59 protein-coding genes, 1 pseudogene and 1 other annotated feature (1 of these 61 running past the window's edge) are annotated in these 57,671 nt (G+C 39.3%); of the genes and pseudogenes, 21 read left to right on the top strand and 39 right to left on the bottom strand.

Annotated elements, in window-relative coordinates; all coding sequences use genetic code 11:
* The first annotated feature begins 565 nt into the window (after positions 1–565).
* The 3 genes from J2S11_RS00005 (at position 566) to J2S11_RS00015 (ending at position 3,304) form a co-directional block, all read left to right on the top strand.
* Positions 566–1,243 carry a response regulator transcription factor gene (locus J2S11_RS00005; protein WP_307389222.1) on the top strand — a complete coding sequence of 226 codons (678 nt, stop codon included), beginning with the start codon at positions 566–568 and terminating at the stop codon, positions 1,241–1,243.
* Complete coding sequence (locus tag J2S11_RS00010; RefSeq protein ID WP_307389224.1) at positions 1,240–2,586, top strand: HAMP domain-containing sensor histidine kinase; 1,347 nt, start codon at positions 1,240–1,242, stop codon at positions 2,584–2,586. Before J2S11_RS00005 ends, J2S11_RS00010 begins: the two co-directional genes overlap by 4 nt.
* A 91-nt stretch (positions 2,587–2,677) precedes the next feature.
* Positions 2,678–3,304, top strand: a complete 627-nt coding sequence (locus J2S11_RS00015; protein ID WP_307389227.1) for a cysteine hydrolase family protein — start codon at positions 2,678–2,680, stop codon at positions 3,302–3,304.
* 117 nt (positions 3,305–3,421) lie between these two features.
* On the opposite strand, the gene J2S11_RS00020 is transcribed toward J2S11_RS00015, so the two are convergent.
* Complete coding sequence (locus J2S11_RS00020; protein WP_307389229.1) at positions 3,422–3,556, bottom strand: hypothetical protein; 135 nt, start codon at positions 3,554–3,556, stop codon at positions 3,422–3,424.
* A gap of 304 nt (positions 3,557–3,860) precedes the next feature.
* Between J2S11_RS00020 and J2S11_RS00025 the strand changes: the two genes are divergently transcribed.
* Positions 3,861–4,379, top strand: coding sequence for a DUF3231 family protein (locus tag J2S11_RS00025; protein ID WP_307389230.1), 519 nt, complete (start codon positions 3,861–3,863; stop codon positions 4,377–4,379).
* Positions 4,380–4,518: 139 nt separating this feature from the next.
* Here J2S11_RS00025 and J2S11_RS00030 read toward each other — a convergent pair whose 3' ends face one another.
* On the bottom strand, positions 4,519–4,884 hold the full coding sequence (locus J2S11_RS00030) for a hypothetical protein (RefSeq protein WP_307389232.1): 366 nt from the start codon (positions 4,882–4,884) through the stop codon (positions 4,519–4,521).
* A gap of 376 nt (positions 4,885–5,260) precedes the next feature.
* Between J2S11_RS00030 and J2S11_RS00035 the strand changes: the two genes are divergently transcribed.
* Entirely contained in the window at positions 5,261–5,377 is a 117-nt protein-coding gene (locus J2S11_RS00035) for a YjcZ family sporulation protein (protein WP_307389235.1), read from the top strand.
* A 284-nt stretch (positions 5,378–5,661) separates the two neighbouring features.
* Here J2S11_RS00035 and lepA read toward each other — a convergent pair whose 3' ends face one another.
* Positions 5,662–7,491: a translation elongation factor 4 gene (gene lepA, locus J2S11_RS00040; RefSeq protein ID WP_307389238.1), complete on the bottom strand. Its 1,830-nt coding sequence runs from the start codon at positions 7,489–7,491 to the stop codon at positions 5,662–5,664.
* Between the two features lie 146 nt (positions 7,492–7,637).
* Between lepA and J2S11_RS00045 the strand changes: the two genes are divergently transcribed.
* The gene (locus J2S11_RS00045; RefSeq protein ID WP_307389241.1) at positions 7,638–8,930 is read left to right on the top strand and encodes an aminotransferase class I/II-fold pyridoxal phosphate-dependent enzyme; all 1,293 of its coding nucleotides are present in this window, start codon (positions 7,638–7,640) and stop codon (positions 8,928–8,930) included.
* A gap of 78 nt (positions 8,931–9,008) precedes the next feature.
* On the opposite strand, the gene J2S11_RS00050 is transcribed toward J2S11_RS00045, so the two are convergent.
* From J2S11_RS00050 to gpr, 3 genes are all read right to left on the bottom strand, one after another.
* Positions 9,009–9,353, bottom strand: coding sequence for a DUF3679 domain-containing protein (locus tag J2S11_RS00050; RefSeq protein ID WP_307389243.1), 345 nt, complete (start codon positions 9,351–9,353; stop codon positions 9,009–9,011).
* A 28-nt stretch (positions 9,354–9,381) separates the two neighbouring features.
* Positions 9,382–10,563, bottom strand: coding sequence for a stage II sporulation protein P (spoIIP, locus tag J2S11_RS00055; protein ID WP_307389245.1), 1,182 nt, complete (start codon positions 10,561–10,563; stop codon positions 9,382–9,384).
* A gap of 141 nt (positions 10,564–10,704) precedes the next feature.
* Positions 10,705–11,832 carry a GPR endopeptidase gene (gene gpr, locus J2S11_RS00060; protein ID WP_307389250.1) on the bottom strand — a complete coding sequence of 376 codons (1,128 nt, stop codon included), beginning with the start codon at positions 11,830–11,832 and terminating at the stop codon, positions 10,705–10,707.
* 274 nt (positions 11,833–12,106) lie between these two features.
* Here gpr and rpsT point away from each other — a divergent pair, with 274 nt between their 5' ends.
* Positions 12,107–12,373, top strand: a complete 267-nt coding sequence (gene rpsT / locus J2S11_RS00065) for a 30S ribosomal protein S20 (RefSeq protein ID WP_307389253.1) — start codon at positions 12,107–12,109, stop codon at positions 12,371–12,373.
* 103 nt (positions 12,374–12,476) lie between these two features.
* Here the strand turns inward: rpsT and J2S11_RS00070 are convergent, their stop codons facing one another.
* From J2S11_RS00070 to J2S11_RS00090, 5 genes are all read right to left on the bottom strand, one after another.
* Complete coding sequence (locus tag J2S11_RS00070; RefSeq protein WP_307389256.1) at positions 12,477–13,157, bottom strand: TrkA C-terminal domain-containing protein; 681 nt, start codon at positions 13,155–13,157, stop codon at positions 12,477–12,479.
* A 62-nt stretch (positions 13,158–13,219) separates the two neighbouring features.
* The gene (gene holA / locus J2S11_RS00075) at positions 13,220–14,245 is read right to left on the bottom strand and encodes a DNA polymerase III subunit delta (protein ID WP_307389258.1); all 1,026 of its coding nucleotides are present in this window, start codon (positions 14,243–14,245) and stop codon (positions 13,220–13,222) included.
* A 38-nt stretch (positions 14,246–14,283) separates the two neighbouring features.
* Positions 14,284–14,973, bottom strand: coding sequence for a pentapeptide repeat-containing protein (locus tag J2S11_RS00080; protein ID WP_307389260.1), 690 nt, complete (start codon positions 14,971–14,973; stop codon positions 14,284–14,286).
* Between the two features lie 247 nt (positions 14,974–15,220).
* The gene (locus J2S11_RS00085) at positions 15,221–16,144 is read right to left on the bottom strand and encodes an anti-sigma factor family protein (protein ID WP_307389263.1); all 924 of its coding nucleotides are present in this window, start codon (positions 16,142–16,144) and stop codon (positions 15,221–15,223) included.
* On the bottom strand, positions 16,141–16,695 hold the full coding sequence (locus J2S11_RS00090; RefSeq protein ID WP_307389266.1) for an RNA polymerase sigma factor: 555 nt from the start codon (positions 16,693–16,695) through the stop codon (positions 16,141–16,143). The genes J2S11_RS00085 and J2S11_RS00090 overlap by 4 nt, the downstream gene beginning before the upstream one ends.
* A gap of 160 nt (positions 16,696–16,855) precedes the next feature.
* Between J2S11_RS00090 and J2S11_RS00095 the strand changes: the two genes are divergently transcribed.
* The gene (locus J2S11_RS00095) at positions 16,856–16,996 is read left to right on the top strand and encodes a YqzM family protein (RefSeq protein WP_307389268.1); all 141 of its coding nucleotides are present in this window, start codon (positions 16,856–16,858) and stop codon (positions 16,994–16,996) included.
* Between the two features lie 120 nt (positions 16,997–17,116).
* Here the strand turns inward: J2S11_RS00095 and J2S11_RS00100 are convergent, their stop codons facing one another.
* Entirely contained in the window at positions 17,117–19,582 is a 2,466-nt protein-coding gene (locus J2S11_RS00100) for a DNA internalization-related competence protein ComEC/Rec2 (RefSeq protein WP_307389270.1), read from the bottom strand.
* Entirely contained in the window at positions 19,582–20,076 is a 495-nt protein-coding gene (locus J2S11_RS00105; RefSeq protein ID WP_307389272.1) for a deoxycytidylate deaminase, read from the bottom strand. The genes J2S11_RS00100 and J2S11_RS00105 overlap by 1 nt, the downstream gene beginning before the upstream one ends.
* Before the next feature lie 339 nt (positions 20,077–20,415).
* Between J2S11_RS00105 and J2S11_RS00110 the strand changes: the two genes are divergently transcribed.
* Positions 20,416–21,105, top strand: a complete 690-nt coding sequence (locus tag J2S11_RS00110) for a transglycosylase SLT domain-containing protein (protein ID WP_307389275.1) — start codon at positions 20,416–20,418, stop codon at positions 21,103–21,105.
* Between the two features lie 35 nt (positions 21,106–21,140).
* Here the strand turns inward: J2S11_RS00110 and J2S11_RS00115 are convergent, their stop codons facing one another.
* Positions 21,141–21,893, bottom strand: a complete 753-nt coding sequence (locus J2S11_RS00115; RefSeq protein WP_307389278.1) for a ComEA family DNA-binding protein — start codon at positions 21,891–21,893, stop codon at positions 21,141–21,143.
* 99 nt (positions 21,894–21,992) lie between these two features.
* Here J2S11_RS00115 and comER point away from each other — a divergent pair, with 99 nt between their 5' ends.
* Positions 21,993–22,835 carry a late competence protein ComER gene (gene comER / locus J2S11_RS00120; protein WP_307389280.1) on the top strand — a complete coding sequence of 281 codons (843 nt, stop codon included), beginning with the start codon at positions 21,993–21,995 and terminating at the stop codon, positions 22,833–22,835.
* Between the two features lie 109 nt (positions 22,836–22,944).
* Here the strand turns inward: comER and leuS are convergent, their stop codons facing one another.
* The 11 genes from leuS to J2S11_RS00175 form a co-directional block, all read right to left on the bottom strand.
* Positions 22,945–25,380, bottom strand: coding sequence for a leucine--tRNA ligase (gene leuS, locus J2S11_RS00125; protein WP_307389284.1), 2,436 nt, complete (start codon positions 25,378–25,380; stop codon positions 22,945–22,947).
* A gap of 106 nt (positions 25,381–25,486) precedes the next feature.
* Positions 25,487–25,756 (bottom strand) — a binding site (T-box leader).
* 62 nt (positions 25,757–25,818) lie between these two features.
* Positions 25,819–26,583, bottom strand: a complete 765-nt coding sequence (locus J2S11_RS00130) for a class I SAM-dependent DNA methyltransferase (RefSeq protein WP_307389286.1) — start codon at positions 26,581–26,583, stop codon at positions 25,819–25,821.
* Between the two features lie 5 nt (positions 26,584–26,588).
* Positions 26,589–27,455, bottom strand: a complete 867-nt coding sequence (locus J2S11_RS00135) for a CvfB family protein (RefSeq protein ID WP_307389287.1) — start codon at positions 27,453–27,455, stop codon at positions 26,589–26,591.
* On the bottom strand, positions 27,452–27,802 hold the full coding sequence (gene rsfS / locus J2S11_RS00140; RefSeq protein ID WP_307389290.1) for a ribosome silencing factor: 351 nt from the start codon (positions 27,800–27,802) through the stop codon (positions 27,452–27,454). Before rsfS ends, J2S11_RS00135 begins: the two co-directional genes overlap by 4 nt.
* Positions 27,789–28,421 carry a bis(5'-nucleosyl)-tetraphosphatase (symmetrical) YqeK gene (gene yqeK, locus J2S11_RS00145; protein WP_307389293.1) on the bottom strand — a complete coding sequence of 211 codons (633 nt, stop codon included), beginning with the start codon at positions 28,419–28,421 and terminating at the stop codon, positions 27,789–27,791. The genes rsfS and yqeK overlap by 14 nt, the downstream gene beginning before the upstream one ends.
* The gene (locus J2S11_RS00150; RefSeq protein WP_307389296.1) at positions 28,405–29,043 is read right to left on the bottom strand and encodes a nicotinate-nucleotide adenylyltransferase; all 639 of its coding nucleotides are present in this window, start codon (positions 29,041–29,043) and stop codon (positions 28,405–28,407) included. The genes yqeK and J2S11_RS00150 overlap by 17 nt, the downstream gene beginning before the upstream one ends.
* Positions 29,044–29,107: 64 nt before the next feature.
* The gene (gene yhbY / locus J2S11_RS00155; protein ID WP_307389299.1) at positions 29,108–29,398 is read right to left on the bottom strand and encodes a ribosome assembly RNA-binding protein YhbY; all 291 of its coding nucleotides are present in this window, start codon (positions 29,396–29,398) and stop codon (positions 29,108–29,110) included.
* Positions 29,399–30,274: a shikimate dehydrogenase gene (aroE, locus tag J2S11_RS00160; protein WP_370875406.1), complete on the bottom strand. Its 876-nt coding sequence runs from the start codon at positions 30,272–30,274 to the stop codon at positions 29,399–29,401.
* A 56-nt stretch (positions 30,275–30,330) separates the two neighbouring features.
* On the bottom strand, positions 30,331–31,455 hold the full coding sequence (yqeH, locus tag J2S11_RS00165; protein ID WP_307389302.1) for a ribosome biogenesis GTPase YqeH: 1,125 nt from the start codon (positions 31,453–31,455) through the stop codon (positions 30,331–30,333).
* Positions 31,456–31,473: 18 nt separating this feature from the next.
* Positions 31,474–31,989 carry a YqeG family HAD IIIA-type phosphatase gene (locus tag J2S11_RS00170; protein WP_307389304.1) on the bottom strand — a complete coding sequence of 172 codons (516 nt, stop codon included), beginning with the start codon at positions 31,987–31,989 and terminating at the stop codon, positions 31,474–31,476.
* Between the two features lie 185 nt (positions 31,990–32,174).
* Entirely contained in the window at positions 32,175–32,393 is a 219-nt protein-coding gene (locus J2S11_RS00175) for a hypothetical protein (protein WP_307389307.1), read from the bottom strand.
* A 242-nt stretch (positions 32,394–32,635) separates the two neighbouring features.
* On the opposite strand from J2S11_RS00175, the pseudogene J2S11_RS00180 reads away from it, so the two are divergent.
* The 8 genes and pseudogenes from J2S11_RS00180 to J2S11_RS00215 all read left to right on the top strand — a co-directional run bounded on the left by J2S11_RS00180 (position 32,636) and on the right by J2S11_RS00215 (position 38,910).
* Positions 32,636–35,056 (top strand): annotated as a pseudogene (locus J2S11_RS00180) (Na+/H+ antiporter subunit A).
* Positions 35,043–35,474 (top strand): Na(+)/H(+) antiporter subunit B, encoded by a 432-nt coding sequence (locus J2S11_RS00185; RefSeq protein WP_307389309.1) that lies wholly within the window; start codon positions 35,043–35,045, stop codon positions 35,472–35,474. Before J2S11_RS00180 ends, J2S11_RS00185 begins: the two are co-directional and overlap by 14 nt.
* A complete protein-coding gene (locus tag J2S11_RS00190) occupies positions 35,474–35,812 on the top strand; it encodes a Na(+)/H(+) antiporter subunit C (RefSeq protein WP_307389312.1) in 339 nt (112 codons plus the stop codon). Before J2S11_RS00185 ends, J2S11_RS00190 begins: the two co-directional genes overlap by 1 nt.
* Complete coding sequence (locus J2S11_RS00195; RefSeq protein ID WP_307389315.1) at positions 35,805–37,304, top strand: Na+/H+ antiporter subunit D; 1,500 nt, start codon at positions 35,805–35,807, stop codon at positions 37,302–37,304. Before J2S11_RS00190 ends, J2S11_RS00195 begins: the two co-directional genes overlap by 8 nt.
* 6 nt (positions 37,305–37,310) lie before the next feature.
* Positions 37,311–37,790: a Na+/H+ antiporter subunit E gene (locus J2S11_RS00200; RefSeq protein ID WP_307389318.1), complete on the top strand. Its 480-nt coding sequence runs from the start codon at positions 37,311–37,313 to the stop codon at positions 37,788–37,790.
* Positions 37,790–38,071 carry a Na(+)/H(+) antiporter subunit F1 gene (locus J2S11_RS00205; RefSeq protein ID WP_307389319.1) on the top strand — a complete coding sequence of 94 codons (282 nt, stop codon included), beginning with the start codon at positions 37,790–37,792 and terminating at the stop codon, positions 38,069–38,071. The genes J2S11_RS00200 and J2S11_RS00205 overlap by 1 nt, the downstream gene beginning before the upstream one ends.
* Positions 38,052–38,456, top strand: a complete 405-nt coding sequence (gene mnhG / locus J2S11_RS00210; RefSeq protein ID WP_307389322.1) for a monovalent cation/H(+) antiporter subunit G — start codon at positions 38,052–38,054, stop codon at positions 38,454–38,456. The genes J2S11_RS00205 and mnhG overlap by 20 nt, the downstream gene beginning before the upstream one ends.
* A complete protein-coding gene (locus tag J2S11_RS00215; protein ID WP_307389323.1) occupies positions 38,434–38,910 on the top strand; it encodes a YncE family protein in 477 nt (158 codons plus the stop codon). Before mnhG ends, J2S11_RS00215 begins: the two co-directional genes overlap by 23 nt.
* A gap of 405 nt (positions 38,911–39,315) precedes the next feature.
* On the opposite strand, the gene J2S11_RS00220 is transcribed toward J2S11_RS00215, so the two are convergent.
* The 8 genes from J2S11_RS00220 to J2S11_RS00255 form a co-directional block, all read right to left on the bottom strand.
* Positions 39,316–39,534, bottom strand: coding sequence for a DUF3139 domain-containing protein (locus J2S11_RS00220; protein WP_307389325.1), 219 nt, complete (start codon positions 39,532–39,534; stop codon positions 39,316–39,318).
* A 102-nt stretch (positions 39,535–39,636) separates the two neighbouring features.
* Positions 39,637–40,203, bottom strand: a complete 567-nt coding sequence (locus J2S11_RS00225) for an NAD(P)H-dependent oxidoreductase (RefSeq protein ID WP_307389328.1) — start codon at positions 40,201–40,203, stop codon at positions 39,637–39,639.
* 263 nt (positions 40,204–40,466) lie between these two features.
* A complete protein-coding gene (locus J2S11_RS00230; RefSeq protein WP_307389330.1) occupies positions 40,467–40,982 on the bottom strand; it encodes a TetR/AcrR family transcriptional regulator in 516 nt (171 codons plus the stop codon).
* Between the two features lie 293 nt (positions 40,983–41,275).
* On the bottom strand, positions 41,276–42,178 hold the full coding sequence (gene nikC / locus J2S11_RS00235; RefSeq protein WP_307389331.1) for a nickel transporter permease: 903 nt from the start codon (positions 42,176–42,178) through the stop codon (positions 41,276–41,278).
* A gap of 11 nt (positions 42,179–42,189) precedes the next feature.
* Positions 42,190–43,194 carry an ABC transporter permease gene (locus J2S11_RS00240; RefSeq protein ID WP_307389333.1) on the bottom strand — a complete coding sequence of 335 codons (1,005 nt, stop codon included), beginning with the start codon at positions 43,192–43,194 and terminating at the stop codon, positions 42,190–42,192.
* Positions 43,195–43,403: 209 nt separating this feature from the next.
* Positions 43,404–45,089: an ABC transporter substrate-binding protein gene (locus J2S11_RS00245; RefSeq protein ID WP_307389336.1), complete on the bottom strand. Its 1,686-nt coding sequence runs from the start codon at positions 45,087–45,089 to the stop codon at positions 43,404–43,406.
* Positions 45,090–45,205: 116 nt separating this feature from the next.
* The gene (locus J2S11_RS00250) at positions 45,206–46,177 is read right to left on the bottom strand and encodes an ABC transporter ATP-binding protein (RefSeq protein ID WP_307389339.1); all 972 of its coding nucleotides are present in this window, start codon (positions 46,175–46,177) and stop codon (positions 45,206–45,208) included.
* On the bottom strand, positions 46,170–47,177 hold the full coding sequence (locus J2S11_RS00255; protein ID WP_307389342.1) for an ABC transporter ATP-binding protein: 1,008 nt from the start codon (positions 47,175–47,177) through the stop codon (positions 46,170–46,172). Before J2S11_RS00255 ends, J2S11_RS00250 begins: the two co-directional genes overlap by 8 nt.
* A gap of 247 nt (positions 47,178–47,424) precedes the next feature.
* Between J2S11_RS00255 and J2S11_RS00260 the strand changes: the two genes are divergently transcribed.
* From J2S11_RS00260 to J2S11_RS00270, 3 genes are all read left to right on the top strand, one after another.
* Entirely contained in the window at positions 47,425–48,549 is a 1,125-nt protein-coding gene (locus J2S11_RS00260; RefSeq protein ID WP_307389343.1) for a glycerate kinase, read from the top strand.
* 27 nt (positions 48,550–48,576) lie between these two features.
* Positions 48,577–49,932, top strand: coding sequence for a GntP family permease (locus J2S11_RS00265; RefSeq protein WP_307389346.1), 1,356 nt, complete (start codon positions 48,577–48,579; stop codon positions 49,930–49,932).
* A 99-nt stretch (positions 49,933–50,031) separates the two neighbouring features.
* Positions 50,032–51,222, top strand: a complete 1,191-nt coding sequence (locus J2S11_RS00270) for a CdaR family transcriptional regulator (protein WP_307389349.1) — start codon at positions 50,032–50,034, stop codon at positions 51,220–51,222.
* On the opposite strand, the gene J2S11_RS00275 is transcribed toward J2S11_RS00270, so the two are convergent.
* From J2S11_RS00275 to polA, 6 genes are all read right to left on the bottom strand, one after another.
* Positions 51,214–52,461: an MDR family MFS transporter gene (locus J2S11_RS00275; RefSeq protein ID WP_307389351.1), complete on the bottom strand. Its 1,248-nt coding sequence runs from the start codon at positions 52,459–52,461 to the stop codon at positions 51,214–51,216. The genes J2S11_RS00270 and J2S11_RS00275 overlap by 9 nt on opposite strands.
* A gap of 11 nt (positions 52,462–52,472) precedes the next feature.
* Positions 52,473–53,081 carry a lytic transglycosylase domain-containing protein gene (locus J2S11_RS00280; protein ID WP_307389354.1) on the bottom strand — a complete coding sequence of 203 codons (609 nt, stop codon included), beginning with the start codon at positions 53,079–53,081 and terminating at the stop codon, positions 52,473–52,475.
* The gene (gene coaE / locus J2S11_RS00285; RefSeq protein ID WP_307390194.1) at positions 53,078–53,680 is read right to left on the bottom strand and encodes a dephospho-CoA kinase; all 603 of its coding nucleotides are present in this window, start codon (positions 53,678–53,680) and stop codon (positions 53,078–53,080) included. Before coaE ends, J2S11_RS00280 begins: the two co-directional genes overlap by 4 nt.
* A gap of 56 nt (positions 53,681–53,736) precedes the next feature.
* On the bottom strand, positions 53,737–54,423 hold the full coding sequence (ytaF, locus tag J2S11_RS00290; RefSeq protein ID WP_307389357.1) for a sporulation membrane protein YtaF: 687 nt from the start codon (positions 54,421–54,423) through the stop codon (positions 53,737–53,739).
* 75 nt (positions 54,424–54,498) lie between these two features.
* A complete protein-coding gene (mutM, locus tag J2S11_RS00295) occupies positions 54,499–55,344 on the bottom strand; it encodes a DNA-formamidopyrimidine glycosylase (RefSeq protein WP_307389359.1) in 846 nt (281 codons plus the stop codon).
* 77 nt (positions 55,345–55,421) lie between these two features.
* Positions 55,422–57,671, bottom strand: partial view of a DNA polymerase I gene (gene polA, locus J2S11_RS00300; protein WP_307389362.1) — the 3' portion only. It continues 411 nt past the right edge of the window; 2,250 of the gene's 2,661 nt are visible here — the last part of the coding sequence; its start codon lies off the right edge, out of view — the gene reads right to left on this strand; the stop codon is at positions 55,422–55,424.

Here is a 57,671-nt window from a genome sequence, read left to right on the forward strand (position 1 = left end):
CTAGCAGTATTGACCAAAAAAAGCATGCTTCTTCAGTTTGTAGTTACATTTTCATTTTTTGTGGTGCCGCTTCACGGCATGATGGTCTTATACGTTAAGAAAAGCTTCTATTTTTCACAATTTCCCATAATTCTTCGATATTTATCCCACTGTTCTTATTTACACTGTGTTCAGAGCTTGTTTAAAGGGCTTTCGGCTTGCCCCCACAAAGTTAAGATAAGTCCTTTAAACTTCTTTTATATACATTCAATATATACATCCAATGGCTTGGATACATTGTTGCTGAAAGGAGGCAGACCTACTCAAACGTTTGATGAAAGAATGACCCCACATTTTCATCAAGCTGTTATAGTCTAAAAGTAAGGGCATGAGACACAATGAAATACCCCCATTTTTGCCGTGAAAAGAAAGAAGCACATCGTGTTTTCTTTCTTTTTCTTTCATGTAAAGAATATATTCTCTGATTCACTTCTTAATAATTTGATTTTTAGCTTGGCAGCCCTTATGTTTATCTATAAAATATGAAACAATATAATAGACAAGTCATGAAAGGTGAGAGGTTAAAATGAGTTATCGTATTAATCTAGTTGAAGATGAAAAACATCTAAATGACGTTCTGTCTACATACTTAAAACAGGAGGGATGGCAGGTTACATCCTTCTATACTGGAAAGGAAGCTCAACAGGCATTGCAATCTTCTCCAGATTTATGGATTCTTGATATTATGCTTCCGGATATAGATGGCTATCAGCTTCTACAGGAATGTAAAGAGTTCAATCCTGATGTTCCGATTATCTTTATATCAGCCAGAGATGCAGATTTAGATCGCATTATCGGTCTTGAATTGGGCAGTGACGACTACTTACCTAAGCCTTTTTTACCTAGAGAACTAGTCATCCGTACAAAGAAACTATTAGACAGAACATACGGGCGATCCTCCTCACAGACAACCGAGCAGATTGTTGAACTTCCTCCTTACACCATTGAAGTTTCCAAAAGGGTTGTATATAAGGAAGGTAGCCCAGTGAATCTAACCTCTAAGGAATTTGATCTCCTTTTACTTTTTGTTCAAAATCCAAAGCACGCTTTCTCAAGGGAGCATATTCTCCAGCATGTATGGGGTCAGGACTATTTTGGTTCGGATCGAGTGGTAGATGATTTGGTTAGAAGGCTGCGCAAAAAAATGGAGGAACTGCGCTTGGAAACGATTTACGGCTATGGCTATAGGATGGTGGAAGCTTGAAAAACAAACCGTTAGCTCTTCAAATTTGGTTGGTCTTTACGTCCATCTCATTTGGACTTGTCATCGTGCTCGCTTTACTCCTACTTCTGACATTACGTAGCTTCTTTACAGATGAGATATTTCATACGATTGAGGATGTACAAAGGTCAGTTTGGTCTAATGAAATAGTACGTCAAGAATCACCTTTTGAATTGATTCAAACGCAGCAAAACCAGAGAATGGTTAATCATATTATCTTTTTACAAGATGGTAGCATTCTTACTCCAAATCAGATACCACAGCCATTTTTACAAAAAATTTATTCACAGGCTGTTGAGCAGCAAGGAATTGAACAGCGCTATACGATAGATATTGAGGATAACCGATTGCTTTATGTTGTACGCAGAGGACAGCTCGGCTTTCAGCCCGCTTACTTGGTATCTTATATGTATGACACCTATCGCAATGACCTTGTTCTTACATTATTTAAGCAAATCAGTTATGTTTTACTCCTTGTTCTTTTATTAAGCTGGCTTCCTGCTATTTTGTTAGCTCGTTACTTATCTAAACCGATTGTACAGATGGAAAAGCATGTAAAGAGCATCGCTAACCGCGACTGGCAAACCAAGCTAATTGTCGAACGGGAGGATGAAATCGGGCATCTTGCCCAATCGATTGAAAAAATGCGTGAGCAGCTGATCAAGCAGGATGAAACACAACAGTCTATGCTTCAGCACATCTCTCATGAGCTTAAAACACCTGTTATGGTCATTCAAAGCTATACCCAATCAATTCAAGACGGAATTTATCCAAATGGTAGTCTCAATGACACACTTGGGGTGATCCAGCAGGAATCCTCAAGACTAGAAAAGCTTGTGCATAATTTACTCTATCTAACAAAGCTTGATTACCTATCTACACAGCCTCAAATAAAAGTTGAGTTGGATTTATCTCAACTGCTTGAGGATACAATAGATCGATTAAAGTGGCAGAAGCCTGAGCTAAGCTGGGATATTCAGCTTGAGCCCTGTGTGACCTGGGGAGTGGCTGAACAGTGGAAGGTTGCTTTTGAAAATTTGTTAGATAATCAGATGAGATATGCAGCTACTCGTATCTTTGTTGAGGTAGAGCATGTTCAAGGTGGTTTAGCTATCCGAATTGGAAATGATGGAAGTCCTATTGAAGAAGCTACTATTAAAGATCTCTTTCAGCTTTATGAAAAGGGGCAGGGTGGAAAATACGGATTAGGCTTAGCTATTGTACAAAAGATTTTAACATTACATGATGCCAATATATCTGTGCGTAACCTGTCGAGTGGAGTTTCGTTTGATATTTTTATTCCAAATCATGAGAAATCATTTTAAAAAAGAATGTTTTTTAAGTTCTGTACTCTTTCCATTCCCCTCCTAATATATATAACGAATAGATTCTGATGTATAGGAGGTGTGGAAGTAAGTGTTTAAATCCGATCCAGCTAACACCGGGATCGTCATAACAGACCCACAGAATGACTTTCTTTCTCCTGGTGGAAGAGGATATCATCTAACTCAACCAAATATTGAGAGGCTTAATACGTTAAACAACCTTGAATTACTCATGAGTACTGCGATGAAGAAGGGATACAGACTTTTTATTTCTCCGCACTATCTGTATCCACATGATTATGGCTGGAAATACACAGGAAATGAACAAGACATGCTCATTAATCTTAGAATCTATCAAAAGCTAAATGCTTACAGTCCGCCATCTGTAGGCGCCGATTTTGTACCTTCTCTCTTGCCTTACATTCTAGATCGTAGGACTGTTGTTGCTACCGCCCATAAAGTGGCTAGTCCACAAACCAATGATTTAGTTTATCAGCTACGACAATACGGAATGACAAAGGTTCTCCTTGCTGGGGTTCTCTCAAATATTTGTGTAGAATCCCATATGCGTGATTTGATTGAAAATGGCTTTCAAACGGCTATGGTATACGATGCTACAGCTACAATTAGTGAAAAGGACTTTGAAGCAGCCATAACCAACTACCACGCCTTTAGTAGTGCTGTGTGGACGACGAAGGAAGCAATCACTCAACTATAAGCTTTTGGTTTTGTTTACCATAACCTTCTTAGAATATCTAAGTATAAGTCATTAATTTAGAATATTAAGAGCCTAATAAACAAGAGTCCCTCAGCTCAGTGAAGGACTCTTTATGGTTTACGGTCGAACTGGAGGGAAAATACAATCGTTACCATGAGGTATACACGCAATACTATTATCTTGTGCTAGTGCTCCTGTTCCTAGAGACAGTACTAAAGCCAATGTAAAGATACCAGCTAATAACTTCTTCATTATTTTGACCTCCCTTCTTTCCTCTTCATCATAATACTGATGAGAAAATTTTGTTATTTCAAATAATTTGTTTCACTTAATTATTATAATAAGATAGCCCTATAATCAAGGCTTATCCTTCTTCAATATTCTACATTTTTCTACATTAACATTGAAAAATATTGTTATTTCTTAAAAAATCTCCATTGAAATATCTTATAGGAATAATTGAATATATTCTTATCACTCTAGAGATAATAATAGCGCCTGAAAGCTTTTTTAGGTACTTCTCGTAAAACTAAAAAACTAAAGGAGGAATTAAGAAATGGGAATTTTAAGCGGGAATCCGAAGGACGAGCCTCTACACTACGGTGAGATTTCTCAGGTATGGGCGTTTTCAACTGCTGCAAAAGGAGCCATATCCGCCTATCAGGCTTTTCGTAGTCATGCAGGTGATAAGGATTTAATTAAATTGATCGACGACGTAATCGAACAATCGAGAACTGAAGTAAAAGAAAGCGATACCCTGCTAAATGATAACGGTATTGCCCCTGCCCCAGCAATGCCTGAAAGACCTCAAGCTAACCTGGAGGATATTCCTGTCGGAGCTAGATTTACTGACCCTGAAATCATTGCTGCTATTGCACGTGACACAGCAATGGGGTTAGTAGCTTGTAGCCAAATTATTGGCTCTTCAATTCGTGAGGATGTAGGTTTACTATTCTCCAAGTATCATGGGCAGAAAGCGATGATCGGAGCCAAAGCTCTTCGCTTAAGTAAAGAAAAAGGATGGCTAATCCCGCCTCCCCTTCAGGTCAAGAGACCAGAGCACGTAACTGTATAGGTTTAACACAGAGAAAGCATCCATTTTTATGGTGCTTTTTTTGCATGTCTTCTATCTTGTGCAATTTAAGATATTATTTCTAACCGTTTACACGGTTATCTTTACCCACACTGATTAACACTTCTTTATTCATTTGCTTTCATTCAGTGGAAAGATCGTCAATTGCTTGAACAACTAGTTGCATTGCCTTAATTCTTCTTTCTAAAAGCGTTCTTTGGGGGCTACCAGCCTTTGTCTTAACATAGACCTTTTCAACTGATGGAAATATACCCATAAAAACATTGCGAGTTTCTGTTAAATCTTCCTGAGTGTAATGATGGGGGCTTTCATTCCAAACATTTTCTAGCATCTCTAAGCCGATGTAAACAGCTTTGAGTCGTTTCTTTACTAGGGTAGTATTTGCGCCTTTTTTAGTCATTTGGGACAAGGCATTCTCCAGTTTACTGATTGTCGAGTGTAAAGATTTTATTGATTCCAATTTAACTACATCTGATACATTTTCCATGTTAGTACTACCCTTTCTATGAACCAAATTTCAGCATAATGTTGCATCTTAGCGCGTAAATGCTACTCCCCATTATGCATCTAGTTTAATTGTACAACATTTATGCAAATGCTCAGGTAAGTCCGTTCTGCACCATGATTTTCACCGTACTTATTAAGAAAAGTTTACAATACGTGCTTTAATGTTTTGCTAAAAAGATAATATTTATTTTTCTATCACCATAAATCTGCATTCCTCTACCAAAAGCTGTGGAGAATCGGTGGCTGTATGCAACCATCAAAAGTGACATAAAATCAGCTATTATTACCGTTTCAATTAGTACAAACCGTACATACATTATCAAAGTAAACACATTGCTTTTTTAAGGAGGGATACAATGTCTGGTGGTGCTGTAGGTGGATACGGTGGAGGATTTGCTCTTATCGTCGTATTGTTCGTCTTATTAATCATTGTTGGCTGTGGTTGCATGGGCGGTTTAGGAGGAGGATACTAAGTATCAGCTCTTCTCTTTCTTAGCTTAATTTAGTCCCTGTTACACGCAGGGACTATTTTCTTTTGTGTTGAGCAAGTAAATTGATCCTAACAATCTGTACAATGGCAATTACTAGGTATAAAGTCAAGCGGCTGGTATTATTTGTTGTAAACAAAAAGCCCTCCATCACAGAGGGCAAATAGCCACTATTAAGAGGTCTTACCTCCTTGTTTATATTGAATCATTATGAAATCCGATAAGGGATAGCAATTTTATCGAATCCTTAAAAATCACACAACCCCATACTAGTTCTTTTGGTTATCCATCTTCAAAACAGCCATAAACGCTTCCTGCGGAACCTCAACATTTCCCACAGATTTCATACGTTTCTTACCTTCTTTTTGTTTCTCTAATAGCTTACGCTTACGAGAAATATCTCCACCGTAGCATTTCGCCAAAACGTTTTTGCGCATCGCTCGTATCGTTTCACGTGCTACGATTTTATTCCCAATCGCTGCTTGAATAGGAACTTCAAACATTTGTCTAGGAATCAATTCCTTCAGCTTCTCTACCAAAACCTTACCACGCTGGTAAGCTGTATCTCTGTGAACAATAAAGGAAAGGGCATCTACTGTTTCTCCGTTTAATAAAATATCCATTTTCACTAGCTTCGATTGCTTATAGCCAATTAGCTCGTAATCAAAGGACGCATAGCCCTTTGTACTAGATTTTAATTGATCAAAGAAGTCATAGACGATTTCTGACAAAGGAATTTCGTAGACTAAGGAAACCCTTTTTTCATCCAAGTACTGCATATCTAAAAAGATTCCTCTTTTGCCCTGACTCAGTTCCATTACTGCTCCAACGTAATCATTGGGAACCATGACCTTTGCTTTTACATAAGGCTCCTCAATGAAATCAATTTTCTGGGGATCAGGCATACTGCTCGGATTATCAATTCTAATTAATTCACCGTCCGTTTGAGTCACATGGTAAATAACACTCGGAGCTGTTGTAATTAGAGGGATTTTAAATTCACGTTCAATTCGCTCCTGAATAATTTCCATGTGAAGTAACCCTAAGAATCCACAACGGAAGCCGAATCCCAAAGCTTGAGACGTTTCAGCCTCCCACTGCAAGGCAGCATCATTAAGCGTAAGCTTCTCCAGCGCTTCACGTAGATCATTGTAATCACTAGAATCTACTGGATAAAGACCGCAGAAAACCATCGGGTTAATCTTACGATATCCAGGTAATGGCTCTGCAGCTTGTCGTTTGGCCTCAGTAATCGTGTCACCCACTTGGGTATCTCCTACACTCTTAATTGCAGCAGCCATAAAGCCTACATCTCCAACCGTCAGCTCATTCACCTTTGTAGCTCGAGGTGTAAACGTTCCTACCTCAACCACTTCGAATTCCTTACCGGTTGCCATCATTCTAATCTTCATCCCCGGCCTTAGGGTCCCTTCAACCACTCGAATGTACGTCACAACCCCACGGTAGGCATCATACAATGAATCAAAAATAAGGGCCTTTAAAGGAGCATCTGGATCTCCTGTTGGAGCAGGGACTTTCTGCACAATCTGCTCCAGAATATCTTCAATCCCAATGCCTGCTTTTGCGGACGCTAATACAGCCTCGCTAGCATCAAGACCGATGACATCTTCAATCTCTTTACGTACACGCTCAGGCTCTGCACTTGGCAAATCAATTTTATTAATAACAGGAAGAATTTCTAAATCATTGTCTAGGGCGAGATAGACATTAGCTAGGGTCTGGGCTTCAATTCCTTGTGCAGCATCAACTACAAGGATCGCTCCCTCACACGCTGCTAAGCTCCTCGATACCTCATAAGTAAAGTCGACATGTCCTGGTGTATCAATGAGGTGTAAAATATAGTCCTGTCCGTCTTTGGCTTTATAGTTTAAGCGTACAGAGTTAAGCTTAATTGTAATCCCACGCTCACGCTCTAGATCCATTTGATCTAAAAATTGGGCTTCCATTTCACGTTCTGTTAAGGCACCAGTCCGTTCAAGAATACGGTCTGCTAACGTTGATTTCCCATGATCAATATGGGCAATAATAGAAAAGTTGCGAATATGTGCCTGCCTATCTTTCTTATCCTTATAACTCATCATCTTCACTCCTACGCCAATCGGCAAATTACACTAATTTTGATTATATCAGTTTGTCATTCTTCCTTCAATTTATGTTATAACTATACATAAGAAAAAATTTTTATGTTGAGTTGAAAATTGAGAGATAAGGAATGATTTCTGAGATGAACCCATTAGCACAACAGCTTAATCAGCAAATCCAGCAGGGCAATTCACATGTATTCGAACTACTGTCCGAGCTAGGAAAAAAACTCTACTATCCAAAAGGAATCTTAACTCAATCAGCAGAAGCAAAGGAAAAGGCTCACCGTTTTAATGCCACGATCGGTATAGCAATTGAGGGAGATACTCCCATGCATCTTTCTGCCATCCAAGATCATCTTTCTGACTATGATCCTAAGGATTTGTACCCGTATGCCTCACCAGCAGGAAAGCCTGAGCTGCGCCAAGCGTGGAAGGAAAAAATGCTTCTTGAAAATCCAGCATTATCGGGAAAGAAAATTAGCCACCCTGTTGTCACTAACGCTTTAACTCATGGACTAAGCATCGTGTCTAACCTTTTTGTTAACGCAGGAGATACACTGATTCTGCCTGATAAGCTTTGGGGGAATTATAATTTAACATTCGGGGTTTTTAGTGGTGCTAATGTGACCACCTTTCCTTTTTATAATGAGGATGGAGGATTTAATACTGTAGGCTTAAAAGAAACTCTTCTTGCCCAAAAGGAAAAAGGGAAAGCGATTGTGCTGCTTAACTTCCCAAATAATCCAACAGGCTATACACCGACTGAAAGTGAAGCACAAGAAATCGTTCTAGCTATTCAAGAAGCGGCTGAAAGTGGAATCAATCTAGTTGTGGTAACAGATGATGCCTATTTTGGACTATTTTTTGAGGATTCTATTCACGAATCATTATTCGGCAGAATAGCTGGGTTACATCCTCGGGTATTAGCTGTCAAAGTGGACGGGGCAACTAAAGAGGATTATGTTTGGGGCTTTCGTGTAGGCTTTATTACGTTCGCTTCCTCAGATGATCAGCTACTAAAAGCTTTAGAAAGCAAAACAATGGGAAGTATCCGTGGCCAGATATCTAGCTGCTCACATCCTTCACAGACTTTTGTTTTAAAGGCTTTACAAGATCCTGGATATAAGACTCAAAAGCAAGAAAAATTTCAAATTTTAAAGGATCGGGCTAACCTTGTAAAGAAGATACTAGACTCTGGAAAATATGAAGACGCGTTTAGCTATTATCCGTTTAATTCTGGATATTTCATGTGTTTAAAGCTTAACAAAGTAGATGCAGATATCCTTCGCTTACACCTTCTAGACCATTATGGTGTAGGGACGATTTCTATCGGTGCTACAGATTTACGAGTAGCTTTCTCCTGCGTAGAGCTTGAGGATATTGAAGAGCTGTTTGCACTTATTTATCAAGGGGCTAAGGATCTAGAACAATGATGATATAAGAAAGGGTAGAAACGTATTTACTCAAACTCACGTTTCTACCCCTTAGTTATTTTAATTTACATTAAAGCGTTAGAGCATCTTTTCCAATTGACCAACTAGCCACTCCACACTTTTTCTAGAAACGGAATAGACGACCTCACCCATTTTGGCTCCTAAAGCACTAAGTTTATTCGTCTGATTCCTTTCCTTCCATAACTCTTCCTTCTCTAATAGCTCTTCAGTAGAGAATGATTCACCTAATACAGCTACTTCCACATGCTCTCCATCAACCCGTTTAACATAAAAGCTTTCTTGCTCTTCCTTCTCTGCCCCATTCACTGAAAAAATGCCCCATTCCGCCTGTTGAATACCTAGTAATACGCCAAATAAAAGAGTGGATAGTAAAAGTAATAGCTTAATTGTGAAGCGTAGCATCCTCATTCCTCCTTTATCTCTTTGGCGGTTAAACTCCCTCTTCCTTTGAGGAAGCATTTACTTTCTCAGCATCCCAGTACAGATCAGAAATGACATCAGCAAGTGCTTCTGCTGTTCGATAAGCCTCTTCTAAAGTGTTATCCACTCCACCAATTTCTATTAATATATTGTTCTCAGAATGGGATTGATTATACTCCCCATGGCCTCTTGCTTGTAGAAAAACCCCTCGTGAAAGTCCCGGATAAGCTTCCTCTAGCTTGTTGTGAAACTCCTCAGCGAAAGCTAGATTTTTTTCATAGTTTTCATTGCGTGCTCCAATGATAAAAAACGTTCTTGCATAATCTTGATCATTGATCTTAACGGTGGTTTTATCTCTACGAGCTGAGTCTCGGTGTAAATCAAACATAAAAGTTATATCTTCTTCCTGAGTCATTACCTCCTGAACAACTTCCTTTGATTTGGAGTAAGAGTCAGCAAAATCTAATCCTTCATCAAGAAGTTGCTGGGCGATGTTTGTTGTATCTACATACGTTCCTATTCCTCTTCTCTCAAGCTCCTGCCCTAATCTCTGTCCAACCAGTGTAATGTTAACCTCTGGATGGTATGCGTTATCAGCTTTGGACTCACTTGGTAGCTGAGGTAAATAAGATTCAGTGTTATGAGTATGATAGACAAACACGACCTTTCTCCCCTCTGTTGTCAAAGCAGGTGGGTTACCCTGTCCAGGCTCTCCTGAAGAACCATCTACTACCGCTTCTCTATCCTGGACTAGTAGCTCTGGTGGAGCACTTGATTCCATCGGGAAATCTGTATAATTGACCCCTTGTCCGGCTACAACAATTTGACCCTCAAATTGAGTAAACCCTGGGACTTCTCCACGTATTAATGAGCGTGGATCGGTTGGGTTAAAGGAAGTAATCATTTCGAATAATAACGTTGAAACATTTGGTGTACTGATCCCACTGGAAGCATTAAAGGTCTCCATTTGAGGAACCTCACGGCTAAGAGCGGTGATCAAAGTATTCATCGAAATATGAGTTGTCCAGTTTTTCAACCAGCTTGAGCTTAGATTCATTCTGGATTGTAAGGCTGAACCTGCCGTTGTAATGAAAAGAAACAATACAACACCTACCATGACTAGCATCATTAATCTCCGAATGACAAACGTAGGATAATTAGTTTGATTTTTTCTTCTACGTAAAGGGGACATGTCCAACATCCTTTCCTGTTAAGAATGTTTGTGCTGTTAATCTCATTCCATAGTTATGCAACAGCTTGGACAATTAGAACAGTGCCCCCTCTACTTTTTACATGTGTTTAGTTGCTTGCTTCTATCCGGAGATGATTTCTACTAGTGCGTATAGGCAGATACATTACTCATATCTATTTTTTCATGAAGGGCAGCGTTAAGGCCATTGGCTACAATATTTCCGATATCCTCAATAAAAGTATCTATTTCTTTAGGAGTAACGATTAACTGATGTCCTAGAGGCTGTAAAACTTCATGTATAAGTCTTCTTTTTTCGTGCTCCTCCAAGGTCCCTACAAGGCCAAGAAGGGTGCGTCTTTCTTCCTCCGCCGGGATATGATCAGGATTAAAGCGTTTAGGCTGACCTAAATTAAATCCCATTCCCCCAGGAGCTAATGCCCTTCTAGCGTTCGTATTTTCCTGCTGATCCTTCATTTCTTTTCCCATGTGCCCTAAAACAAAATCTATGGAATTACTTACAATGGAAACAGCATCAACAACGGTCGGAACACCTATTGCAATAACAGGAACACCCAATACCTCTTTGCTAAGGGCTTTGCGCTTATTCCCTATTCCAGAGCCTGGGCTAATTCCTGTATCACTAATTTGAATGGTCGTATTTACTCGTTCTAATGAGCTACTTGCAAGAGCGTCTATAGCAATAACAAAATCCGGCTGTATTTGACTGATTACTCCTTCAACAACCTGGCTTGTCTCTATACCCGTAATCCCTAATACCCCAGGAGATAAAGCACTTACTCTGCGGAAGCCCTCCTCTACATTTTCAGGAGCTAGCTCAAAAAGGTGACTCGTTACCATAATATTTTCTACAACTATGGGTCCTAAAGCGTCTGGTGTTACGTTCCAATTTCCTAAACCAATAATCAGTACACTATCGTCTGGCTTAATGCCAACCTCTTCTAAAAAAGCATGAAATTGCTGAGCAAATAGTGTTGTCACTTTATTTTGGAACTCTGTATCCTTTTTTCTAAGGGGCTGAGCTTCTATCGTTAAGTACTTCCCTACATTTTTCCCTATCTTTTTAGCACCCTCTTCTGTATCTACATAAACCTTTGTCACATAGATGTGATCCTGTTCCAGCTCCTCTAAGCGAACACCAGGTATTCCCTGACCCTCTTCTTCTTCAGCTATTTGATGTGCTTCTACAGCCAAGTCTGTACGCACTTGATACTTGGATAGATCAATTTCTTTCTCTTTATTCTCCTCCACAGCCCTTCACCTCGCTGTCATTTATTTTCCTTAGTTTTCCTATAACCTCTGTATTTATACTTGATGTTAAGGATGTGATTTTAGGACAAGTTTTTGGTGATATTATTGCAATTCCTTTCTAGAAAGGGTATAATACTCTGTGTTGTATTTTCTACCGGTTGTACGGTTGAATATGAATTTTAGATGATGTTTGTCATTGATACGAACTCTACGTTTATGCTGGATAATCCAGTCATAACGTATGTTTTATGGGATGAACAAGGAGGTGAACGAAATGCCTAACATTAAATCAGCAATTAAGCGTGTGAAAACGAACAACAAGAAGCGTCTACACAATGCTACTCAAAAGTCTGCTCTTCGCACAGCGATCAAAAGCTTTGAAACGTTAGTTGAGCAAAACAACGTTGAAGCTGCTTCTTCAGCTCTTGTTGTAGCTACAAGAAAGCTTGACAAAGCTGCAGCTAAAGGACTTATTCATAAAAATGCTGCATCACGTCAAAAATCTCGTTTAACTAAAAAGCTTAACAGCATTACGGCTTAATATGTTGTAAAATGATGCACCCTTCATCCTATTATTAGTTTGAATCGGGTGTTTTTATTTTGACTTTATTTGATAGCTTTATGGCTTTAGGTATGGCTTTAGTTTATGAATCTAAGGCCCCTCCAAAAACATCTTTTAAATGATGAATATTACCAAATACAAGTAGTTGATCCCCCTCTTGTAAAACCGTTCTCCCTGTTGGCTGCTTAACTAATTCTGTTTCAATTTTATCTCCGTTTCGTCTCTCTCTAGAAATCGTTAGAATATGAACATCAAAGCGGTGCGCTAAATCTAAATGCTTTAGAGGAAAGAAAAGCCTTTTATGCCTATGTGTTAACCGTACTACAGCAACCATTTCCGAATCTCCTAATTGAAACGCTTCTTGTAGTGTTAGGTGTTTTTCAATTTCTCCTTTAAACCTTTTAATCATTCTATCTTTTACATATCTCAGTCTAAAAAATAAAAAAACCAGCGCTAAAATGATTAGTCCTAGCAACACCTGATCATAACGAAACTGTTCGTTCACGATGTTGATGATGAGAGCAAGAATAACAGCAAAAGCAATCGTTCCAAACACAATCAGTGTCTCCGCTATTTTTCTGCGAACAGGATGCTTTGTAATGAGTTCAGCTTCTGTTGTCGTATACCCCGTATTGGTCAAGAGAGAAATAGCTTGAAAACGAGCAACATTTTTGCTTAAGCCCGTAGCTTCTAGAATAATGGTAGCGACTTCAATAATAATCACTAGTAATGTAAAAATTAACAGTAAAAAAAGCCAGCTCATATACAAAAACCTCCTGCCCTTAGTATGTCCAAAGGAGGAGGCTTTCACTTTCATAACCTGATTTATTTGTATTGGCTTAGTTGAATAAAAAACATTTCTAGCACCAAAGGTTTATCCTTTTTCCCTATTTTCATCTCATAGTCAGCCTCAGCTAACTGATCCAAAATAAGTAATAGCTGCTCAGAAGTAAACCTTTTACTTTGCTGGACTGCAAGCTTTGCTACGTATGGATGAATACCGATGGTCTGAGCCATTTGAGACTGCGTGTAGCCCTTGCGTTCCATTTCCTTTACTCGAAAAATAATACGAAACTGTCTAGCCAATAAAAAGAGAATTTTTATGGGCTCTTCATTGCGCTTCAAAAGCTCTTGAAGTGTTTGAAAGGCAGGCTGTAAGCGGCTGTGGACGACATGCTCAATTAAGCTAAAAACGTCCTGCTCAACCGTTTTTGTTACCAGCTCTCTAATCTCATCGGGTGTAATTTTTCCACCCTTTCCTACGTACTGGGCTACCTTTTCCAGCTCCTTCTGTAGCATTTGTAGCTGACCACCAACTAATTGAACAAGTAAGGCTGCCCCTTCATCCGTCATAACAACCTGATACATTTGGGCTCGTTCTATTAACCATGGAACTAGCTCGTTCTCCTTTAAAGCCTGACAGGAGATTAAGCGTCCCGATTTTTTAAGCTCTTTAACCACTTTTTTTCTTTCATCTAGCTTATCCTGATGAATAAGTAAAACAAAAACAGAGTAATCAACAGGGTCTTGTACATATCGTTCTAAAGCGGAAAGATCATGCTCTACTTTACTTGTAGACTTTTGCCCTGTTAAGAAAGTAGCGTCATTTGCTATAATAAGCCTTCTTTCCCCCATAAAAGGGAGCGTTTCTGCCGCTTCAATCGCTTGCTCAATAGGGTTTTCTGACAGCTCATAGCGTTCAAAATTGAAGTCTGCTGTCTCTTCATCCAATACCTGTTTGCTAAGTTCCTGAATATATTCATCCATAAGAAATCTTTGTGAGCCATAAAGAACATGAATACGTTCAATGCTACCTGTTTTCACTTTTTTTAACGCTTGATCAAAGGACATGATTAACACCTTCATTTTCTACGATAATGATTTCACTCTTATGTTTCACTCTGATCTTTAACAATTAGACCTAAGTTTTTAGCAAAAGCTATCGCTTGTTCCGAGGAAACAATACAGCCTTCTAGCTCATCAAGAGCAACCATAATGCTTTCAAATTTACATTGACTGATATCCACACCCTTTAGCTTTGTTCCTGAAAACTGGGCCTGATGAATATCTGATTTTCCAAATTCAATTTGGGCAAAGGTAGCCTCAAAAAAGTCTGTGCTACGTAAGGAACAGTCCTCAAAGCGAACCTTTTTAAGGCTTGTTAGACCAAAGGCTGCATAATTTAGCTGACAATCCTTAAAGAGAACATGATTTAATCCTGCCTCTAATAGGTTCGTCCCCACTAGCTTACAATCCCTAAATTCCGCTCTATGTATAATAGCTTTACTCAAGTCCACATTTGATAAATCACATTTCTCAAATATAACATCCGTCAGCTCCACCCCTTTGAGTTGAACCTGATCAAATTGAACCTGTTGAAACACAACCTCTTCAAAGCAAACATGTCTTGCCGTTTGATTTTCAATAGTGCATTCTTTTATAAGCCCCTGATGGAAGGCATCCTCGTCTTGAATATTTCTATCAAGTGTTATTTGATGCTCTAATAGCCTTGGAAGCTTCGGTAATTGGAGATTAAATTTATTGGAGTTTTTCTTTATGTTTTTTAAATCCTTAGCCATGTTATCCCTCATTTAATTGTCTGATTAGGCAGCTTAATAGAGTTTCTATTCTTTCAAACATTATATCACAGAATGGCGGATTTCTTTTTCATGCTTGTGATTATAATTCAATTCATTTGTTCATTTTTAGAGTAAGGAAGATATATAAAAAAGCCACTTGAGTGAATGGCATCCACTCAAGTGACCTATTATTGTCTGGTAAAAAATCATCCTTCAATCATGATCAAAAGTGATGGGGTAGATACCATCACTCATTTGAGTAAGGCTCATCCAAAAGCTCCTCACTTTGTTCTGTCACATCAATTAATAAATATTGGTATTCATCCTGCTCTGAATCATATAACTCGATATGAAGCTGATCATCAGCAACCCAGTCCATGTACGAAATAAACCACGACTCATCCCAATCTAATTGTGTTGAATAGATAGGAGTTTTGTTCTCTGTATCGTTAAAATCGTTGATGTCTATTTTGTGATTCTCAATATCAGCTATGGCTATATACTCTTGATCTGGGGAAACTAGATCCACTAGCTGGCGCTGTCCCAAGGCTACAGATCCCCCTTCTTCGGAAGTGATAGCCATATCCCCCGTTGACTCTTCTTCAGGAATGTTAGAGCTGTCATAGCTCTCTGTCTCAGCCATTTCATTACCTAAGCCAGAGTCATCCATCTTCGCATCAAACGTTCTTATCTCAGCAGAATCATCTGCTGTGAAGAATAACTGATTCTGATCAGTAGGAAAGGCTGTTCCAAAATAGATAGCTAAGACGGCGGCTGCAATGGCTGAACCAGGTATCCACCATTTCTTCTTTAGCCACGTATTCTTGTGTTTGTTCTGTTCTGAAGTTCTTAAAGGAGCTAGATCCACTTTCTCTTTTCCTTCAGAAGTCCCCTCTTCCTGAATCGGAGCAGAGAAGTTAGAAGAGCTAGGCTTAAGTGTCTGCTGATTTTCCCATTCTTCAAGATCTGGAAGGATGGAATTTACAATATCAATAGGTGGATTAACTTTAGGTAATGAACGAAGCTGAACCGTTACCATTCTAAGATTCTCCAGTAATTCCGTACAATCGGAGCAACCGTCTAAATGCTGTTTTAATAACCGCTGTTCATCTTCGTTAAGGTCACCATCTAGCTCACGATTTATTAAGTCATTGACCTCTTCACATTTCACCCTGATACACCACCTTTCTGCAAGTCTTGGAGCAGTGTTTGGAGCTGCTGCCTCGCTCTAAATAAATGGGACTTTACTGTATTAATCGGTAAATCCACTGCTTCTGCAATTTCTTTATAGGATAAGTCCTGTAAATATCTCATAATGACGACCGCACGATGGTTCTCTGGTAGTTGATTAATCGCTTCTTGTATATCCTCAGCAATCATTCGTCGATCCATCTCATCATCTACATAGCTTGACCCGCTTTGATTGAGTACAAACTCATGTTCATCTATGGACACGGCATCCTTTTTCTTCCTACACTTATCAATACAAACGTTTGTTACGATACGCTGTGCCCAAGTTAGAAATTTCGCTTTATGTTCAAACGAATGAAAGCTTTTATAAATCTTAATTAGGGCGTCCTGTGTCGCATCTAAGGCATCTTGTTCATTCCCTAGCATATAGTAGGCTGTGCGGTATAAGGGGGTCTCTACATCTCTTAGCAGCTGAACTAGAGCTTCACGATCTCCGTTCTGGGCGGCCTTGATTCGTTCTGCTTCCTGCACGAACCTTCCTCCTCTCCCCTTGTTATTTCTAACGAAACAAGGTTGAAATATGTTGCAAAAAAAAGAAAAATACTTTGATTAACGAATTTTATCTCCTGAAATTGGTTGCATTCATCCATTCATTTCTTTTATACTAAGAATGATATAGGAGGGTTGCCACATGAGTAATGAATTTGAAAAAGTAAAAGACAACCGCAATGATTTTATAGACTCTGCTGTAGCTTTTGTTGTGGCTACTGGCTTCTTCTTAACGGTTTTTCTTATCTTTACCGTTTTTGGAGTCATCAAAGACTTTCAATAAGAAGAATGGAATGGGCCCTGTTCGTGCAGAACAGGGTTTTTTCTTTTGTATCTATTTTACTATAAGTAACATTAATCGAACAGTATGACCCCTACCCTACTCAAAACCTTATTTTAGACGCTAGCGTTTCTCTTGTAAAGTCGGCCTCACCTTCAAGCTTTTTTGACTTACTGTTATAACAATTCCTCCATGATGATCCGTTCGAAACACACTCATTTGAGGCTGCCTGCTCAGTCGTTCAAGAATTTCAGGATGTGGATGACGATATAAGTTATTTCTTCCCACAGAGATAAGACCTATCTTAGGCTCCGTTTCCACCAAAAGCTCCTCAGTTGTTGATGTTTGGCTACCATGATGTCCTAGCTTCAGAACATCAATTTTTAATCCAGGATATACGTCTAAAATTTCATGTTCACCTGATTCTATCGCATCGCCTGTCCACAAGAACCTGTGACCATAAACATCCTGCAATAATACAATATTGAAGTCATGGGGATTTCCTTCCCACTTAATCCAGGGCCTGTCCTGTTGCGGAAAAAGAACCTGAAAAGTCGAATTCGTCGTTCCCCAGTAATCTCCTCTCCTTAGCCCATAAATTGGAATACCTTGATCTTTAATTTGTGTGAGAACATCTTCCTCTACCTCCGAGATGGGCTGAATTGGACTTTTATACACTCTTTTAATCGCTATTTGACCCAAAAGTCCCTGTATGCCCCCATAGTGATCATAATGCCCATGAGTAAATATAACTTTGTCTACTTTATTAATTCCCCTGTAACGTAGATATGGAAGCAAAATACCTCTTCCCACCTCAAACTCATTTCTACGCTCCATCCAATCCTCTCTCCCAAATGATACCTGTCCTCCTACATCGACGAGAACAACCTCTCTTCTGTATGGTGCCTCAATAACAATCGCTTCTCCTTGTCCTACATCAAGAAGAGTGATATGAGCTCTGGAGTCTATATAAGGGAGTAGCACTTGAATAGCTATCCACAGACATAGTGATGCCAAAGCTAGCCAAACCAATATGTACTGCTTTCTTTCAAGTATCACATAAAACAGGAGGAGCAAACTGAAATAACCTAGCAGCCACATACCAGAAGGCTCTCCAGAATAAATAACAGTAAAAGGAAAATCATACAGCCTTCCAAGTATAACATGAACAAAATCTAAGCTCTTCTCGTAAATATAAACACCTAATTCGATTAAGTAAGGATGAATATAACTAAGTAACGGAAGCAGGAAGGCAGCTGGAATAAAAAACAAGGAGTAAAGAGGGATGACTATGATGTTCACTAACAGAGAAAGAGGTGAGAATAGGTGGAAATTGTAAACAAGGAATGGAAACGCAGCTAGTTCGGCAACAATAGCTATAGTGATAGGCTGAGTAAGCTTTGGTGACTTCATAAATACCTGTAACCACTTATTAACATACGGGGAGGCAACAATAAGCATGAAAGTAACAAAATAAGATAATTGGAAGCCAATTTGATAGATGAGCATGGGGTTAAAAAGGAGGTTAATTATAAAAACAAGATACAAAATAAGAAGAGAATGCTTCCAAAGACCATAGCGTAGTAATACTAAACCCAGCATAGCCATTAAACCTGCTCGAATAACTGAGGGCTGAGCCCCTGCTAAATAAATGAAAATGGGGATTAACACAAGCAGAATACTAATGACCTTTTCTTTGGTTAATGGTAATTGCATAAGAATAGCATACAAGCTATACACCACAATTCCTACATGCAAACCTGAAATGGCTAAAATATGAACAATCCCTAGCTGCTGGTACATTTCAGTAATGTCTCTGTCTATATCCGTCCTATAGCCTACAGTCATAGCTTGCACAATTGGTGCAATTTGTTCAGAAAATAGCATATTCGTTTGTTGAATCCATTGATTTCTTCGCTGGTCTAAGGTTAGCCTAATACGATCAAGAAGCTTTTGACTTTCTTTAATTGTCCATTCTGTATCAACGGATAAAGCAGTAAAGTATATATACTGTGTACGTAAGAACTGCTGATAATTAAACGCTCCAGGATTGCGTCCTTCTTGGGGAATTTGGATTTTTACATTCCCCTGCCACAAATCACCTTTTCTCCAAGTGGAAGTCTTGTCGAGTTCTTCTTCAACTTCAGCATATCGATTGACTCTAATGAGCTGAGGTTTCTCCAAACGATTACCGTTGACATATCGAACATTTAAATCATAACGGATTCGATTTCCATCGAGTTCTACGGAAGAATGTAGAGTTCCTGTAACCTTAACAATTTGTTCATTTTGAGCGTAAGTATGTAAAGGAGAGTAAGTTTGAGCAAGCTGTTCTTTATGGGTAACGTGAAAAAGGTAAAAGTAACTTATGAAGAGGAGCAGAAGGAGGCTGAAGGCGAGATACAAATTCTTTTTTTGCTTTATCACATAAGGATGATCAGCCGGATAAAGCAGCTTGCTTCGGAAGAGAATCAAAAGGGCGCAGAGTAAGCTCCAGAGGATCGGGAGCCACCAGGTTGGAGCTAGCTTAGTTACTAGAATAAGCTGTCCAATAAAGGCTCCCATAAAATAGCTTGTTAGTTGAAGCATTATTCGATAACCTGTAAAGTCAATCCTTCTGGAGCTTCATATTCCTCTAAATGTCTTAGGACGATCCCTTTTTCCTCTAATAATCGTGAAACTCGCAAATGATCCTTCACATAAGCCCTATGAAACACAACCTCAATAATTCCACTGTTTGCTAGCATATTTGTACATGTCCAGCAAGGCTGATCCGTTACGAAAACAGTTGCACCCTGGCGATTCTCACGATCAGTGAACAGCAATAGGTTCTGTTCAGCGTGAATGGTTCGCACACAGCGCTCCTTTTTTTGCATGACACCATTTTCTTCTTCATAGCTTTCGGAAATCATGCATCCTTCTTCATAACAATCTGGTGTTCCAGCAGGTGAACCGTTATAAGCTGTACCAAGTATCTTCTTATCTTTTACTAAGACGGCACCTACATGTCTACGTGGACAGGTTGCTCTAGTAGCCGCCATATAGGCCATATCCATAAAATAAAAATCCCATGATTTTCGCATTATTGTAACCTCAATTTCTTCTTAATTTATTTTGTTCTATTAGAGTACTATTAAAGCTTCATTAGTTCTTCTAAATCTCCATTATAATGCTTTCCATGTCCCCCTGAGTTAGGTAGTGAAATAAAGAAACAAAATTAACCAAGGATTTACTAAAACATACTTTTTAGTCATAAACCTCTAAAATGTGAAATGAATGTTTTGCAACAAATGATTTGATTCGATATAATCCAATGAGTTTATCCTGTTTGTTATATTCCTTTTTATGGTAAAAGATGAACAGGTTTAAAACTTTTAAGAAACGGTTATTAATGGATTGGGTGCAAGAAAGGTAGTGATGAAATGCCCGCTTTACTGATTTTTTTACTTGTTTTCTTATTAACACTTTTACCAGGAGACGTGGTTAACAACGATAAAAAATCCTTTGCTCAGATCAATCAGGAGCTTATTGCTTGGGATAACCAGCAGCATTTTTCTCTAGCTGAGTTTAATCAACGAAGGCAAGACTTTTCTGAATTGATTACGTACTATCTGGATCAAATTGACCATAAGCTCTCGGAAGAGGAAATGGAACATTTGATTAAGGAATCTAATCGATACGATATTCCACCAGAAATTCTAATTAAACTATTAAAAACGGAATCTAACTTTGATAAGGATACGATTGGACCACGAACCCAATATGGACATGCTTATGGTATAGCTCAATTCATGGAAAATACGGCTCCTTGGATTGCAAGTATGGCAAATTTAGAGTACGAGATGGAGTATCTGTTTGATCCGATTTACTCCATTACACTTGCAGCAACGTACTTAAATTATTTGCAATATGGTGATGGACAAGGACATGAAGGCTTTCATGATTGGCACGCCTCCCTTACTGCGTATAATAGAGGGGTAGCCGGATTGAATTCTTATGTGCGCAACCATCAAACCACAGTATCTAGGTTCTCTAACACTATTATAAATCAAGCAGAGGCCATAGCACTAGAAGAAGATAATCAGGAAATAACAGAGGTAAGTTTTCGCTAATTCATAGAGATTCTTTGGCTCTTCTACTCAACAGGTTATATTTCTATCATTTCTTTTAGCTGGTCATAAATTTTTGAACCTATTCCAGAGATGTTCATTAGTTCCTCAATATGTTGAAAAAGGCCTTGCTCTGTTCGATACTGAATAATAGCTTGTGCCCGACTAGCACCTACACCTGGTAGATTTTGAAGTTCATCCGCCGAAGCTGTGTTAATGTTAATCTTCCCTGAGGAAGAAGAGGGAGAATTTGCACTTTGAGGAGTTTGTGGAGAATTCAAATCGTCTAGAACTACTGGAAGTTGCCCGTCTTCTATTTCATTTAGTGTAGGAACATAAATCACCATACCATCGTACACCTTCTGAGCTAGATTGATGTGATTCGTACTTCCTTCCGCTCTGACTTGTCCTGCCTTATTCAGCGCATCAATCACTCTATCTCCATCCTGTAAATTATAGACACCTGGTTTATCTACAGCCCCTTTTACATCTACAATTACCTCATTGACATCCGTATGACTCACTTGATCCACTTGATTGACCTGATCTGTCAATTTAACCTGATCTAAATGTTCACCTTGATTTGTTTTCTTTCCTTCCGACTCAGGCTCTTCTATTTGCTCGTGTTGTTCATCACCATTTAGAGTACCTTCATACACTAATTCGAGTTCGATTTGCTCCATGTTTTTCTGTCCTGTAAAAAAAGAAAAAAGAAGACTCCCTACTACGGCACACGCGATGGCTACATAAACCAACCACTTCTTTTCTCTACTCGTCCATTTTTTTTTCATTTGTTTTCCTCCTTATTCAATATCATTTTTCGAAAAAGATGTAGTCAAATGCCTAGCATACACATAAGAATAGATATAAACACCGATTGGGGGATTATTATGCAAATTGGCTTTATTGGAACGGGGAGTATGGGAACTATTCTTATTGAGGCTTTTATCCAAGCAAGGGTACTAGCTCCTTCGCATATTCATGCTGCAAATCGAACCTTCAGCAAGGTGAAGGAATTGGCCCAGATTTATACAGGTCTCCATGCTTACCCTACGAATATAAGAGTTGCCCAACGAGCGGATGTTATTTTTCTCTGTGTTAAGCCACTAGAATTTAAGCAGGTTGTAGATGAAATTGCGCCATTTATCCATGATCGTCAATTAATCGTTTCCATTACTAGTCCTATTCAAATCGAAGAGCTTGAGCAGGCACTTGAAGCCAAGATAGCCAAGATTATTCCAAGTATTACGAATTCCGTTGGGAAGGGTGCCTCTTTAATCATTGCGGGTTCTAGATGTACTGAGGAGGATAAGCAATATCTTCAGGAGCTGATGAGTGGGATTAGCAGACCAGTTTGGATAGAAGAACATTGGACTAGGGTTTCCTCGGACATTGCGAGCTGTGGTCCGGCATTTCTAAGTTTTATGCTACAAGAAATGATTGAAGGTGCTGTAAGAAAAACTGGGATATCACGGGAACAAGCTACTACACTAACAACAAATATGATTGTTGGACTAGGGGAGTTATTTAAGCAAGGTAAGTTTACCCTTCAAAGTTTGCAAGAGAGAGTGTGTGTACCTGGTGGAGTTACAGGAGCAGGGCTAGGGGTGCTTGAAAAAGAGCTCTCAGGAGTCTTTGATAAACTATTTCAGGAGACACACAGGAAGTTTGATGAAGACCGTCAGCAAGTGATCGACATGTTTTCAGAGTACGAGGCCGAGGAGCTTCGATAGTGGTAAGAACTAAAAAAGAACAGCTTAGAGAGCATTCCTTCTAAGCTGTTTTATATATTCTATAGTTTATTTGAAAATCCTTTTTGTCTATACTTTTTTTTAGAATTTTTTAGTTCGCTACGATATTCACCAGCTTACCTGGCACCGCAACGATTTTACGGACACTTTTCCCGTCTAGCTGACTCTTTACTTCTTCATGCTCTAAAGCAAATTGTTCCAAAGCTTCTTTGTCCAAAGTAGCAGAAACCTTTAATCTAGCTTTAATCTTACCGTTAATTTGGACCACGATTTCAACCTCATCCTCAACTAGCTTGCTTTCGTCATATTCTGGCCAAGCTTGATACGCTAAAGTATCAGACTTTCCAAGTACAAAAGCTAATTCTTCAGCAATGTGAGGAGCAAATGGAACTAGAAGCTTGGTAAAATCGATAAGGCTTGCTTTTGGAATTTCCGCTAGCTTATACGCTTCATTAATAAACACCATCATTTGGCTAATAGCTGTATTAAATCGGAGATGCTCAATGTCTTCTGTAACCTTTTTAATCGTTTGATGCCAAACACGTGTAAATTCTTCTGTTGCTTCCACATCCTTAATGCTTGAAGACAATTCACCCTGATCTGTTACAACTAATCTCCAAATCCGGCTAAGGAAACGATGAGCTCCATCTACACCTGTCATACTCCAAGGCTTTGTAGCTTCCAATGGCCCCATAAACATCTCATAGATTCTAAGTGTATCTGCACCATGAGATGCAATAATATCATCTGGGTTTACAACATTGCCTTTTGATTTACTCATTTTTTCGTTATTTTCCCCAAGAATCATTCCCTGATTAACTAGCTTTTGGAATGGTTCCTTCGTGGAGACTATTCCTAGGTCATATAGGACCTTATGCCAAAAACGAGCATAAAGCAAATGCAATACGGCGTGCTCAGCACCACCTATATAGACATCAACAGGAAGCCATTTTTCTTGCTTCTCTTTAGAGCAAAGCTCCTGATCATTTTTCGGATCAATAAACCTTAAATAATACCAGCAGCTCCCTGCCCATTGAGGCATTGTATTTGTTTCTCTGCGTGCCTTCATGCCCGTTTCAGGGTCAATTGTGTTCACCCAATCGGTTACGTTTGCCAGTGGGGATTCCCCTGTTCCAGAAGGCTTAATTTGGTCAATTTCTGGTAGGATGAGCGGAAGCTCAGATTCAGGGATTGGTTTAATCGTTCCGTCCTCTAGATGCAAGATAGGTATAGGCTCTCCCCAATAGCGCTGTCTACTAAACAGCCAATCTCTCAAACGATAGCTGATTTTTTTCGTTCCTTTACCTGATTTCTCAAGCCACTCAATCATTTTACTAACCGCTTCTTCGTTACGGAAGCCATCTAGGAAATCGGAGTTTACATGCTCACCATCACCTGTGTACGCTTCGGCTTGAATATCTTCCCCACCTTGAACTACCTCAATAATCGGAAGCTCAAATTGCTTGGCAAATTCATGGTCACGCTGATCATGACCTGGTACAGCCATGATCGCACCTGTCCCATAGCTAACCAATACGTAATCCGCGACCCAAATAGGAACCTTTTGCTGATTTACTGGGTTAATGGCATAAGCCCCTGTAAATACACCCGTTTTGCCTTTAGCTAGATCTGTTCGTTCTAGATCACTTTTTCGAGCTGCTTTTTCTTGATAGTCTTTAACCTGTTGCTCATAAGCCGCTGTAGTCATTTTCTCTACAAGTGGATGCTCTGGAGCTAAAACACAATAGGTTGCTCCAAAAAGGGTATCAGGACGAGTTGTGAAGACCTCTATATGTTCCTCATGACCGTCTATCTCAAAAATCACCTCAGCCCCTTCAGAGCGTCCAATCCAGTTACGCTGCATATCCTTAATGCTTTCAGACCAATCAAGCTCCTCTAAATCCTCTAGCAACCGATCTGCATACTCTGTAATTTTAAGCATCCATTGACGCATTGGCTTACGAATAACGGGATGACCACCACGTTCACTTTTTCCATCAATAATCTCTTCATTTGCTAATACTGTACCTAGAGCTGGACACCAATTGACGGGAACCTCCGCGACATACGCTAGACCCTTTTTGTATAACTGAATAAAAATCCATTGTGTCCATTTGTAATAATCTGGATCTGTTGTACTAAACTCTCGATCCCAATCATAGGAAAAACCTAACGCCTTAATTTGTCTTCTAAAATTATCAATATTCTTTTTCGTAATGTCTCTTGGATGCTCTCCGGTATCAATAGCATGCTGCTCAGCTGGCAAACCAAACGCATCCCAGCCCATCGGATGAAGGACATTATAGCCCTGCATTCTTTTATAACGAGCAATAATATCTGTTGCCGTCTGACCCTCAGGATGTCCAACATGTAAGCCAGCTCCTGAAGGATACGGAAACATATCTAGGACATAGAACTTTTCTTTATCTGCATCCTCTTCCGTTTTAAATGTTTTATTTTCTTCCCAGTATCCCTGCCATTTTTTCTCTATCGCTTGAGCATTATAGCCAGTAAATGTTTTGCCCATGTGACAGCCCCCTTCTTTTAAATAAAGTTCTTTAGATTAAACAAATTCTTTTAAATAAAGCTTAATAATGAAAAATATAAAAACCTCCCACCCTCAGCTCTTTATAGCTAGGGGCGAGAGGTTAATTACGTAATCATATGGTCCCGCGGTACCACCCTAATCCATTCCTATACACTCACTTTAGTGTTTCAAGCTGTACACCCGTAAGCTACAGGAATGATCTTCATTATCCTTATCGCGGAAAACGGTAGAGATTACTACTCCTTCATCTCTACAGACTCACAAGGCGAGTTCACTCACTTTACTACTGACTTGCACCAACCGTCAGCTCTCTGAAAGTAAAAGCAAAGCTACTACTCCTGATCTCAGTCTTATGTCTATGGGAGAAAAACAAATATTAAATTTAATTTAGATTATATGCAATGGTAAGGATATATGTCAACCTTTACTGACATTTTTTTCTCTTTTTTGTGCTGTTATTATAATTCGTTCACTTTTCTCTTGAGGCTCTTGATATTCAAAATCTGCTGAAATTGAGGCTATCTTAAAGCCTGCCTCACTTAGCCATGTACATAAATCTTCTATCTCATAAGCCTTTTGAACATGAGTTTCATCGAATCTCTCATACAACAACTCTTCTGTTTGATGGAAAAAGGTGAGCTGATGCTCTATGAGATACTCCTCTTCCTCCCAAAAGCATTGCCAAATGAGTGATGTTTTATCCTCAGCGGAAGCAAAAGTATGATCACCAAATATCTCTCTCATTTTAAACAGGGAATGGACGTCAAATATAAAATAACCTTCTTCTTTAAGGTTAGCTGATACGGATTGAAATACAGCTTGTACATCTTCTTCAGAAGTTATGTAATTAAGAGAGTCACAAAAGCAAACAATTGTATCTACCTTTTCAACTAATTCAATCTCACGCATATCTTGCTCTAGCCATTGAATGGGTACTCTGGCATCTCTGCTTTTTTCAGAAGCTAACACTAGCATATCAGCAGAGTTGTCCAGTCCGATTAGCTGAAAACCTTTTTTTCCAAGCTCCACGGTTAGAGTACCCGTTCCACATCCTAGATCAAGAATCGATTGCATAGAGGGCTGGACTTCACTCTTGTGCTTTTCCATCAGCTCTAGCCAATTGTCGTAAGGAGCGTCCTGCATCAGCTCATCATATACGTAAGCAAAGCGTGCATAGGTCATGTTCTTTACTCCTTTGAGCTGAGCAACTGAGTCCAGCCGTCCTTTTGTACGATTTTGCGCTCCTTCATCAGTTTTCCTAACGCTCTTTTAAAAGCAGCTTTACTCATACCAAGCTTCTGCTGAATCACATCAGGCGGGGTTTTGTCATGGTAAGGCATGGAGCCTCCTCGCTGCTCTAAATAATCTAAGATTGTTTGGCTGTCATCAGTCATTGCCTTTTCCTTAGATTCCTTAAGGGAAGCATTCATCCGGCCATCCTCACGAACAAACGTGATCCGTACTGTAAGTTGTTGACCAAGTCTAAGCTCACCTCTAATTTCTGTTCGAGGTAAAAAGATAACATGCCCCTTCTCACTCAGAAGAAAAGCACCGTCAGGAAACTGTTTATACACTCTTCCTGTAAGCTTGGTATTAAGCAGCTCTGCCTGGCCAGCTTTGGCTTCAGACAAAATCGTTTCGGTTGGTACAAGCTTGGCTAGCATTCTCCCCTGTTTATCATGAGTGAGATAAACATATAACTCATCATTTTCTACTGGCCATTCATCTCTAGATGGTGGACACTCAGAATATGGAAGCAAAAGATCTCTCTTTAGTCCCATATCTAAATAAACACCGTTTTTAGAGCTTGTATCGATCACGTTAAGCCACTTTTTCTGACCAAGCTCTATTTTAGGCTCGGTCATTGTAGCAGCTAAACGATTTTGATGATCATGATATAAGAAAACGCGCACATTCTGATCCACTTCAATAGCACCATCGACTTCAGACTGGTGAAGCAAGACATCCTCATAACCATTGGTTAGGAAATATCCAAAATCAGCCTGACGTGTAACTTGTAATTCCTCAAAAGTTCCTGCTTGAAGAGTGGTCATCGAACGTTTTCCACCTCAATTCGTTCGGCATCTGTCCAAAGTTTTTCAAGATGGTAGTACTCTCTTTCCTCTCGGTGGAAAATATGAGCGACAACATCTCCTAAATCGAGCAGTACCCATCTAGCCTCATCAAAGCCCTCCATAGGTTTTGGATCGAGGCCAAGCTCAAACGCCTTCTCTCTAATTTCTTTAGCAATGGATTGCACCTGTGTTTCCGAGTTACCATGGCAGATCACAAAGTAATCAGCCACCACTGAAAGCCCCTGGATGTTCAATATCACTGGGTCATGTCCTTTTTTTTCTTCAGTTGCGTGAATCACCATAGATAATACTTCATTTACATTCATCGTCTAAACGTTCCCCCTTTTTCCCATTAGTGTGCCCTAACCCAACCCTTAAAAACTCATAAGCAGAAATTGTTAAAGGATAGACCTCTTGCCCTTGTTGCTGCAAAAACTGAATCGTATTGCTTAACGCTAAGGCTAGAGCACGATCTATATCTTTTAACGCAAGCTCTCTCACTTCTTCTAATCCTATAAACTTTCTTCCTGGTTCAATATAATCTGCAAGGCAGACGACTTTCTCGAGCAAGGACATTCCAGGTCTCCCTGTCGTATGAAAACGAATAGCATTTAATATATCCTTATGCTCAATTCCTATTTCTTTTTGAACAAGCTGAGCCCCAACAGGAGCATGCCACAATTCTTTGTGATAATCTAATAAATCATTGGGGATATCAGCTGTATGTTTAATTATCTTTACCATTTCAGATTCATCTCTAAACTTAGCATAATCATGAAATATCGCTGCAATTTCAGCTTCATATGGATCTACACCATATCTACCAGCAAGCTCCTTCGCTGCTTGGACAACACCAAGAGTATGGATGTACCTCTTCTCTGGCATTTGATCCTTTACAGCTTGAAGCATTTCTTCCTTAGTCCACTGATCAAATTTCTTTACCATACAATTGTTTCTCCTCTATATACCGATAGACAGCCTCAGGGACTAGAAAACGAATGCTTTGCCCTTTTCCCTTCAATTCCCGAATTAGTGTGGATGAGATGTGGGATGGCACTGTTTCTACCTTACTTACATAGGATCGGTAAGGATGCTCAGGAGCAAGACTCCATCCCGGTCTACCCACTCCGATAAATGGAATCATCTCAACCAATTCCTCAATGCGATACCATTTAGGTAAATATTCCACCATATCAGCACCAATAACAAAGGAAAAAACATGGTCAGGATAGCTCTCCTGTAAGGTTGAGACCGTTTGAAACGTGTACGACGGTCCTTCAACTTCATGCTCAACCAGACTTAGCTTAAAGCCTGCAATATCTTGAATAGCTAACCTAACCATTTCAATCCGCTCATCGGCTGAACTGACCTGCTCATCTTGCTTATGAGGAGGCAGCTTTGCTGGGACAAACCAGATTTCATCAAGTGAACACGTCTCTCGTACCACATTTGCTACATACAAATGGGTAGAGTGGATGGGATCAAATGTCCCTCCTAGTAAGCCAACTTTCTTTTTTTGGTTTTCTTGAACATTTTTTGATTGCTGCCATTTTTTTAATTGTTGCACTAGAAAACTCCCCCGTTACGTTGATCTATATCCTCTTTTAGATACGATTAAGATCTCGAATAGGTTACGGTAGAGATATTTCTTTATTTTCCTCAGATTCCTTGTACAGCACAATTGTTTTGCCGATGATTTGAACAAGCTCTGCGTCTGCACCTTTTGACAATTCCTCTGCCACTTCATCCTTATCCTGGTCACAATTTTGTAGGATAGACACTTTAATTAATTCTCTCGCCTCTAAAGCTTCTCTAATTTGGATAATTAGATTGTCATTGACCCCCGCTTTACCTACTTGAAAAATAGGGTTAAGATGATGGGCTAATGATCTTAAATACCTCTTTTGTTTTCCCGTTAACATTTATTGCTTTCCTCCTAGCTGTAATTGTTCTACTACTTCTTTTTTCATCACTTCAATAGGAGCTTCAAGACCTGTAAAACGCTCGAAGGCCAAGGCTCCTTGGTATAAAAACATTCCCAAACCCTCATGAATAATTGCCCCCTCACTCTCTGCCTGTTTCAAAAAAGCAGTATGTAATGGATTATAGACAATATCACTTACAATTGTTGCTGGTCTAATTCCCTTCAGCGAAAGGGGAACTTGCTCAATATTTGGCCACATTCCTGTTGGGGTCGTATGAATAATTAACGTAAATTCACCAAGCTTCGTTTCATCGAGCTCTTCTAATGATAATGTATGAATATGAGGGGAACCGCTATAAGCTTCAAGTTGCTTTTGTAATTCCTCAGCTTTTGCTAAAGTACGATTAGCAATCGTTATTTTTTGGGCACCCATTTTTAATAAATAAATGCCGATTCCTTTAGCTGCACCTCCTGCTCCTAACAGCAGGATTGAAGCTGTAGGAAGCTCTACTTTAGTTTCTGCAAGTAAGGAGCGGACATACCCTTCTCCATCAGTATTATAGCCTTTAAGCCTTCCATCCTCTTGCCTCACGATTGTATTAACTGCTCCGATAACTTTTGCTTCATCATCTATTTCATCAAGAAATTCAATCACTTTTTCCTTGTGCGGAATTGAAACATTTACCCCACCAATTCCTAATGTTCTTATTGCAGCTATTGCCTTTCCAAGCTGTTCAGGTGCAATATCAAACGCTTGATACTGATGCCCTATTCCAAGAGCTTTATAAGCGGCATTATGCATCAGAGGAGAAAGACTATGATGCACAGGATGTGCCATCAGTCCGAAAAGCTTGCCTTGTCCTTGTCCAATCAACGATATACACCTTCTATCTTTGGAGTTATTGATATTATCTCTAAAGTTAATTATTTCTATATTAATGCCTTGCGTACGGTTACAGTCACACCCTCTGGAGCATGAGCTTCTACATAAGCCCCACTGCCTTTAAGCGTAACCCAGCCCAAACCTGAGAAAACAATGTCAGTAGGCTCTGCTTTAATTTTGAAGCTGTGCTTCTTCATCTTAGGCCACGTACTTAACTGATTTTCTCCTGGCGGGCTTAAAAGTCCACCTAGATGATTGCTATATAGCTCGTCCGCTTTCTCCAGCTTCGTTCTATGAATGGTCACTAGATTAGACACATAACAAACGAAGGACTGGTGATCACCCTGAACAAAATCTAACCGGGAGAGACCGCCGAAAAATAACGTCTGCTGCTCATCAAGCTGAAAAACCTTTGGCTTGATTGGTTTACTAGGTGATACCGTTTTAAGCTCCTCAGTAGAAATATAATGAGCCATTTGATGCCTGTTAATGATCCCTGGCGTATCATAGAGAGCACTTCCATCTTCAAAAGGAATCTCAATTAGATCTAAGGTTGTACCAGGAAACCTTGAAGCTGTCAGTAACTCATTATCCTGCACACCTACTTTTTTCAGAATTTGGTTGATTAGCGTTGTTTTCCCGACGTTTGTTGCTCCTACAATATAGACATTTTGCTTTTTACGATAGTGATCAATTGTTTGCAGAAGCTCCTCAATAAGCATTCCTTTTTCAGCACTACAAAACAATACATCTAAAGGCTTAAGTCCCATCTCTTTAACGGAATGCTGAAGCCAATTCTTCATCCGGTTAAGGTTCATATTTTTCGGCAGTAAATCCACTTTATTTCCCACAACTAGAATAGGGTTGTTTCCAACGAACCTTTGAATACCAGTTATCCAGCTCCCATTAAAATCGAACATATCTACTATCTTTACAACCAACGCTCTAGAATCCCCAATACTGTGTAAAATCCTTAAATAGTCTTCGTCAGTCAGCTCCACAGGAGAAACTTCGCTATAGTGGGTGATTTTAAAGCAGCGCTGACAAATAATCCGATCCTTAGCTAGGGCAGATTTTGGTACATAGCCTGCCTTTTCTTTGTCTTGTGTTTGCAGTTTTACCCCACAGCCTGAACAGCTTTTTTCCTGTACATTTTCTTCACTATTAACCATTATGTTATCTAAAGCCTCCTAATCTTCCCAAGTAATCATTCCTCTTTTTCGCATAAAGGACAAAGCCATACGCTCCATCCGACGATTAAAACGCGTAAAAATCCCATCACTAGAAGCGACAGGAACTACTAGAATCGTATATAGCTTTAATCGGTTGCCTCCTAAAACATCTGTAAACAACTGATCTCCTATTACAACAACCTCTGTTGGTTTAAGCTCCATCATTTGCTGTGCTCTTTTAAAAGCTTTATTAAAAGGCTTCCGCGCGCTAAATACAAATGGGATATTAAGAGGATCGGCAAATAATGAAACTCTCTTTTTGTTATTATTAGATACGATAACAAGCTTAAAGCCCTTTTCCTCAACTTTTTCAAACCATTTGATTAATTCAGGAGTTGCTCCAGGTCGATCCCATTCAATCAGCGTATTATCTAGATCTGTAATGATACCTTTAACTCCTCTTTCTTTCAATTCATCTAAATCAATCTCATAAATTGAGTGTGCATGCATGTCCGGCAACAATTGTTTCAACATGTAGGTAATCTCACCTCATTTGCTCATTTTCTATTTCAAGCTTGGCCTATTTTCTATTTTGTTCTGTAGATTAAAAAATTCATTTTTATTCAATTAGGAGGATGGTATGATTGTATTAGTTCATCTAGTCCTTCTATTTTAACAAGTTTTATATGAAAAAACACCCAATATTCATTGGATGTTTTTTATCTTGGGTATATGCGGATGTACTCTCTTGGCTGAAATGGCTCGTCATCATACCGGGGGTGACGCTCCTCAAGCTGAAAGGGACGAATTCTGTTCTCAAGAGAATCTCTGCGTGCCTTATCATTTGGTACCCACCAATCGTTAAGAATCCACGTACCAAGAAATAAAAGGACGAAAATTAACAAGCTAATTATGGCTTTCCCTCTAAGGTTTAACAACTCAATCAACTCCAATTTCTGTTCATTAACAGCCTTCCATGTTTGGAGTTTAATTATTCATTGAAAATATCTTAAAAATATAAAGCACAAGCTTTGATATTATCTGTGATTTTTTATACAATAGTAAAGCATAAGGATTCATGTGCGGATTTCTTTTTATTTCTTGTTTTTTCCATTAAAAAAAGTGTTAAATGGTTAGGGAACTAGAAGTGACGGTTATGATTGATAAAGGAGGATTACTTTTGACGCTCTTACACTTTGTTATATTAGCACCCTTTTTATTAGCTATTATTGTTCCATTCCTTTTTAAGTATTTACGCTCTATTCATACAGGTTGGTTTGTTCTTATCCTTCCTACTCTCCTCTTTGCTTATTTAATACAGTTTATACCTACTGTTCAAGGTGGTACACCTATCCAAGAAACGATTCCTTGGATTCCTTCATTGAATATATATTTTAATGTGTATATAGATGGTTTAGGGCTATTATTTGGTTTATTGATTACAGGGATCGGTGCACTTGTTGTTCTTTATTCTATTTTCTACTTGTCAAAGGAGAAGGAAGCACTAAATTCCTTCTACGTATACCTCTTGATGTTTATGGGAGCTATGCTAGGTGTAGTTCTTTCCGATAACTTAGCTGTGCTTTATGTCTTTTGGGAATTAACTAGTCTTTCCTCCTTTTTATTAATTGCTTACTGGTATCAGCGTGAACGCTCACGTTACGGTGCATTGAAATCTATGCTGATTACAATGTTCGGTGGATTCATGATGCTTGGTGGATTTGTTATGCTATATGTCATGACAGGGACATTTAGTATTCGTGAAATTATTGGACAGGCGGATCAGATTACGGATCATGCATTGTTCCTTCCAGCCATGCTCCTTATTTTACTTGGAACGTTTACAAAGTCTGCTCAATTCCCGTTCCATATTTGGCTACCTGATGCGATGGAGGCACCAACGCCTGTCAGTGCATACCTACATTCTGCGACGATGGTTAAGGCTGGAATTTACCTTGTTGCCCGCTTAAGTCCAGTGTTTGCTGGAACTTCAGAATGGTTTTGGATATTATCTATCTTTGGAATTGTCACCCTGTTCTGGGGCTCTTTCTTCGCCGTTAAGCAAACGGATTTGAAGGCTTTATTAGCGTATTCAACGATTAGCCAATTAGGACTCATTATGTGCTTGTTAGGAGTAGGCTCAGCAGCTGTACGTTTCGGCTATGGGGACGCATCCACGATTTATACGACTGCAACCTTAGCTGCGATCTTCCATTTATTTAATCATTCAACCTTCAAAGGAACTTTATTTATGGTCGTCGGTATAGTTGACCACGAGACAGGGACGAGGGATTATCGTAGGCTTGGTGGTTTAATTACCTTGATGCCTATCTCCTTTACTCTAGCTGTAATTGGAGCTTTTTCTATGGCTGGACTTCCTCCTTTCAATGGATTTTTGAGTAAGGAGCTGTTCTTTACTGGAGTACTAAATATTACAGAAGCTGGAATATGGAATATCGAGACGTGGGGGATGCTCTTCCCTATTGTGGCTTGAATTGCTAGTGTATTTACCTTTATCTATAGTATGATTTTGGTTTTCCGTACGTTTACGGGAACCTATAAGCTTGATGTTCCTTCAAGAAAAATTCATGAGCCATCTATCGGGATGCTTATTCCTCCTATTATATTAGGTTCATTAGTGTTGGTTTTCGGGTTATTTCCTAACCTACTTTCTTATACCATCATCCAACCAGCGATGGCTGCTGTGCTGCCAAGCCTGCTTCAAGGGACAGAACAATTCACAGTTAAAATTGAGCATTGGCACGGCTGGACACCAGAATTATATATGACGATCGGTGTAGTAGGGCTAGGTACACTTATGTATCTGAGCTTCAACCAATGGGGAAGGCTGTATCAATGGTTCCCTAAACGCTTTACGCTTAGCAGTGTTTATGACATGGGCTTAAAGGGCATCGAAAGAGGCTCTAAGGCTATCACTGATTTCCATATGACAGGCTTTATCCGTGATTACCTAGTGTATATTTTTGCTTTCATTGTTTTAGTTTTAGGAGGAGCATTTTTCTTCCTTGATGCGTTCTCCTTCAGCTTAGCGAACACGGCTGATATTAGTGTTACAGAATTTATCATTGTACTGACAATTGCTATTGCGGCGATTGGTACGGTGTTCTCTCGTTCAAGAATAACCGCTCTTATTTTTGCCGGAGTAGCTGGATTTACTGTTTCCTTGCTATTTGCTATATTCCGCGCTCCTGATCTAGCTTTGACTCAAATCGTAGTAGAAACAATTTCGGTGGCCTTATTCTTGCTTTGCTTTTATCATTTACCGAAGCTACGTAAAGAGGTTAATCGGATTCCTTTTAGGTTAACGAATTTAGTAATATCCTTAGGTGTAGGAATAATAATGACGTTAATCGCTCTTTCAGCTCACGCAGAAAGACTGTTTCCTGCTATCTCTAGTTACTTTATCGAAAACAGCTATAAAGAAGCTGGCGGTAAAAATATAGTGAACGTACTACTTGTAGATTTCCGTGGCTTTGATACGTTCTTAGAAATTTTAGTTCTGGCCATGGTATCCATCGGGGTCTATACGCTCATTAAGCTTCGTCTGGCAAAGGAGGAATCTGAAAATGATACGATATAATGATGTCATGCTGCAAACTGTTACAAAGCTCATTTCCTTCATTATTTTAACGTTTGCCGTGTATATCTTTTTCAATGGACATAATAATCCGGGCGGTGGGTTCATTGGAGGATTGCTTACAGCTGCTTCATTAGTCCTCCTTTATCTAGCATTTGATTTGGAAACCATGCGTAAAGTCGTCCCGATTGATTTTAAGCTCGTAACTGCAACAGGGCTACTTATTGCCACTGTCTTTGGGGCGGGAAGCTTCATTTTTGGAGAGCCTTTTCTGAGTCAGACGTATGATTACTTTGATCTACCTATTCTAGGGGAAAATACGGAGCTGGCTACAGCTTTGATCTTTGATCTTGGCGTCTACCTTGCTGTAGTTGGTTCGACGATGACGACCACTCTAGCGATTGGGGGGGATCAAGGCTAATGGAAATTTTAATGGCTCTACTAGTCGGTGTTCTATTTACTACCGCCGTCTATCTGATTTTATCTAAAAGTCTTATTCGCATTATCTTAGGAACTCTTTTACTCAGCCATGGGGTACATTTACTCTTGCTGACGATGGCTGGACTGAAAACAGGTGCTCCACCATTATTAGGATTAGAGGCTGATAGCTATGTAGACCCACTACCTCAAGCTTTAATATTGACAGCTATTGTTATCAGCTTTGGAGTAACAGCCTTCTTCTTGGTACTTGCTTATCGTGCCTATAAGGAGCTTGGAACAGATGATATGGATCAATTAAGGGGCACTGAAAATGAATAATATAGTTGTTTTACCTATCCTTATTCCTTTGTTAACCGGTATTATCCTATTGTTTTTTAGGAATCAAATTAAGCTACAAAGAGCATTAAGTACACTATCGCTTCTTTTGGTAGCAGGGGTTTCCTTTTATCTGATTTATGAGGTAAACACGTACGGTATCCAGACGCTACGATTTGGAGGCTGGGTTCCTCCTTATGGGATTGTTTTTGTAGCAGATATGCTTGCTGTACTACTTGTAGCAGCTACAGCTATTGTTGCCTTAGCTTGTCTATGGTTTGCCTTCCGTTCGATTGGGGAGGCAAGAGAAAAGTTTTACTTTTACCCTATATTTCAATTTCAAATTGTTGGTGTATGTGGGTCCTTCTTAACAGGTGATCTGTTTAACTTGTTTGTTTGCTTTGAGGTTATGCTATTGGCTTCCTACGTGTTAATTTCGATTGGAGGTACGAAACGTCAGCTAAGAGAATCCATTAAATATTTGCTCATTAACATTATCTCTTCAGCCTTGTTTGTTGCTTCTATTGCGTATCTCTATGCCATCACAGGAACACTAAATATTGCTCACCTTTCTGAACGAATTGCCGAAGCTGGACAGGGGCCACTATTAACTTTAGTATCTATTCTTCTGATGATTGTTTTCAGTCTTAAAGCTGCCTTATTCTTATATTTCTGGCTTCCTGGAGCGTACAGTGCACCTCCTACACCTATTGCCGCTTTATTTAGCGCCTTATTAACTAAAGTTGGGATTTATGCACTTATCCGTGTTTTCACGATCATCTTCTATCATGAAGCAGGGATTACTCATATGCTCCTCGGTTGGTTAGCAGTCGTAACCATTATTATGGGCGTGATAGGAGCAGTTGGCTCCTCAGACGTACGGAAAATCCTTGCCTATAACGTTGTCGCAGCTGTTGGGTTTATTATTTTGGGACTAGCATTCTTCTCTACGACATCTCTTGCTGGAGCAATCTTTTATTTAATTCATGATATGGTCATTAAAGCCCTCCTCTTCCTTTTGGGTGGATTAACCATTGCCATTGCAGGTACAAGTCAGCTAAAAAAGATGGGTGGACTAATGAAGCAATACCCACTCATTGGCTGGATGGTCCTTGTTTCTGCACTTGCTCTAGCAGGTGTTCCCCCACTCAGTGGATTTATTGGGAAGCTGTTAATTGTTCAGGGAGGACTTGAAGCAAGCGAAGCAACGGGAATATTCTTCTGGTTTGTTATCGTCAGCCTAGTGACAAGCTTACTAATTCTTTACTCCATCGTTAAGATCTTCCTTAATGCGTATTGGAGCGAGTCGAAGATGGCGACAAGCAGTGAGGAAACGTTCTCTTTAAAAGGTCTAGTCGCACCGTGTGCTTTCTTGCTTTTACTTTCAATGGCCATTGGGCTTGGTGCTGAAGCTATTCTTCCATTCGTATGGCAAGCGGCTGAAACATTAATGGATCCTTCTATCTATATTGATGCGATTCAGTTAAAGGAGTAGATAAGCATGTCCTTTCAGATTATATTAAACCTTATACTAGCTTTTGTTTGGATGTTCCTGACGAATAACTGGAGTTACCAGGGCTTTACTATCGGGTATCTTATAGGACTCGTGTGTATCTATTTCCTTCGACGCTTTATTCCATATAGCTTTTACGTTAGAAAGCTATATTTTATCATTCGGATCTTGTTGCTCTTTTTTACAGAGCTCGTTGTTTCAAGCTATGATGTACTAAAGCATGTCGTTAGCCCTAAGCTCAATATTCAACCGGGAATCTTTACTCTGCATACCGAGCTGGATACAGAATGGGAGATCACCATTTTATCCTTGTTGATTGCCCTTACACCTGGAACCGTTACACTAGAAATTTCTCCTCAGAGAAATATTCTATATATCCATGCTATGGACGTTCCTAAAGCGGAAGTTACCGTCACTCTGATTAAAGAGAAGTTCGAAAGAAAGATTATGGAGGTGAGCCGTAAATAATGCTAGAAACTATTGTCGTTGTATCTATGATCCTTTTAGCGATCTCTGTCCTTGCCTGCCTATTCAGAGTCATTAAAGGACCTTCGATGCCAGATCGTATCATTGCCTTGGATACAATTGGGATTAATATAATCGGTCTAGTGGCTCTCCTTTCCATTCATCTAAAAACACAGGCATTTTTTGAAATCATCCTGTTGATTGGTATCCTTGCGTTTATTGGAACAGTCGCCTTTTCAAAATATATCGAAAGGGGTGTAGTCATTGAACGTAAACGAGATTAGTACATGGATTATTGCTATTCTGATATTAATTGGAGCTATTTTAAGTGTTTTGAGTGCGTTTGGTCTGATTCGTTTGCCTGACATTTACACCCGTTCACATGCAGCGGCCAAGAGTGCAACGTTAGGAATTCTCTGTATCCTTACAGCCGTCTTTCTGTTCTTCTGGCTCATTGAGGATAATATTAGTGCTAAGGTGCTTCTAGGGATTGTCTTCGTCTTTTTAACAGCGCCAGTAGCTACACATTTAGTCACTCGTGCCGCGTATCATTCTCGGGTTCCAATGTGGGAGAAGAGTATTAGGGATGATTTAAAGCTGGCGTTAAGTGAAGAAGATTATAATGTTGAGTCATCAGAGGATGAGAATGAGGAAGAAGAAAATAAATAAAGCTCATTTTCCTGTAGGAAAAGGGCCAGAAGGTGTTGCTGTACATCCTAATGGACAGCATTTATATGTGGCAAATCAGGATGACAACAACCTATATGTCATAGATAAGGATAGCTTTGAAGTATTGTTTAAACGCCGTATAGGTGCTTGCCCTGTTCGTCTTGTTTTTTCACCTGATGGCAAATATGCTCTTATTCCAAATCGTGAATCTGGTGATCTATCTATTATTGAAACAGAGCAGCAGATTAACGGTCAGATTCGGCCTTGGGAGGTCAAACGAATTCGAGTTGGGGTGTGGCCAGGCGGAACGGTGTTTAACCCTGAGGGCTCCTATGCATACGTAGCCAATAATAAAACAGATGACATCTCTGTTATTAACATGCACACATTAAAAGAAGAAGATCGGATTGATGCAGGAATACATCCTGATGGTATTGCTTATCTAAGAAAATAATAAGTGAACTATTGCTCCAAAGGAAATCTCTTGTAGCAATGAAATCGGATTAAACTAATAAAGCCAAGGGTCTATTTACTTTTAAATAGGTCCTTGGCTTTATTTAATATATAAATCTTGATGGCATTGGCTGGCATTAACAGATCAACAATTTTTACAAAAACGGGCTTGTCTACATACTCACATAAAGTCACCATCAGCATAGAATAATTGAGAAGTGTATCCTATTTGTTGCCATAATGAAACTTTATTGAACGGGGGCTTGTTTATGAGTTCTGCAATCGCCATTCTTATATCTGTTTCAACAACGTATTCCTCCATGCTCATTAGGAGTTACTTAAGGAAGAAACGATGTTAGCTCATCTAGCATCGCCAATTTTTCACAGATTTAATCTCTTATCTTATCTACTCATAATGTTCCCCTAAACTAGATCCACCTTGTTGATAAATTTCTTTATTTCTATTATAAGCATAGATATATTTACTAGATGGTTCATCTTTAAAGACAACAATCCCATGGTATGCTCCTGCCTTAAACCATTGATGCGATATATATAGCTTTTTAATATCTGCTTCTTCGTAGTTTTTAACATTAAATAAATAATATTCTAAATCAGATTTCATTTGTACTCTTTTATTGTTAATTGAGATTGAAGAGACCTACAAATATCAGTGATATAAAATTATTAATATACCGAATATAATAACAAATAATAAAGATATCACTTATAATTGACTTACCATCGCCTCGATTTGATCCAGCCAAGCTGTACGCGTCTCCTTGTCGGAGCTCGGTACAGACTCGAAAAATACATGTTGCAGCACTTCTATGCCGCAGTATTCAAATATACCAGTGTCAGAAGTCAATAATAGCGCCTTATCCATGCCGATGGCCGCATATTGGGCATGCGATTTTCCTTGCGTGTTGAAGATTAAGGCTTTTTTGCCTTTCAGCATTCCCATTTGTTCGCCATTCACGTAACGGTAGGCAAACCCATAAGTAAAGACACGGTCAATATAGCCTTTGACGATTGCAGGCAGTCCGGTCCACCAGATCGGATAGATGAAAATGATGACGTCTGCCCACTTCAGATAATTATGCTCCTGTTCAATTTCCTCGCCAATGCCACCCAAAATTTCACTGCTGCTGACGACGGGTTGAAACTCCATCTCGTACAAATCGCGCACTACATATTCGTGTCCCTTTTGGCGAAGGCCTCGGATGGTAGCTTCCAGAATGGCATGATTAAAGCTTTCTTTTCGTGGATGAGCATACACAATTAAATGGTTCATAAGATTGACTCCTCTCAATTTTTCAGTTGTATTTTCACTACTACAAAGTTAAGTGATTAATTAATTTCAATATTATCCGGTAATGCTGAAAACAATAACTTGACCAGTATTAATTATTGATTAATCAATAATTAATAGGTAAAACATCGATTGTATTCGTTCCTCCTATTACTAATCAAAACTTTTTAAATTCACCTTTTCACCCCCATAAATTATTGATCAATCAATAATTATTAATTAAATAAATAACCAATTTCATTTGATTATTTATTTTTATCAATAAGTTCAGGGAAATCTAAGAAATAAGAGATATTACATAACATCCCTCTAGCTAGAAAAGTAGTTACTTCTCTTTCGGCATTTTCTATTCCAGCTGAGCTAAACCTCTCTAAAGTGTAACTTCTTATAAGGGCCAGACCATTCTTTGCAGCTTCCCGTATAGCTTTTTCTGTTATGGAAATTCCGATTACCTGCAAAGCGATTTCATTTGGATGTAATACAGACAGTTCTTCATAAGCTTCAATCATCTTGTTAACGAGTTGTTCTGAGCTCGACTCAACATTTTTAAAAGTTTGAATGATTCTATCAAACGCACGATCTAAGGCTGCGATAAATAGCTCTTCTTTTGTTTTAAAAAACTTAAATACATACGGCTGTGATATACCCGCTTTTTCTGCTATATGTGCAGTTGTTGTATTATAGTAACCTTTTATTGCAAATACTTCTAATCCCGCTTCAAGAATATCTTCCTTACGATTTCCCTTTTTAGGTCTTGCCATATTTAACACCCATTTCATTTATACTTATTTATTGATTGATCAATTATAAATTAATATAATACATTTTATCTCCTAATGCAAGTGCCATGACAATTTTTTAAAGTTATTTAAATATATGTTTTACAAAGACTTACCGAATATATTATATCTTTTTATTAGTATTGTAACAATTTCGTATTTAAAACGACGGAAAGAATAAGTGATGTTAGTACTGCTTTCAAACAAAAAATAAGCACCTCATTTCACTTTATTGTGATTATTGAGATGCTTAGCATTTATTGAATCATTACCTATCAGTTCTTCATTTTCGGATCTAATGCATCACGCAAGCCATCCCCAATAAGGTTAAATCCAAGGACAAGTAGCATGATAGACATCCCCGGAAATAACACTGTCCATGGTGCATTTTGGATAAACCCTCTTGAATCTGATAGCATTTTCCCCCACTCAGGAGTTGGTGGCTGTGCTCCTAAGCCCAAAAATCCTAAGGCAGCCGCTTCTAGAATAGCTGTACCGAATCCTAATGTTGCCTGTACAATGATTGGAGCCAAGCTATTAGGGAGAATGTGTTGAAAGATGATTCGACCATGGCGCATCCCTTGGGCTTTCGCTGCCATAATAAATTCCTCTTCCTTTATGCTTAGTACTTTTGATCGTACCAGCCTTCCAAACACAGGTATATTAACAATCGCAATGGCTATTAATGCATTCTCCAGAGAAGGTCCTAGAATAGCTACAATAGCAATAGCCAATAGTATCCCTGGGAAAGCTAATAAAATATCAAAAATACGTGAGATAAAAATATCCGTCCACCGTCCGAAATAACCTGCTAGTAGCCCTAAGAACGTCCCGAAAAGAGCTGCGCCAGTAACAGCTACAAATCCAACCCATAAGGATATCCTCGCTCCATATGCAATTCTAGTAAACATATCTCTCCCGAAATCGTCTGTCCCAAACCAATGTTCATTTGACGGAGGTTGAAGGCGATTAACCATTTCCTGCTTATCATACGTATAGCTTGATAACAAAGGAGCCGTTATGGCCACAAGGACAAAAAATAGAATAATCCCGGCTCCTATAAGAGCAAGCTTATTTTTCTTTAAGGAGCGGTACGCATCTCTCCAAGGTGAAGAGGCTTTTTCCATATCCTGTTTAGGCTGTGGAGTGGAAGCTGGATCTATGTGTACAGTTGCCATAATATCACCTCTTATTTATAGTTAATCCTTGGATCGATATAGGAATACAGCAGGTCAACAATCAGATTAATGACAACGAATATAAACGCAACAACTAGAATACCTGACTGAATAACAGGATAATCTCGAAACATAATAGCCTCGTAGATGTACCGACCTAATCCAGGCCAGGCAAAGATCGTCTCTGTTAATATTGCTCCTCCTAAAAGAGAACCCATTTGTAAACCCACCACAGTAAGAACAGGAATCATAGCATTTCTGAGCCCATGCTTATAGATAACTAAGAACTGATGAGCTCCTTTTGATTTTGCCGTTCTGATATAGTCTGAGCGTAAAACCTCAAGCATACTTGAACGAGTCATACGAGCAATGATGGCCATTGGAATCGTTCCAAGAGCAACTCCAGGTAAGATTAAATGCTTTAAGGCCACTTGAAATTGATCAAACCTACCACTTAATAATGAATCTATTAAATTGAAATGGGTGACAGAAGTAATTGGATCTCTAGCATTTTCTCGGCCGAATGCAGGCAACCAGCCTAGCTCTTGAGCGAAAACCCACTGCTCCATTAAGCCTAGCCAAAAAATAGGCATAGACACACCAATTAAAGCGATAATCATACAGACATAGTCAAATATTGAATTCTGTTTCCATGCACTAATAATTCCCGCGTTCACTCCTACAATAATGGCAAACAGCATACTAAACATCGTTAATTCGACGGTAGCCGCAATAAATGGTTTTATTTCCTCGGCAATGGCTTTTCTTGAACGTAAAGAATCTCCTAGGTCGCCTTGGAGTAAACCTTTCACATAGAGACCATATTGTTCGTAAAGTGGTTTATTTAGGCCTAGGTTTTGTTCAAATTCTTCGATCGCTTGAGGTGTAGCTTGATCTCCTAAAATGGTCAGAGCTGGATTGCCAGGGATAAAATAAATAATGGCAAATGTGATAATGGTCATCCCAAATAAAACAGGAAGGAGCATTAGAATCCTTCTTACCGTGTACGCTAACATGATTCCACCTCAATTTCTTCGATGAGCTATATCAAAACAGATAATTTATTATGTATAAAAGGGGGTAGTAGAGAGGAATGCTCTACTACCCTTCTTCCCATCACTGGAGTCATTAGATCTAAAAACACTCTAACCTTCTACTTTCTTTGCTTGCTTTCTATACGAAATATTCTTACTCTCTCCATCCCATTAATATGGGATTACTACAATCAATTTGCTAAATCAACGTTAGCTAAAGATTCACTTGTTGATGGATGAGGAACATAGTTCAGCACATTACTGCTACTCGCTAAAACAGGTCTGTTATGAACAAGTGGAATCCATGGAGCCTCATTATGAATAATTTCTAGAGCTTCTTGATACATATCATCTCTCGCTTGCTCATCGATCTCTTCAATGGCCCGCGTAAACAGATCTGAAACAACTTCATTACGATAGAATGTTCTATTCCCACCTGGAATGGCACTAATACTAAGAAGGTTATTTACAAAGTAATCTGGATCACCGTTAGTACCTGACCAACCAAGCATAAATACGTCTTGTAGACCTTGAACCAATTCCTCCTGATACGTAGCCCATTCTCTTGTTACAATATTAGCTTTCAAACCAACATTAGCGAAGTCTGCCTGAAGTGCTTCAGCAGCCTTTTGTGGATCTGGCATATAAGGACGTGCAACTGGCATTGTCCAAAGATCAAACTCAAAGCCATCCGGATATCCCGCTTCAGCCAGCAATTCCTTAGCTCTTTCTGGATCGTACGCATACTCCTCAATAGAGTCGTTATACCCTAGATACCCTGGTGGTAGAGGATTCTTAGCTGTTTCAGCTAAATTTCCGTATAGCCCTACTATTAAGGCTTCTTTATTTACAGCGTGATTTAAAGCAATACGTACCTTTGGATCAGTAAATGGCTCCTTCTCTGTGTTAAATCCAAGATATCCAACATTATTTGGTAAACGCTCGTATAATGTTAAATTAGCATCTGATTCAACACTTGATACATCATCTGGATTTAATCCATCCATCAAATCGATATCCCCTGAACGTAACGCTGTTAATCGCGCTGAGTTATCAGGAATAACTTGGAATATAACCGTATCTAGAATAGGTTGTCCTTGCTTCCAATAGTTAGGGTTCTTATCTAACGTAATTGATTCGTTTTTCTTCCAATCCCTAAAGACAAACGGTCCTGTCCCAACTGGATTTTCAATAACGTCTGATCCATAGTCCGCAAAGCTTTGCGGTGAAGCAATACTAAAGGCAGACATAGCAAGCTTTTTCAAGAAACCAGCATTCTTTTTATTTAGAACAAACTCAATGGTAAATTCATCGACTCTTACAATATCGTCAATGATATGTCCTTCGTCACCTTTAAAGCCACCAAACTCATTTCCATAATAGGTGTAGTTAAACCCTAAATCTGCATAATGATGCTCATGATTTTTGTCAGACCAGCGATCAAAGTTGAAGATAACAGCATCTGCGTTAAATTCTGTTCCATCGTGGAAGGTGACTCCCTCACGTAGGTGCAAGCGATAACGTAATCCATCATCTAAAATCTCAAAATCATGGGCTAGCCCTTCTTGAATTTCAAAGGAATCGTCAGCAAATTCTAATAAGGATTCAAAAATCTGACGTGTAACCCTTGAAACCTCACCGTCTGTAGTTGTTGGTGGATCAAGGTTTGTAGAGTCTGCACCACGAGCGAAAATTAAAGTTTTAGGAGCAGAGGATTCACTGGTATTCGTATTCGTATTCGTATTCGTATCCGTATTTTCCGAATCTTGTCCCCCATCCTCACTATCTGCCGGAGCTGAAGAATTTCCTCCACAGGCTGCCAGAGCAACCACTACAGCCAGCATAAGAATGAAAAATAGTAATGACTTTTTACGCATTTGTTTTCCCCCTTAAGGTAATCTTAGTTTTCTCTCCTCGATCATGTTGTTTTGATAACTGATTTGCAATATCTGAAATCTTCAGATATTTATTGCTATATCATAACATTGCCGAATCAGTATAAGTGACAGGCAACGGAATGACCATCGGATGTTTGCTTAAATTCCGGGCGTTCGATCTTACAAATTTCCATACAGTCTGGACATCTAGTATGGAAAGCACACCCTGGTGGAGGGCTTGCAGGGCTCGGTACGTCCCCCTTCAGCACAATCCTATCCTTTTTCTCATCTGGATCAACAGATGGTACGGACGAAAGCAATGCCTTAGTATAAGGATGCTTAGGCTGTTCATAAAGCTGATCCTTATCGGCTAATTCAATTAAGCGACCAAGGTACATGACCCCTACACGGTCTGAAATATGCTTAACAACACTTAGGTCGTGAGCAATAAAAATATAAGTAAGCTGAAATTCCCTTTGTAAATCCTGCATAAGATTAAGCACCTGAGATTGAATGGAAACATCTAAAGCCGACACCGGTTCATCGGCAACAATTAGTTTAGGGTGCACAGTCAAAGCTCTAGCAATTCCAATTCGTTGACGTTGGCCTCCACTGAATTGATGTGGATATCTCTTCGCATGAAAGCTGTTTAATCCCACAACCTCAAGCATTTCGTGAACTTTCCTCCGTCTCTCTTTCACAGAGCCTACTCCATGCACAATTAAAGGTTCAGCTAGAATTTTCTCAATGGTGTGTCTTGGATTAAGTGAAGCATAAGGATCCTGAAACACAATTTGCATATCCCTTCTTAATTTACGCAAAGATTGTTCATTTAGACTTGTGATTTCTGTCCCTTCAAAGTAAACTTGTCCTTCAGTCGGCTCTATTAGCCTTAATATAGACCGTCCTGTGGTCGATTTCCCACAGCCACTCTCCCCTACTAGTCCAAGCACTTCACCTGGATAAACAGCAAAAGAAACATCATCAACAGCCTTCACTTGTCCTATCGTTCTTCCAAGAACACCGCCTTTGATGGGAAAGTACTTCTTTAAATTTTTTACTTCTAATAATGCTTGTGCTTCAGCCAACCTGAATCCCCCCGATATCCTGATGTAATAAGCACCTACACATATGTGAAGGTGTTAGCTCAATTAAGGACGGCTCCTGAATTCTACAGATATCCATAACTGCTTCACAACGTGGTGCGAATCTACAGCCTTGAGAAAGTGAACCAGGCTTAGGAACATTTCCTGGTATTGAATAGAGCCTTTGCTGTTTTTCAGCTAGCTTAGGTATGGATTTAATAAGCCCTTTTGTATAAGGATGCTGTGGATCTTTTATAATTGTGCGTACTGACCCTTCCTCAACAATTCTCCCTCCATACATGACAATAACCCTGTCACACACCTCGGTGACCACTCCTAAATCATGAGTAATGAGCATTATAGCTGTACCATGCTCTCTGTTCAAGTCTTTCATTAATTCAAGTATTTGTGCTTGAATGGTTACATCTAATGCTGTTGTGGGCTCATCAGCTATTAATAGCTTGGGCTGACAGGACATAGCCATCGCAATCATTACTCTTTGTCGCATCCCACCAGATAGCTGATGAGGATATTCATCCATGATTTGCTCTGCTCGTGGGATTCCCACTTGTTTAAGCATGGCCAATGCCCGATTAGAGGCTTCTTTTTTGCTAATCTTCCTATGTATCTTTATCATTTCAATGATTTGATTTCCAATCGTATAAACGGGATTTAGAGAGGTCATTGGCTCTTGAAAAATCATAGCAATCTCGTTCCCTCTGATTTTTCTCATCTTTCTTTCACTCAATTGAGCAAGATCGACTTGCTTTTGATTCTGTTCCAGCAGGATTTCACCACCTACTATTTTTCCAGGCGGACTAGGAACTAAGCCCATAATGGAAAGAGAGGTAACACTTTTACCGCAGCCTGACTCTCCTACAATTCCTAGGATTTCTCCTTCACGAACCTGAAAGCTTATCCCTTCTACTGCAGGTATATTCCCATGATCAGAAATAAAATAAGTATGTAAATCATTAACTTGTAAAATGGAGTCTTTAGACAAGAATCTCCCTCCCTCAATGTCGAAATACGTTGAATAATGTCTAAAGATTAATAACAGTTTAAATTTTCTTTATTTATCATGTATTCTATATTTTATTATTAACTCCTTCATTTTTCAACCAAATTTCTGAAAATACTCAATTTACTCAAATTAATCCTATTATTTCTATAAAAATTGATCATTTTGTATATTTTATTCGTGAAAACATTTTCATAAAATAAGAATCAAATGGATAGGAGGGATACAGATGAATATCATCGTTGCAGCAGATTCCTACAAAGGAAGCTTAAGCTCTATTGAAGTAGGAAAAGCTATACGCCGTGGAATGCAACAGGCTCTTCCCGCAGCAAGTATTTCTGTGATTCCTATGGCTGATGGAGGAGAAGGAACTTTAGACGCTTTTCAGTTTTTATTTAAGGGCGAGACTATTTCTTTTTCCTGCCTTGATCCGAGAGGGAAGCAACATCAAGCAACCTATGGTTTGATAAAAGAGAAAAAGCTCGCCATAATTGAAAGCGCTTTAATCGTAGGCTTAACTCACCTGAAGAAATCATCCACCTCCCCACTAGAAACAACCTCTTTTGGTGTAGGACAATGTCTCCTTCACGCCATTGATCATGGTGCTGAAGAAATTATTATAGGCCTGGGAGGCTCAGGAACAAATGATGGTGGGATAGGATTATTGGAGGCTTTAGGAGCTAAATTCTATAGCAAAGGCTCACAGCTTACTCATGTCAAAGCGAGGCATTTAGATGAAATTGATCAAATTGATTTAACCACACTTGATCCGAGAGTGAAGACATGCACGATTACAATCGCTGCAGACGTAGAAAACCCACTCTTTGGAGATCATGGAGCCACTGCTGTATTTGGTCCACAGAAAGGAGTGACGCCAGAGCTACACGATATTTTAGAGAAGGGCATGATAAACTATGCTTCTGTCATTGACCCTTCCGCAAGCTTTTCTAGTTTAAAAGGAGCAGGAGCTGCTGGAGGACTTGGCTTTGCCTTGTTGCTACTAAACGCATCTATACGATCTGGCGCTGAATTGCTTTATGATTATTTACATCTTGAAGAGAAACTGCAGCAGGCAGATTTATTGATTTCTGGAGAAGGAAAAACAGATGAACAAACCATGTATGGAAAAGCTCCTTTTTTTCTAGCTCAAAAAGCTAAACAGGTAGACGTTCCCGTCATCTTTATCTCTGGTAGCCTTGGATCAGGTCTAGAACAGCTTAGCACTTCTGTTGACGCCTGCTTTTCTATTGTACCTAAGCCTGCAACGCTAGAGGAATCAATGAACAAAGCAGCTCTATGGGTGGAAGACACAGCTTATCAAATTGGAAAAGTACTTTCCATTCAGCAAAAATAAAAGCAATGAAAGTGAGGAGGAATCATTATGGTTGAGGGACCACTCTTAATTCTTGTTTTAGTTCTTACAATTGTTTTTATCATATGGGGGACATCAAAACTAAAGATTCATCCTTTCCTTGTCCTTTTAACAGCCACGTTTCTAGTTGGCTTTCTATCAGGTATGCCTTTTTCCACTATTGTTGAATCCATCAATGGTGGCTTCGGTGGATTAATGACAGGCATTGGTTTAGTGATTGTTCTCGGCACAATTATTGGCGTGATCCTAGAAAAATCTGGAGCTGCTTTAAAAATGGCTGAGATCATCATTCGAATTATTGGGGAAAAACATCCACAGCTAGCCATGTCTTTAATCGGAGCTCTAGTAAGCATTCCTGTATTCTGTGATTCGGGCTATGTGATCTTATCCAGCTTAAAAAAGGCAATGGCTAAAAAAGCAAATGTTGCCCTTGCATCAATGTCAATCGCTTTGGGAACTGGTCTTTATGCTACTCATACTCTTGTTCCACCTACTCCTGGCCCAATTGCAGCAGCAGGTAATATAGGGGTATCAGATTACCTTGGATTGGTGATTATGGTCGGAATTGTAGTTGCTATTGTAGCCATGACCGTTGGCTTTATTTGGGCAAAAACAATAGCTTCAAAGATCAGAATTGAAGGAGAAGATGACCATATTTCGTACGAAGACGTATTAAAGCAATTTGGAAAGCTCCCTTCTGCCTGGAAATCCTTCGCTCCCTTAGTAGTACCTATTTTCCTTATAGGATTATCTTCTATTGTCTCTGTAGCTAACTATGAAGGGTTCGGCTCTTCATTCATTGTTTTCCTTGGTTCTCCAACAGTTGCTCTTTTTATTGGTCTTCTTTTCTCTTTGTTACTACTGCCTAGCTTTCAATCTAAGCAATTAAATACTTTTGTAAGTGAAGGTATTCAGCATGCTGCTCCTATTTTACTTATTACTGGAGCTGGGGGCGCCTTAGGGCGTGCATTGTCAAACACATCATTATCTGATTTGATTCAAGGTATTAGCGAAACGGAAATGCTGACTGGTGCATTTTTCTTGCTCATTCCGTTTCTTATTGCCGCTGGCTTAAAAACAGCACAGGGTTCAACAACAGCCGCTCTCGTTGTTACGTCTGCTCTTGTCGCTCCGTTGCTTCCTAATTTCGGCATTGAAACACCTTTGCAGCTTGCACTGGTTGTGATGGCTATAGGAGCTGGTGGAATGACCGTTTCTCACGCAAACGACAGCTACTTTTGGGTAGTGACTCAATTCAGCGGAATGCAGGTTAAGGATGCATATAAGGCACATACAATGGCTACTCTACTACAGGGAATTGCCGCTTTTCTAACAACATTTGTCTTGTATCTCTTATTCGTCTAGATATAAACTACTAATAGGGTATCTACCGGGGCATCCCTCTGCATAAGCAGATGGGATGCTTTTATATCACACTGTTGTATAAAAAAGGAGAGCTTGCTGATGAAGCTATCACCTGAATTGGCTCAGGAAATGGTACATAAAACGATTCCGATTATCGGAACAAATATTAATATCATGAATGAAGAAGCCAAAATCATAGGTTCTGGTCAAGCAGATCGACTTTTTCAATATCATGATGGTGCAGCCCAAGCTATTAGGCAACAAAAAACGATTGAAATCTATGCTACGGACAATATTCCTGTTGGCACGAAGCCAGGTATAAATATGCCTATTGCGTTTCAAGGCAGAATTATTGGAGTAGTAGGGATTACAGGACATCCACATGAATATAGGCAGTTTGCCCAAATGGTCAAGGTTTATGTGGAAATGCTGGTTGAACAGAATGATTTATTGCAGCATATTCAGGGAGAGTCAAAGGCCAAGGATTTGTTACTTTTAGATTTTGTTCAAGGGAGGTTTCAAGATGAGATTGAGCTACAAAATGCTTCTGAAAGAGCAAACGTGCTACAGCTAAATTTATCTCCCCCCTTTATGCTCATTCTTTTAGAGGTGTCTCTCCCACACTCAAATAGAAATCAGGCAAGGTCTTCTGTGGTTGACCAAACCGCTAGAATCGCCCATTTTATGCAGCAATATATAGGAAAAAAAGCACATGCTAGATGGATATCACACATTCAGTCTCAGCTCTTTTTAATATTATTTGACCCCGCAAAGCTTTCTAGCTATCCTTCTCCATGGGTAGAACTGAAGGAGGAAATAACTCAATTGTTAAATATATGGCTCGAGGAGCTACCTGCAATAGAAGGAATGAGCACATCTATAGGAGTAAGTGGCCTTATTCCATACCTTTCTCACATTCATGCTGCATATGCCGACGCACAATTTGCTCTTACGGCAGGAAAGCATCGCAATAGATCACTTTTGTTTTTTGATGATATTGGCCTAATGGAGCTATTATATGCTCTACCTACACAATTAAAAAAAGAATACGCTGAAAGAACGATAGGACCTGTCATGGATAAAGAGAAATGGATAGCTTCCTTTGAAGCGTTCATTGAGAATAATTTGAATGTTTCACATGCTGCTTCTCAGCTTAGTATTCAAAGATCAACCCTATTGAATCATTTAAAACAAATTTACATACATACAGAAAAAGACCCCACCAACTTTAAACAGTTGGTAGAGCTTTATTTAGCTTATATCTTTCACACAGAAGAAGAATTAGGGTAAAGAGTGTGCTTGGCTAGTGTCCTTATCCTTCTTCTCTCTTTTCACCCAATCAAACGTGATAAAACAAATTAGACCAATTCCACATATTAGTATCATACTATAGAACATGATTTGAACGTTGTATGCCTCGAACAAAAAGCCACCAATTAATGGACCGAGCATTCTTCCACCAGTAGCAGCACTTCCAACAACCCCTTGATAAAAGCCCACCTTATGCTTCGGAGCAAGCTCTTGCGCGGCGGTTGGAACAGCTGGCCAAATGAAAATCTCACCAATGGTCATAATAATCATGGCCATAAGGAAGCCAGAATAGATTTCTGTCTGACTTAAGATATATAAAGAAATAAAGAATAGGACAATACCTGTAAGTAGCTGAGATTTTACAGTTGGTAATACTTTCTCAGTTAAAAAAGACGTGAAAGGCTGAGCGAGTAAAATCAGTCCCCCATTAATAGTCCAAAGTAGGCTGTAGGAGGATAAGGACATTCCTAAACCTTGCATGTGTACAGAGACACTTGTTTGCCACTGTACATACGTAATCCAACACGCTAAGAAACCAAAGCTAATAATACCTAGAGATATAAGACCACGTCTTTGTAAAATGCGTTGGGTTTGGTCTATGGCGTTTTCCCCGTTGTCCTGTCCGATTCCCTTCATTTCGGCTCTAGGCTGGACAGCTATTCGCTCGTTAATACCAAACCAAATAATAGCTAGAAACAACAAGTAAAATAGTCCGTTTACAAAAAATACTATGGTAAAAGAGAATTGCGCTACCAAACCACCGATTGCTGATCCAATAGCTACCCCAACATTTTGAAAGACGTAGATCACATTGAAGGTCTTTCTTCCTCCTTCTGGCCACACACCACCTGCCATGGCATACATGGAAGGAAAAACAAGTCCATTACTAAACCCTAATAAAATCATAATTCCAACATAAACCAAAAAGTGATGGAATAGGGCTAGACAGAATACAGAACCAGTGGCTAGTATGATTCCATATAGAATGGTTTTCTTCCCGCCATAGCGATCATACAAAAAGCCTCCTAGCAAATTACCAATAACACCTGCACCAGCATGGAGCATAAGCACAAAACCAGCCGTAGACATCGTCTGACTCAGCTCTTGCGTCATATAAATAGAATTAAGAGGCCACAGAAAAGAAGCCCCAGTTATATTAATTAGCATACCTAAAGCAAGAATCCATAGGGCTTTAGGATATTCAGGAATCAGCTTCATCTTTTTTCTCCTTAGTCTTGAACATCTATTCTTGTATGAAATATAAGCTCTTGATTCCCGGCAAACTCATTTTCATAAATGTTTTGATACCTAGCTAAATAATACAGGACGCGTGAAGCATAATGTCTAGTTTCTCCGAAGGGAATTTGGTCTAATCTGTGCTCTGTTCCGTCCCAAACTCCTTCACTTAACCAACGATCAACATGCCCTTGTCCAGCATTATAGGCTACGATTGCTTTAACATGATCATTATCATATTTCTGCAGCAAGTAGGAAATATACCATGTACCTAACAAAATGTTTGAACGAGCATCGTCTATATATGAATTAGGATGCTTATTCAATCCACTTTCCTCATTGACCCATTGTGCTGTCTCAGGCATAAGCTGCATCAGACCAGCTGCCCCTTTTTTAGAAAAGATATCTTGCTTGAATTTGCTTTCAATCTGCACAACAGACAGCACCAAATATGGATCAACTCCATAATAAGTGGCTGCTTCCTCTACCTCCTGGGTATATTGAATGGGATACATAAGCTTCCAAAAAAAACTGCTATTTAAGGTGACAATCAAGGCGACTAAGGCAATGAGTAAACCTAATTGCTTCATGTTAAATTTCATGTGATTATGCTCCACTTCTTTAAAATCAATTCTAGCTGTTGTGCGGTTTCTTGTATGGTGCCTGAGTTATTAACGTAAGCATGTCCCCTATGTTTCTTCTCTTCAATAGAGATCTGGCTATTAATACGGTTTAGTGCCTCTTGTTTGTCTATCTTATCTCGTTGCATTAAACGTTCTAATTGTACAGCCTGGGGAATATAAACGACCAAAATTTGTTCAACCATATGCTCTAGCTTGCTCTCAAATAATAAGGGAATATCCATAACAATAAAGCTATGCCCGTTTTCTAGAGCTTCTTCCTTTTGCTTAGTCATTTCTGCTCGAATAGCTGGATGGATGATGCTATTTAGCTTTAACCTAGCTTCTTGGTTTTGAAAAACAATATGACCTAAAGCCTTGCGATCTAACTCTCCGTTTTCCAAAAGGATATTTTCACCAAACTCTTCTTTTATTTCAAGTAAGGCTGGCGAACCAGGCTTGACCACTTCTCGGGCAATCTTATCTGCATCAATCACAAGAGCCCCGAGATCGATAAGCACTCTCGAGACTGTAGATTTTCCTGTTGCAATTCCTCCAGTTAAGCCGATAACCATATAAATAACCTCTTTTGCCATATATTCAGTACATTTTATGAAAGGTCAGACAAGCGTATTCCTTAAAATAACTTTAAAAAGCCAAAGAGCACAAGAATAATTCCAGGGGCATAGCTAAACTTACTGACCCACGCACGCGAGGATAAAAGCGCTCCACATTTTACTCCTAAGAAAACAAACAAACTACTCATTGTTGCTATTAGGATGGCTACAAGCAATGGTGAATAGCCCAATAAAGCAGCCCCTATACCCGCACCAAAAGAATCCAAAGACAGGGCTATCCCTAAGACAAACGCTTCCTTTCCTGAGATTACTCCTGAGCGGTCAATATCAGCCATCATCGGTTTACGTAAAATCTGAACAACAATCCCTAGTTTCTTAAACTCTATCGTCCATACTCTATTATCATTTATGCTATCGTCAGAAGCTTCCTGAATCTGTGTACTTTTCTCCTGCCCACCTCCAGCGTGCTGTTCCTGCTGTGCCTTAAATGTCTGGCTAAGCGCCCATAATCCAATCCCAATAAGAATGAGACCACCTAGAGCCCCTGCAAAAGCTGGGGAAATAAGCAGGCTTAGTCCTTGACCAAGTAACATCGCCACTATAATCGTAATGCCGGAGCATATCGCTATGATGAAGATGGATATAAACGGAATGTATACTTTTCGTAAGCCATACGTGATTCCCACGCCAAAGCTATCCAAACTAACAGCAAACGCTAAAATGAGTATTGACATGACTTCTATCAAGGCTTCTCCTCCTCTAGTTAAAGCAGCATTCTCTCTAACTAGAATATGGAGAAGAATTAAATCCGTGACATTCGCCTATTTATTTTTCTGGCATTTAGGGCAATAATGTGTTGATCGTCCTGCAACGATTATTCTCTCTATTTCAGTCCCACAATTAAAGCAAGGCTCACCTTTACGGCCATACATTTTAAGCATTTTCTTAAAGTCCCCCTTCATCCCTTCACCATAGGAGAAATCACGAAAGCTATTTCCACCTAGACGAATAGATTCCTGAATGACCTCATGTATACGCTGAAATATCCTTTTTAATTCCGTGTCTGTAAGAGAGCTCCCTAGCCTTTGAGGATGTACTCCTTTTTTCCCTTCAAACCATAGCACTTCGTCACAAATATAATTCCCTAAGCCTGTAATCATAGATTGATCTAGTAAAATCGCTTTGATATGTCTATTTTTCTTCCTGATTAGCTCTTTAAATATAGGAAAAGTAAAGTCTTTCGATAACGGGTCTACCCCTGCATGGAACAGCCCCTTAATTCGTATATACTCACCTTTAGGAACAAGAAAGATATCCCCGAATTTCCGAACATCTATATAAGCTAAACCTTCTTCCTCCTGTACAAAATGGAAAAAAAGATGCAAATGTTTTTGATTTTTATCCTGCTTCACGATACGTTGAAATTTGCCTGTCATCCTAAAATGCACAACTAGCTCAAAATGATCGCCAATTTCAATGCGTAGATACTTTCCGGTTCGTCTAATTTGACCTATTTTTTGTCCCTTGATGTTCAATTTAAACTCTTCAACATCGTCTGGATAATTGACTATTTTAGGCCAAAACACCTCGACCTCTTCAATGACCTTCCCACTAATCTCACTAGCAATCGTTCTAGCAACAACCTCTACCTCAGGTAATTCAGGCATGATCTATACTTTCCTTCCATGACTTTTTCTCTTTTATTCCTTGTTGTTTTTTATTTCTCAGTATTCTTAAAGTTTCTTTATTTTGCGTCGTACCAAGAATCTCCATAATCCACATCTACTTTAAGGGGAACATTCAGTTGGACTGCTGCTTCCATGACTTCAGGAACTAGTTTTGTCATAATATCTATCTCATTCTTTGGTACTTCAAAGATAAGCTCATCATGTACTTGCAGCAGTAGCTTTGAAGCTAGCTTCTTCTCTTCAAGCTTCAAGGCCATGTCTATCATCGCTTTTTTAATAATATCTGCTGCTGTCCCTTGAATAGGTGTATTCATTGCTGTCCTTTCAGCAAAGCTTCGCAAATTAAAGTTACTACTATTAATTTCAGGTAGATAACGTCTTCTATGCAACAATGTTGTCACATAGCCATCCTTTTTGGCCTGCTTAACAACATCCTCCATAAATTTTTTAACACCTGGGAAGGATTCAAAATAACGCTCTATAAAGCTTGCTGCTTCCTTCCTTGTTATATTTAAGCTTTGGGATAATCCATAGTCACTAATACCGTACACAATACCGAAGTTAACCGCCTTAGCATGTCTTCTCATTAAAGATGTTACATCCTTTTCTTCCACATGAAATACGTCCATTGCTGTTTTTGTATGGATGTCTTTATCTTCCTTAAAAGCTTCTATTAATCCCTCATCCTCTGAAATATGAGCGAGTACTCTCAATTCGATTTGGGAATAGTCTGCCGCCAAAAGAACACAGCCCTCCTGAGCAGGAACAAACGCCTTACGCAGCTTTCTCCCTTCCTCTAGACGAATAGGAATGTTCTGTAGGTTTGGATCAATAGAGCTCAATCTTCCTGTAGCTGCAATCGTTTGTTGGAACATTGTATGAACCTTACTAGTTTTAGCCATGATTACTTTCTTCAGACCTTCAATATACGTCGATTGAATTTTCCCTAATTGACGGTAGTGCAAGATGTTACCTACAATCTCATGCTGTGGCTCCAGCTTCTCCAAAACCTCTGCATTTGTCGAGTATCCTGTCTTTGTTTTCTTAATCACAGGAAGCTGAAGCTTATCGAACAAGATTTCTCCTAGCTGCTTCGGTGAATTAATATTAAACTCTGTTCCAGCAAGCTCATAAATGTCCTTTGTCAGCTCATCAAGCCTAGAAGCAAGCTCTTCGCCCATATCATCTAGTGTTTTACGTTCAACCTTAACACCTTCTAGCTCCATTTTCGCTAGTACACGTCCAAGTGGCTGCTCCAGCTCAAAAAATAGAGAACTGAGCTCTGCTTCCTCTAGCTTCTCCTCTAGCTTTTCTTTTACTATATAAATGGAATCTGCCTTCCTCGCAATATGCTGAATAACCTGTTCCTCTAGCTCCTCTTCAGGGTTAGGGAGTGTTCGTTTTGCACCCTTTCCATAGACCTGTTCATCACTGCTAATCGTCAGCCCTGTATACTTCTTAGCGATGGAATCTGCTGTGTAATCAGAATCTGAAGGATCTAACAAATAGGCAGCAAGGTACGTATCAAAATGGACACCTTCAAGCTCAATTCCAAGCCAGCTAAGGGCTACCTCTGCTCTTTTAGCATCATAAATCCATTTCTCTTGCCCCCGATCCTTAAGCCATTGTTGAATATCCTTACTCTCTTGAACTGTAGGATTAGAAACAAAGAAAAGTCCATTTTTATTACGTATACTAAGACCTAACACAGGGGACTTATGATAATTTTCTTCCGTTACCTCAGCATGTAAAGCTGAAGGGGAAATTAATGCTTGTTTAAGTAGTTCTTGATCATCTACTGTTAGGGTCTGTACAACGATTTCTTCCATATCTTCTTCTTTCAGTTCAGCTACTTCCGCACCTACACGCTCTAACAAAGAACCGAAAGCCATTTCCTTAAAGAATGGAACAACCTTTTCCTTATCGTACCCTTCATAAACTGTATCCTCTAGCTTAAGCTCTATTGGAGCTCCTCTTTCTATTGTAGCTAGCGCTTTACTTAGAAAGGCATCATCCCTATAGTTTACTAGGTTTTCCTTTAGCTTCTTAGCTGTTACTTCTTCTATATGCTCATATACTTTCTCAACCGTTTCATACTGGTGAAGCAACTTTAGGGCTGTTTTTTCCCCTACACCAGGAACTCCCGGAATGTTATCAGAAGTATCTCCCATTAACCCTTTAAGATCAATAATCTGCTCCGGCTTCAGCTGATACTTCTCATCAAGCTTGTCCAGATCGTAGTACTCAACCTCACTTATGCCTTTACGAGTTAAAGCAACATGCACATGATCAGAGACAAGCTGCAG

The organism is Bacillus horti (genome assembly GCF_030813115.1).
Classification (GTDB): domain Bacteria; phylum Bacillota; class Bacilli; order Caldalkalibacillales; family JCM-10596; genus Bacillus_CH; species Bacillus_CH horti.

Excerpts from the sequence above, each read along its gene's own strand:
- J2S11_RS00025 (WP_307389230.1), top strand. The coding sequence starts at position 3,861 with ATGGGAATTTTAAGCGGGAATCCGAAGGACGAGCCTCTACACTACGGT.
- holA (WP_307389258.1), bottom strand. The coding sequence starts at position 14,245 with ATGTCCTTTGATCAAGCGTTAAAAAAAGTGAAAACAGGTAGCATTGAA.
- J2S11_RS00005 (WP_307389222.1), top strand. The coding sequence starts at position 566 with ATGAGTTATCGTATTAATCTAGTTGAAGATGAAAAACATCTAAATGAC.
- mutM (WP_307389359.1), bottom strand. The coding sequence starts at position 55,344 with ATGCCTGAATTACCTGAGGTAGAGGTTGTTGCTAGAACGATTGCTAGT.
- J2S11_RS00270 (WP_307389349.1), top strand. The coding sequence starts at position 50,032 with ATGAAGCTATCACCTGAATTGGCTCAGGAAATGGTACATAAAACGATT.
- leuS (WP_307389284.1), bottom strand. The coding sequence starts at position 25,380 with ATGGGCAAAACATTTACTGGCTATAATGCTCAAGCGATAGAGAAAAAA.
- J2S11_RS00095 (WP_307389268.1), top strand. The coding sequence starts at position 16,856 with ATGAGTAATGAATTTGAAAAAGTAAAAGACAACCGCAATGATTTTATA.
- J2S11_RS00225 (WP_307389328.1), bottom strand. The coding sequence starts at position 40,203 with ATGAACCATTTAATTGTGTATGCTCATCCACGAAAAGAAAGCTTTAAT.
- J2S11_RS00205 (WP_307389319.1), top strand. The coding sequence starts at position 37,790 with ATGCTAGAAACTATTGTCGTTGTATCTATGATCCTTTTAGCGATCTCT.
- J2S11_RS00215 (WP_307389323.1), top strand. The coding sequence starts at position 38,434 with ATGAGGAAGAAGAAAATAAATAAAGCTCATTTTCCTGTAGGAAAAGGG.
- J2S11_RS00130 (WP_307389286.1), bottom strand. The coding sequence starts at position 26,583 with ATGACCTATGCACGCTTTGCTTACGTATATGATGAGCTGATGCAGGAC.
- J2S11_RS00245 (WP_307389336.1), bottom strand. The coding sequence starts at position 45,089 with ATGCGTAAAAAGTCATTACTATTTTTCATTCTTATGCTGGCTGTAGTG.
- yqeH (WP_307389302.1), bottom strand. The coding sequence starts at position 31,455 with ATGGTTAATAGTGAAGAAAATGTACAGGAAAAAAGCTGTTCAGGCTGT.
- rpsT (WP_307389253.1), top strand. The coding sequence starts at position 12,107 with ATGCCTAACATTAAATCAGCAATTAAGCGTGTGAAAACGAACAACAAG.
- J2S11_RS00240 (WP_307389333.1), bottom strand. The coding sequence starts at position 43,194 with ATGTTAGCGTACACGGTAAGAAGGATTCTAATGCTCCTTCCTGTTTTA.
- J2S11_RS00195 (WP_307389315.1), top strand. The coding sequence starts at position 35,805 with ATGAATAATATAGTTGTTTTACCTATCCTTATTCCTTTGTTAACCGGT.
- rsfS (WP_307389290.1), bottom strand. The coding sequence starts at position 27,802 with ATGAATGTAAATGAAGTATTATCTATGGTGATTCACGCAACTGAAGAA.
- J2S11_RS00280 (WP_307389354.1), bottom strand. The coding sequence starts at position 53,081 with ATGAAATTTAACATGAAGCAATTAGGTTTACTCATTGCCTTAGTCGCC.
- J2S11_RS00275 (WP_307389351.1), bottom strand. The coding sequence starts at position 52,461 with ATGAAGCTGATTCCTGAATATCCTAAAGCCCTATGGATTCTTGCTTTA.
- J2S11_RS00020 (WP_307389229.1), bottom strand. The coding sequence starts at position 3,556 with ATGAAGAAGTTATTAGCTGGTATCTTTACATTGGCTTTAGTACTGTCT.
- J2S11_RS00080 (WP_307389260.1), bottom strand. The coding sequence starts at position 14,973 with ATGGCTAAGGATTTAAAAAACATAAAGAAAAACTCCAATAAATTTAAT.
- J2S11_RS00230 (WP_307389330.1), bottom strand. The coding sequence starts at position 40,982 with ATGGCAAGACCTAAAAAGGGAAATCGTAAGGAAGATATTCTTGAAGCG.
- J2S11_RS00115 (WP_307389278.1), bottom strand. The coding sequence starts at position 21,893 with ATGAAAAAAAAATGGACGAGTAGAGAAAAGAAGTGGTTGGTTTATGTA.
- J2S11_RS00045 (WP_307389241.1), top strand. The coding sequence starts at position 7,638 with ATGAACCCATTAGCACAACAGCTTAATCAGCAAATCCAGCAGGGCAAT.
- J2S11_RS00070 (WP_307389256.1), bottom strand. The coding sequence starts at position 13,157 with ATGAGCTGGCTTTTTTTACTGTTAATTTTTACATTACTAGTGATTATT.
- lepA (WP_307389238.1), bottom strand. The coding sequence starts at position 7,491 with ATGAGTTATAAGGATAAGAAAGATAGGCAGGCACATATTCGCAACTTT.
- yqeK (WP_307389293.1), bottom strand. The coding sequence starts at position 28,421 with ATGGTAAAGAAATTTGATCAGTGGACTAAGGAAGAAATGCTTCAAGCT.
- J2S11_RS00035 (WP_307389235.1), top strand. The coding sequence starts at position 5,261 with ATGTCTGGTGGTGCTGTAGGTGGATACGGTGGAGGATTTGCTCTTATC.
- J2S11_RS00220 (WP_307389325.1), bottom strand. The coding sequence starts at position 39,534 with ATGAAATCTGATTTAGAATATTATTTATTTAATGTTAAAAACTACGAA.
- J2S11_RS00200 (WP_307389318.1), top strand. The coding sequence starts at position 37,311 with ATGTCCTTTCAGATTATATTAAACCTTATACTAGCTTTTGTTTGGATG.
- J2S11_RS00265 (WP_307389346.1), top strand. The coding sequence starts at position 48,577 with ATGGTTGAGGGACCACTCTTAATTCTTGTTTTAGTTCTTACAATTGTT.
- nikC (WP_307389331.1), bottom strand. The coding sequence starts at position 42,178 with ATGGCAACTGTACACATAGATCCAGCTTCCACTCCACAGCCTAAACAG.
- J2S11_RS00135 (WP_307389287.1), bottom strand. The coding sequence starts at position 27,455 with ATGACCACTCTTCAAGCAGGAACTTTTGAGGAATTACAAGTTACACGT.
- J2S11_RS00105 (WP_307389272.1), bottom strand. The coding sequence starts at position 20,076 with ATGCGAAAATCATGGGATTTTTATTTTATGGATATGGCCTATATGGCG.
- J2S11_RS00190 (WP_307389312.1), top strand. The coding sequence starts at position 35,474 with ATGGAAATTTTAATGGCTCTACTAGTCGGTGTTCTATTTACTACCGCC.
- spoIIP (WP_307389245.1), bottom strand. The coding sequence starts at position 10,563 with ATGTCCCCTTTACGTAGAAGAAAAAATCAAACTAATTATCCTACGTTT.
- J2S11_RS00100 (WP_307389270.1), bottom strand. The coding sequence starts at position 19,582 with ATGCTTCAACTAACAAGCTATTTTATGGGAGCCTTTATTGGACAGCTT.
- comER (WP_307389280.1), top strand. The coding sequence starts at position 21,993 with ATGCAAATTGGCTTTATTGGAACGGGGAGTATGGGAACTATTCTTATT.
- J2S11_RS00185 (WP_307389309.1), top strand. The coding sequence starts at position 35,043 with ATGATACGATATAATGATGTCATGCTGCAAACTGTTACAAAGCTCATT.
- J2S11_RS00170 (WP_307389304.1), bottom strand. The coding sequence starts at position 31,989 with ATGTTGAAACAATTGTTGCCGGACATGCATGCACACTCAATTTATGAG.
- J2S11_RS00110 (WP_307389275.1), top strand. The coding sequence starts at position 20,416 with ATGCCCGCTTTACTGATTTTTTTACTTGTTTTCTTATTAACACTTTTA.
- J2S11_RS00260 (WP_307389343.1), top strand. The coding sequence starts at position 47,425 with ATGAATATCATCGTTGCAGCAGATTCCTACAAAGGAAGCTTAAGCTCT.
- J2S11_RS00050 (WP_307389243.1), bottom strand. The coding sequence starts at position 9,353 with ATGCTACGCTTCACAATTAAGCTATTACTTTTACTATCCACTCTTTTA.
- yhbY (WP_307389299.1), bottom strand. The coding sequence starts at position 29,398 with ATGTTAACGGGAAAACAAAAGAGGTATTTAAGATCATTAGCCCATCAT.
- J2S11_RS00030 (WP_307389232.1), bottom strand. The coding sequence starts at position 4,884 with ATGGAAAATGTATCAGATGTAGTTAAATTGGAATCAATAAAATCTTTA.